Here is a 57,352-nt window from a genome sequence, read left to right on the forward strand (position 1 = left end):
TTTATTCCGATTAAGTGGGAGGCTAATGGATAAAAAGCACTTGCCTTTTGAATGGTATATCTAACCTATTTGGAGCGAAACCACCGCCGCAATCCTGTGGTATGAGGCGCCGAATCCTCCATCAGGTCGCACAGGCACCGGCCGAGCAGTGTGACCGACTGGCAGCACCCGGGCCCGTGTCCCCCCTTCGCCCGGACGATGAACGTCGCCCGCTCGATCAGCCGCTCCAGGCTCGGCTCCGCGCCTCCCTTGAGCGATCGGGTCTGCCAGGGACACGACCCGGTGTCCCGGCAGGCGCTCTTCGCCAGGTACGTGGCCGCGCCGCCCCGCAACCCCAGCGGATCCTCCCGCCTGGCCCGCCGCCCGTCCAGCGCCCTGGCGGCCCGGCCCGCCACCTTCAGCAGGTCACGGCGGCCGAGCTCCTTTCCCGTTCGGCCGGTCCTGGCCGGCAGCGCCAGCAGCGAGGCCCCCGCCATCAGCACGCCGCCCACCACCATGCCCCAGCCGATCTCCTCGTGGAACCAGACCACCGCGATCACGGCCACCCAGACCGGCTGCGAGGACATGAGGATCTGACTCGGCACCGCGGGCACGTGCGCCTGGGCGTAGGAGCGGGCCAGAAAGCCCAGCGCGCACGCCACCACGGACAGGTGCGCCAGGATCAGCCAGTCGGGCAGGCTGCCCGGCACGGAGATCCCGTCGCGCACGGCGGCGCCCCCGGTGCAGACGCCGATGGTGAAGAGCTGGATCACGGTCAGCGCGTACGCCGGGAAACCGGACGGACGCCTGGACAGGCGGGCCAGCATGAGCGTGTGGCCGGCGTACAGGGCGGCGGCGGTGAGCGTGACGCCCAGCGCGAGCACCGACACCTTGTGCCCCTCGACCCCACGCAGCAGCGTGAAGACGGCCATGCCGGCCAGCGCGAGCAGCACCCCGGCCCAGATCCGCCGCCGCACCGGCTCCCGAAACAGCACGAGCGACAGGATCGGCGTCACGATCACGGTGCAGCCGACGGCGAACCCCGACACCGCCGACGGCAGGTGGTCCAGCGCGAGCGCCTGACCGACCTGCCCCACCCCGAACATCACCCCGAGCGTGATCCCGTGGATCCACGTCTCCCGCGACAGCCCCCGCAGGCTCTTCGGCCGGAACAGGAACAGCGTCGTCGCCGCGATCAGATAACGCTCGGCGAGCAGATCCTCCACAGGTAACCGGGGAATGAGATCTTTCATCAGCGGAAAGGCCGACCCCCAAGCGGCACTGACGAACAACAGAAGCACGGCTCCCAGAAGGGGGCGGGGAGCGGGTACGCCTGCCATGAGAAAAGCATGGCACTACTATTCGCAGCCGTAGATGTACAGGGAGCAGCCGGTGAGGCTTAGCTACACCTGGGTGGTAAGACCCTCACCCAGAGGCTCGGACATCCTTATCCCCGGGATCCGAAAAGTACGCGGGCGTACCATATCTTCCGGCGGAATTGATCTCCGGCCTGGAGCGGGAAAAACGAAGATCGGCGGAACGGTCACGCCGGGAGCCTGCCGGGAACGGTCACCGGAAGGAACGGGAGGGGGCGGCCCCAGGAGGAGGGGGCGGGGCCGTGCGTGGGTCAGCGGTCGAGGAAGGCGGGCGGGATCAGGCGTTTCTCCCCGTAGACGACGACCAGGTCACCGACCCGCTCGCGGGAGAGTTCGCGCCACCCCTGGCGCGCGTAGAGTGCCAGCGCGGCCTCCTGGTTGAGCGTCGTGTCACCTCTGACGCGGTGGAAACCGAGCTCGACCGCGCGGCGCTCCAGCGCGACCAGCATGGCCGTGCCGAAACCACGGCCCTGGAACTCTGGATGCACCCGTAACCGGCACACCTCCGCGGTGCCGGTGTCGACGGGTCTCAGCCCGCCCATGGACACCACCCGCGAGGCCGCCTCCCCGACCAGGAAGTCGCCGCCGCAGGCCAGGTAGATCTCCTGGATGCGGGGGAAGTCGTCGTCGTAGTAGACGCCGTCACCGGGGACCAGACCCACCTCGGCCAGGCAGATCTGGTGGAGGGCGAGGATCGTGTCGAGATCGGACCAGCGATAGCGCCTGATCGTCAGCTTCATTTATCAACGCCCTTCAGACCGGGCTTGGCCCGCCGCCGGACCATTGCCTTGAAGTCCTCCAGCCCGGGAGCGTTGGGATCGACCGCGATGATGGCCTGTTCGAGCCGCAGCGCGGGCCGCACGATGAAGTCGGTGAGATAGTCGTCGGTGATCAGGCTGAGCGCGTTGGTGGCGACGGTCACCGCCTCCTTGACGTCACCGTCGATCAGCCGGCAGTGGGCCTGGTCGAGCCTGATCAGCGTCTGGTCGAAGATGTGGTCGTCGTACTTGCCCAGGGCCTGGTCGAGCACCACCTCGGCCTCGATCGTCTGGCCCAGCTTGGTGAGCACGTCGCCCTGGTAGAAGTAGAGCTGCCGCTCGGTGTAGCCGAACGCCACGTCCTCCTTCTCGTCGGGCTTCATGTGGGAGAAGGCGTTCCTGGCCCGGGCCAGCGCGCGTTTGGCCTGGTCGACGACCTCCTTCTTGCTCTCGCCTCCCGACAGCATGGCCAGCGCCCTGGCCTCGACGACCGGCGCCATGGCCTGAGCCGGGCACGGCATGGAGCCGGCCATGTCGCGGCTCTTCTTGGCCAGGGTGAGCGCCTCGCGGGCGTCGCCGAAGTAGAGGGGGACGAGCGACTCGCGGGCCGTGATCCACGCCCGCAGCGCGCGGTCGCCGGTCTCGTCGGCCGCGGTGCGCCCGGTGCGGAAGAACGAGCGGGCCAGCCGGTGGTCACCCAGGTTGATCATGATCATGCCGCTCAGCCCGGACAGCTGCGCGGCCATCCTGCACAGTCGTTCCTGCAGGTCGATGGGCTGGCGGCGGGACATGGCGGTGCGTACGGCGCTCAGTTCGAGCAGCACGTCGCACAGCAGCCGCAGCGGGGCCGTGGTGGTGTACTGGCGGCCGAAGCTGACCGTCGCCTCCTCCCACTGGTCGAGCATCGCGGCGGACACGGTGGACGACACCAGCGTCTCGTCCAGCCTGCGCTTGATGCCCTCGCACGCGCCCAGCACCGGCCCGTCGAGCGGCACCGAGCCGTTGCCGTCGGTGTTGAGCAGCGTTAACAACGTCCGCCGCAGGACGTTCTCGTCCTCCTCCGCCGCGGGGTCGCTCTCCACGGGCTGCATGAGCAGCTCACGCTCGGGGGGCGGCGGCGGGCGCTCCTTGGTCTCGGTGGTCACGATCCCCGGCATCCGGTGCCCGTGGCCGCAGATGCACGGCGCGTCGTAACCGAGCGCGACCGGCTCGACCCGGTAGACCGTGCACAGGTAGTGGAGGTATTCGGGTCCCGGGCGTTTCAGCCCGCTCTCGTACGCCGACAGCAGCGTCTCGCCGATGCCGGGCTGGGCTTTGGCGTCGCGCTCGAACAGGGCCCGCACCTGCTCGATGACGTCGGCCAGCGCGATCCCGTAGGACAGGCGGTGCGCCTTGATCCTGGTGGTGCCGAACGGGCCCGTGCACGCTTCGTGGATCTCTTCCGCTATCTGGGCGGACGTGCGCCCGACGGCCAGGCCCTTGGCCCTGATCCGCCGGGCGATCTCCGTCTCCCTGTGCTGTCTGCCGGACATTCCCGGCCCCTCTCCCGCATGTCTCGACCGGTCCGCAACTGGTGACTTAGCGTAGTCCTCAGATTGCTGTGCGCCTACCCATGACTATGAAGCAATGCCGGATGGATGGGAAACGCCCGCAACCAGCCTACGGTTAAGGATCGTCCTCCCCGGGACTGTTTCTTACAACCCATGAGTGAGAAGCCACTCCCCGTGAGCGGAACGGGCCGTTGCGCGAGCCCTTGACTTGAGCCATCTTTGGCCCACCAGCACAGATTCCTGAGGGAGGAACGAACGGTGGGGGACGACAACTTCGAGCTCTTGGAGCGCCTCGTGGCCGAACTCGGCGCTCGCGGGTTGCTCGCACGAGTGGTCCAGACCCAGAGCGGTCGCAGGTTCGTCCGGGTCATCAACCCGCAGGCGACCAGCCTGTCCGAGAACGTCACCTGTCGGCCGGCGTCCTCCGATCTGCCGGACTGGTGGTACTGCTGGTCCTGGGGCGAGCGGATGCACACCGCCGACGACCCGGCCGGCGCCGCGACGAAGGTCGCACGCGTGCTCGCCGCCGTGGGGGAGTGATGACCGCGGTGATCCGGGTGGAGCGCAGCCACCACGGCTCACCGCGACCCACGGCGGCTCCTGGGGGCCGGCGGAGTGGCCGGTGCGGAGGGTCTCCCTTTCGCGGGGCCCTGGTCACTCCGCCGGTTCCGGCCCGGCCGCGCATGACGCCCCTGGCGTTCATGCCGGACATGCCGCACATGACGTACGGGCGCGCGCCCGTACGCGACAAGCCACCCTCCCGGTACGCCGGGTGGGTGTTCGGGGGATCCCTCCCGGAACCGGCACGGGACATGCTTCCGGGTGTGTGTCCCGGTCCGAGCCGTCCGTCATCGGAGCGCCGGCTCTCTCCCTCCGCGGCCCAGAGAACCGGCGTCCCCGTCTTCCCCGGCGTGATGTGACGGCGGGCGGTTCGGTCGGCTGTATTTTTGGATCGAATCGGTCCATAGAGTCGACCGAACCGCTTCCGGAGGGGGATCCACCATAGTGTTACTGCTGGTGACAGCCGAGCCACCGACAGCTTCTCCGTCGGTGATGCCCAGCATCGACCAGATGGCCTCACAGATGTCCGCCCTGTGTGAGGGCGACACCGTGATTTGCTCTACCCTGGTCAAGATGTTCGGCGACGCGCCTTGGGCGCCACTGGTCTCCAGTGCGATCACGATCGTGCTCATCCTCGTGCTGGCCTTCATCATCAGAAGGTTCGCGCACCGGGTCATCACGAGGGTGGTCAACAGAGCGGCGACCGGCGGGTCGATCACGAGCCGGTTCCGCAAGGGCGCGGCGACCGACGGGATCGACGCGCTGCTGCACGAGCGCCGCAAGCAGCGGGCCGAGACGATGGGGTCGGTGCTCAAGCACGTCGCCTCGATCGTCATCCTCGGCACCGCGGTGCTGACCGTGCTCGATCGGCTGACGATCCCGATCGCGCCGCTGCTGACCAGCGTCGGCATCCTGGGCGTGGCCATCGGCTTCGGCGCCCAGGAGCTGGTCAAGGACTTCATCGCCGGCATGTTCATGCTCCTCGAGGACCAGTACGGCGTGGGCGACGTGATCGACGCGGGCGCCGCGGTCGGCACGGTCGAGGCGGTCACCCTGCGCGTCACGAGGCTGCGCGACTCCGACGGCCGCGTCTGGTACGTGCGCAACGGCACGATCACCCGGGTGGGCAACGAGTCGCAGGGCTGGTCACGGGCCTACATGGACGTCCCGGTGGCCTACGACGCCGACATCGTCGGAGTGCGGGTGCTGCTCGAACAGGTGGCCGAGGAGATCTGGGCCGACCCTGAGCTGCGCGAGTCGAAGATGGTGGAGGAGCCGCGGGTCTACGGCGTCGAGCAGCTCTCCGACAGCTCGCTGGTCTTCCGCATCTCCGCCAAGACGTTGCCGTCGGCGCAGGCGGAGGTGGCCAGGGAGCTGCGGCTCCGGGTGAAGACGGCCCTGGACACCGCGGGCATCCCCATGGTCGCCAGCGCCTAAGCTAGGAATCGTGACAGAGACCTCCTTCTATGACGCCGTCGGAGGCGAGGAGACGTTCCGCCGCCTCGTGCACCGCTTCTACGAAGGGGTCGCGGACGACCCGCTACTGCGGCCGCTCTACCCGGAGCCCGATCTGACGGGCGCCGAAGAGCGGCTGCGGGGCTTCCTCATCCAGTACTGGGGTGGCCCGAAGGACTACAGCGAGCAGCGCGGCCACCCCAGGCTGCGCATGCGGCACATGCCGTTCGTGATCGGCGAGCCCGAGCGTGACGCGTGGCTGCGGCACATGCGCGACGCGGTCGACTCGCTCGATCTGCCGGAGGAGCAGCAGACCCGGCTGTGGGACTATCTGGTCTACGCGGCCCACAGTCTGGTGAACTCCCCCACATAACGGGGCATGAGACGCCACATGGAGATCCCCTGGTGGCGTGACGCAGTCGTCTACGAAATCTATGTCCGCAGTTTCGCCGACGCCTCGGGCGACGGCGTCGGCGATCTGGCCGGGGTGCGCGAGCGCCTGCCCTACCTGCGGCGGCTGGGCGTGGACGCGATCTGGCTGACCCCGTTCTATCCCTCGCCGATGGCCGACGGCGGCTACGACGTGGCCGACTACCGCGGCGTCGACCCGCTCTTCGGCTCGCTCGCCGACTTCGAGGCGCTGGTCGCCGACGCGCACGAGCTCGGGCTGCGGGTGCTGGTGGACGTGGTGCCCAACCACAGCTCCGCGGCGCACCCGTGGTTCCAGGCCGCGCTGCGGGGCGAGGGGCGTGAGCGCTACATCTTCCGCGACACCACCAACAACTGGCAGTCCACCTTCGGCGGCCCGGCCTGGACGCGGGTGGCCGACGGGCAGTACTACCTGCACCTGTTCGCGCCGGAGCAGCCCGACTTCAACTGGCGCAACCCCGAGGTGCACGAGGAGTTCCTCGACGTGCTGCGGTTCTGGCTGGACCGGGGGGTCGACGGGTTCCGCATCGACGTGGCGATGGGCCTGTACAAGGCCGAGGGGCTGCCGAACGTGGGCGACCAGTCCTTCACCTCGGTCTCTCCCGTGTGGGGACAGCCCGAGGTGCACGGCGTCTACCGCGACTGGCGCCGGTTGCTGGACGGCTATCCGGGCGAGCGGATGGCGGTGGGCGAGGTGTGGACCGACAGTCCCGAGGACCTGGCCCAGTACGTGCGCCCCGACGAGCTGCACCAGAGCTTCAACTTCGCCTGGCTGCAGGCGCCGTGGTCGGCGCCGGCGTTCAGGAAGGTGATCGAGGACACTCTGTCCACGGTGCCGTTCGCGACATGGGTGCTGTCCAACCACGACGTCGTACGCCACCGCACCCGCTACGAGGGCACCGAACCCGGCACGGGCCTGGCCAGGGCCAGGGCGGCGCTGCTGGCGATGCTGGCCCTGCCCGGTTCCGCCTATCTCTACCAGGGCGAGGAGCTGGGGCTGCCCGAGGTGACCGACCTGCCGGACGAGGCCAGGCAGGACCCGGTGTTCTTCCAGTCGAAGGGCGAGCTGCCGGGGCGCGACGGGTGCCGGGTGCCGATCCCGTGGACGGTCGATCCGCCCTCGCACGGGTTCTCCGCCGGTGCGGCCGAGCCGTGGCTGCCGCAGCCGGAGTCGTTCGCGGAGCTGAGCGTGGAGAAGCAGGAGGGAGTGGCGGACTCGACGCTGGAGTTCTACCGCCGGGCCCTGGCCTGCCGCCACGAGCTGGCGGGAGAGATTCCTTACTCCTTGGAGTGGCTGGAGTCTCCTGAGGGAGCGCTTTTCTTCACCCGGGGCACGCTGGTGTGCGCGATCAACTGCGGCGCGCACGCCGTGCGCCTGCCCGGGCACGAGGAGGTGCTGCTGTCGAGCGGGCCGCTCAGGAACGGATTGCTGCCGCCCGACACGGCCGTCTGGCTCCGCCGTCCGGCCTCGTGAGTCGCGTGGCGCTCGAAGCGGTGGTCATCGCTTCGAGCGCTCGCCGCGTAACGGGATGACGGGCAGTGAGAGCAGGGCCGCGGCGGCGCCCGCGGCGAAGCCGGCCCAGTAGCCGGTGCTCAGGATGAGCGCGCCCGCCAGCGGCGTCACGGCCAGGGAGACGCTGTTCTGCACGGTGTTGTGGGTGCCGAGCACCTTGCCCGCCCAGCCGGGCCCGGCCAGCTCGCCCGCCGACAGGTAGGCGAGCCCGTTGCCGGCCACGGTCGTCACCGAGGCCACCGCGATCATCGCGGGCCCGAGCGCGGTGCCGGTGTAGGTGCCGGCGACGAGCAGCGCGAGCACGGCCAGGCACCAGAGGGTGAGCAGCAGGAGGGGCCGCATGCGCAGGCCGGTCCGGTCGGACCAGCGCCCGACCGCGACGCGCACCACGGCCCCGCCGATGGCCGCCACGCCGAACAGCCGCCCGGCCGCCACCGCGTCCCAGCCGTACAGCCTGACCAGGCAGTCGACGCCGTACGTGCTGACCACCACCTGGGGCACCACGTGCAGGGCGCTGGTGGCGTGCACGCGCCAGAGCGCGAGCTGCCGGTACGGCGAGCGCGCCCGCGCCGCGCCGGCCGCGCCGATCTGGTGCGGCGGCTCGGCCAGGAAGAGCGCGGCCAGCACGGCGGCCACCAGGCTCGCGCCCGAGCAGAGCAGCAACACCCCGGTCAGACCGTACGCCTGCGCCATCGGCGGCAGCGCGAAGGCGGCGACGGCCATGCCGAGGGTGAAGGAGACCTGGCGCACGCCCATGGCCAGGCCGCGTTCCGGCGGGCGGAACCAGCGCAGCACGATGCGCCCGCCGCCCACCATCGCGGCCGAGCCCGCCGCCCCGGCCAGCGCCAGCAGCCCGATGACGGCCCAGGTGTCCTCGACGAAGGCGACGGCGGCGAAGATGACCGCCGCGAGCCCGACGCCGGCGCCCAGGACCAGGCGCTCACCGTACCGGTCGGCCAGGGCGCCCCAGGCGACGAGGGTGCACAGGATCCCCAAAGCCGGGGCGTTGCCTATCAGCCCACCCACCGGAAGAGAGACGTTGAAATGTCGCAAGATTTCGGGCATGACCACGGGCAGGCCGAACAGGCCTAAGGTGACGCTGGCATGGGCGTTGACGCCCAGCGCCAGCATCAGCCAGCGTCTCATTCCGCGAAGCGTTTGAGGTAGGCCAGTTCGCTCTCGGTGAGCCTGCGGGGCGCCGCCCGATCGACGTCGTAGGCGGCCAGGACGGACATGGCGGTGACGTAGACCGCCTCGTCGTCCACGATCTCGTAACGCAGGGTGAAGCGGACCGACCTGATCTCCGTCACCCAGGTCTCCACCCGCACGGGCTGGGCGCGGAAGCCCAGCGGGCGGCGGTAGTCGATCTCGTGGCGGGTCACGACCAGGCCCTTGAAGGGCTCCTCCCCCGCGTTGTACGGATCGATGTGGAACATGCCGAACCGGGCGTCCTCCAGGTAGTCGAGGAAGCGCACGTTGTTGACGTGCCCCTGGGAGTCGACGTCGCCGAATCTCACCGTGCGGGGATAGATGTGCCGTTCGGCAGGAGTGCGTTCAACCACGTCCGCAACCGTACCCGTCCCGGTCAGGTGGCCTTGCGCCGGGCCAGGCAGGCCAGCACGGTCAGGACGGAGATCGTGGCCATGGTGCCCAGCGCCCACCGGTAGCCGGTCACGAGCTGACCGACCGCCTCGCCGGAGAGCTGGGCGAGCGTGCCGGCGAAGACGCTCTGGTGCAACGCGGCGGGCAGCGGGGCGGTGATGATCGACAGCACCAGGCCGGTGCCCACGACGTTGCCGGTGTTCTGCACCATGAGGCGCATGGCGTTGACGATGCCGAGCCGGTTGGAGGGCAGGCCGTCGAGGATGGCGGTGGTGTTGGACGGCAGGAACACGCCGGAGCCGAGCCCGATGAGCACGAGCCCGGCCGCCACGGCCGGGTACGGCGTGTCGGCGGACATCACCGCGAGCATGACCGTCAGCCCGCACGTGGTGGTGGCGGCCCCGGCCACCGCCAGGGTGCGTGCGCTGAGCAGGCGCTGCAGGAAGCCGGAGGTCACCGAGGCGATCATGGCCGCCACGGCCAGCGGCAGCACCTTCAGCCCGGCCTGGACGGGATCGTCGCCGCGCACGGCCTGGAAGTACAGCGCGACCAGGAAGACCATGCCCATCCTGGCGACCGCGTTGAGGAACGAGGCGAGCGTGCCGAAGGCGAAGGCCCGCTCCCTGAACAGCCCCATGTCCACGACCGGGTACGCGGCCCGCCGTTCCCGCAGCACGAACAGCGGCAGCCCCACGACGAAGGCGGCCAGCCCGCCCAGCACCACCGGGTGCTGCCAGCCGAGCCGGCTGAACTCCGACAGCGCCAGCAGCAGCCCGCCGAGAGTGAGCAGGACGAGCGCGCTGCCCGGCGCGTCCAGCCCGCTCTCGCGCCGGCCGGGAGGAGGACGGCGCAGCACGACGGCTCCCCACACCAGGCAGATCACCCCGATCGGCACGTTGAACCAGAACACCCAGCGCCAGCCCAGGCTCTCGGCCAGCACTCCGCCCAGCGTCGGCCCGATCAGCCCGGCGATGGAGAACGAGGCCACGTAGACGCCCATCCCCTCCCCCAGCCGCTCGCGCGGGAAGGCGTCGCTGACCAGGGCGGCGCTGTTGGTGAGCAGCATGGCGGCCCCGGCCGCCTGGAGCACCCGCAGGGCCACGATCACCCAGGCGTTCGGAGCCAGGCCGGCCAGCAGCGCGGCTCCGGTGTAGGTGGCCAGGCCCAGGAGGTACATCCGGCGCCGGCCGAACAGATCGGCCAGCCGCCCGAACACCACCATGAGGACCGTTGTGGTCAACTGATAGCCGAGGAGGATCCAGCCCGCGGCCGTGGCGCCGGCTCCGGTGTTCCTGGCGATCTCCGGGAGCGCGACGTTGATCGCGCTGCCGCCGAGACCGGTCAGCACGCTGGCCATGCTCACGACCGACAACGTGCGCCAGGCGTAGCCGAGGGAGGAGGTCGTACTCGTCGCCGCCAAGGGCCTGTCCTTTCTAGATTTTGATACTAGAATCCAATTCGCATCGTCAGCCGGTCAAGGATCGAGGTGTCGGATGAGCGGGATCGTCGAGGGCCGCGTGGTGATCGTCACGGGTGCGGCCAGAGGCATCGGGCGAGGTCACGCGCTGGAGTTCGCCAGACAGGGCGCGAAGGTGGTGGTGAACGACCTGGGCGCGGAGGTGGACGGCACCGGCTCCTCGGGAGCGGCGGCCGAGGTCGTGGCGGAGATCGAGGCCATGGGCGGCGAGGCCATCGTCAATGGCGAGGACGTCTCCGACTTCGACGGCGCCGAACGCCTGGTGCGCTCCGCCGTCGACCACTTCGGCACGCTGGACGTGCTGGTCAACAACGCGGGCATCCTGCGCGACCGGATGCTCGTCAACATGACCGCCGACGAGTGGGACGCCGTGATCAGGGTGCACCTGCGTGGCACGTTCGCGCCGCTGCGCCATGCCGCCGCCTACTGGCGGTCCAAGGCCAAGGCGGGCGAGCGGGTGGATGCGCGGATCATCAACACCACCTCGTCCTCCGGCATCTACGGTAACCCGGGACAGGGCAACTACGGCGCGGCCAAAGCGGGCATCGCGGGCCTGACCGTGATCGCGGCCAGGGAGCTGGAGCGCTACGGCGTGACCGTCAACGCGGTCGCCCCCGCCGCGCTCACCCGGATGACGGAGAACCTGATGCCGAAGGGCGCGAGCCTCGCCGCCGACCCCGACGACATCGCGCCGGTCGTCGTCTGGCTGTCCAGCGCGGAGGCGCGGGCGATCACCGGGCGGGTGTTCAACGTCCGGGCGGGCGTGATCAGCGTGGCCGAGGGCTGGCACGCGGGGCCCGGCGTGGACAAGGGCTCGCGCTGGGACCCGGCCGAGCTGGGCTCGGTCATCCCGGCCCTGGTCGAGAAGGCCGCGCCCAACGCGCTGACCAACGGCCGCATCCCCGGGCAGGAGGACTGACATGGCACTCGACCACACCCTGATCGGCGTCGAGACCCCGCCGCACGAGCGCACCTGGACCGCGAAGGACACCATGCTGTACGCGCTCGGCGTCGGCGCGGGCACCGACGAGCTGGCGTTCACCACCGAGAAGGACCAGCGGGTGCTGCCGACCTTCGCCGTGCTGGCGGCGCAGGCCCTGGGGCGGCGGCTGGGCGACTACGACCCGGCCCTGCTGGTCCACGCCGAGCAGGCCTTCGAGCTGCACAGGGAGCTGCCGGCCGCGGGCGGCGTGCGCACCACCTCGAAGGTGACCGGCATGTACGACAAGGGCTCGGGAGCGCTGGTGACCGTGGAGGCCACGGCCGTCGACCTGGACACGGGTGAGCCGGTCATCGCCTCGCGCAGCTCGGTGTTCATCAGGGGCGAGGGCGGCTTCGGCGGCGACCGGGGGCCGAAGGACACCTGGGCCGCGCCGGACCGGGCGCCCGACCACAAGGTGACCTACTCGACCCGCCCCGAGCAGGCGCTGATCTACCGGCTGTCCGGCGACTACAACCCGCTGCACAGCGATCCCGCGTTCGCCGCGCGGGCCGGGTTCGACCGGCCGATCCTGCACGGGCTGTGCACGTACGGGGTCACCGGGCGGGCGTTGCTGCACGCGGTGGCGGGCTCGGATCCCGCGCGCTTCAAGGCGATGGCCGGGCGCTTCTCCAGCCCGGTCTTCCCGGGTGAGTCACTGACGGTGTCGATCTGGGTGGACGGCGCTGACGTGCTGTTCAGGACCGCCAAGGACGACGGGACCGTGGTGATCGACCGGGGGCGGGCGACGATCGCCTGAGCCGGCTTCCGGCCGGCTCAGCTCTCGGCCGGCTCAGCTCTCGGCCGGCTCAGCTTTCGGTTGGCTCAGCTCTCGGCCGGCTCAGCTTTCGGTTGGCTCAGCTCTCGTCGAGCGATCGAAGGGGGTCGAGGCGGTGGATCAGGGTGACCGCCGCCTCGATGACCTCCTGAGCCTCCTGCTCGTTGTCGGAGGTGGCGACCTCGCGTGCGGCCTCGCCGATGACGCTGGTCAGCACGGCCACGGTGAACCGGTCGAGGGGGTCGCCGCCGGCCCCCAGCAGGACCGCGTTCTGGCGTACCCACTCGCGCCCCCGCGTACGGCGGATCAGCTCGAAGCCGGGCGGCCCGTCGCCGTCGATGAAGAGCCGGACCAGGTCGCGCCGCTCCCACGCCCCTGCCAGGTAGGCCCGCGCGCCCGCGATCAGCAGCTCCACGGGGTCGGAGACGCCGTCCTTGCGCGCCTTGGCGACGCTGGCGGCCGACGCCTGCTCGTGGGCGGCCTGGTGGTCCTCGTACAGGGCGAGGAAGAGCTCGGTCTTGCCGCCGAAGTGGTGGTAGAGGCTGCCGACGCTGGAGCCGGCGCGGGCGACCACCTCGGAGACGTTGGAGTCGGCGAAGCCGTGCTCGCTGAAGACCTCGCGAGCCGCCTGCAGCATGCTTTTGCGGGTCTGGGCCGTCCGGCTCCACTCCCACGAGGACTTGCGTGCCATGCCCGTCATCCTAGCGCCAGGAATTCTAGAATCAGATTCTTGACATCGTTCCGTAACGGCTAGAATCTATTCCTAGAGAACGGTTCTAGAAATTGCCCCAGGAGGCGGCTGTGGACTTCTCGCTCACCCCCGAGGAACGACAGATCCGCGACACGGTCAGGTCCTTCATCGAGAAGGAGGTCATGCCGCTGGAGCCCGAGGTGCTGCGCAACGAGCGCGAGGGCCGCCCGGGGCTGGCGCCCGACGTGCTGCGCGACGTGCGGGCCAAGGCCAGGAAGTCCGGATTCTGGGGCATCAACACCCCCGAGGAGTACGGCGGCGCCGCGCTCGGCCCGATCATGTCGGCGATCATCGCCATGGAGACCGGGCGTACCTTCGCGCCGTTCACCTTCGGCGGCAGCGCGGACAACATCCTCTACGCCGGCACCGACGCGCAGAAGCAGCGCTACCTGATCCCCACGATCGAGGGCGAGCGCCGGTCCTGCTTCGCCATCACCGAGCCCGGCGCCGGCTCCGACGCGCGCAACATCCGCACCAGGGCCACCCGCGACGGCGGCGAGTGGATCATCAACGGCGAGAAGACGTTCATCACCGGCGGCAACGAGGCCGACTTCGTCATGGTCTTCGCCGTGACGGAGCCGTACGGCGTCACCTGCTTCCTGGTCGACCGCGACATGGGCTGGACGTCCGACCCGATCCCGACCATGGGCCAGTGGGGCCCGGCCTCGCTCGTGTTCGAGGACGTCCGGGTGCCGGAGGAGAACATCCTCGGCGAGCTGGGCAAGGGCTTCGAGCTGGCCATGCAGTGGATCGGCCAGGGCCGCTACATGATCCCCGCGCGGGCCATCGGCGCGGCCGAGCGCATGCTGGGCATGGCCATCGAGTACGCCAAGATCCGCAAGTCCATGGGCCAGACGATCTCCAACTACCAGGCCATCCAGTGGATGATCGCCGACTCCCAGGTGGAGATCGAGTCGGCGAAGTGGCTGACGCTGTACGCGGCCTGGCGGGTGGGAGAGGGCATGGACGCCCGGCACGCCTCCTCCATCGCCAAGCTCAACGGCGCCGTCATGGCCAACCAGGTCGTCGACCGGGTGCTGCAGATCCACGGCGGCATGGGCTACACCAAGGAGCTGCCGATCGAGCGGTGGTATCGCGAGCTGCGCCTGCTGCGCATCTTCGAGGGCACCGACGAGATCCAGCGGCGGACGATCGCCCGCAACCTGATCAAGGGGCACGCGCGGCTGGGCCTGATCGGGGAGTGAACGCGATGCCGGTCGGGGAACTGTTCAACCCGGGCTCGATCGCCCTCGTCGGCGCCACCGACAAGTCGGGCTGGTCCATCAGCACGCTGTCCAACCTGCGCACCCATGGCTTCACCGGCTCCGTCCACCTGGTCAACCCGCGCGGCGGCGTGGTGCACGGCCTGCCCGCCCATCGCAGCCTGACGGAGATCGCGCAGCCAGTCGACCTGGCGTACGTGATGGTGCCGACGGCGGCCGTGCTCGGCGTGCTGCGGGAAGGGGCCAAGCTGGGCATCCGGTGCTACGTGATCCTCACCGCCGGGTTCGGGGAGGCCGGCGAGGAGGGGGCTCGGCTGGAGGCCGAGATCACCGCCTTCGCCGCCGAGAACGGGCTGACCATACTCGGGCCCAACGGCAACGGCTACATCAACGCCGCCGCCGGCGTGACCCCGTACGGGCTGCCCATCGCCCAGCCGCTGCTGCGCGGCGGGGTCGGCGTGGTGCTGCAGAGCGGCGCGCTGGCCAGCTCCGTCCTGTCCTTCGCGCAGGCCCGCAACGTGGGCGTCAGCCTGCTCACCTCGATGGGCAACGAGTCCGTCGTCACCGTCACCGACGTCGTCGACTACCTGGTGGACGATCCCGCCACCAAGGTCGTCGCGCTGTTCCTGGAGAGCATCAGGAACCCGGCCGAGTTCGCCCGCGTGGCGCGGCGGGCACTGGAGGCGGGCAAGCCGATCGTGGCGCTCAAGATCGGCCGCAGCCGGCTCGCCTCCCACACCGCCCAGGCGCACACGGGGGCCCTGGTCGGCGACGACGACGTCATCGACGCCGCGCTGCGGCAGCTCGGCGTGATCCGGGTGCGCTCGCTGGAGGACCTCATCATCACGGCGGGGCTGCTGGCGGCCACGGGGCCGCTGCCGGGGCGCCGCGTCGGGGTCGTCACCCCGTCGGGCGGGGCCTCGGAGATCATCGCCGACCGGGCCGAGGACGAGGGGCTGGAGCTGCCGCCGTTCGCGCCCGATACGGTGGCGCGGCTGGCGGAGATCGTGCCGTCCTTCGGCACCGTGCAGAACCCGCTCGACGTCACCGGCTACGTGCTCATCGACCGCACCCTGCTCGGCCGGGCCCTGGAGGCGGTGACCGCCGATCCGGGCATCGACCTGGTCATGCTGCTGTCCGAGCCGCCCAAGACGGCGCCGCCCGACCCGGCTCCCGTGTTCGCGACGTACGCCGCCAGTGCCCGGCGCATCGACGCCTCCCCCGTGCCGGTCGTCGTGGTGAGCAACGTGCTGACCGACGTCACCGAGTTCGGGCGGCAGGTGCAGCGGGAGACCGGGTTCCCGTACGTGGCGGGCGGGATCGAGCACGGCCTGCACGCCATCGGCGCGGCCGTGCGCTGGTCGGAGCTGCGGGCCAGAGCGCTCTCCCGGCCGCCGGCCGCGCCCGTGACCCCTCGGGCCGTTCCGTCCGGCGCGACGGGGGTGTGGGCCGAGCACCGCGCCGCCGCCCTGCTGGCCTCGGCCGGGCTGCCGGTGGTGCCGTCGGAGCTGGTCCGCGAGGAGTCGGAGGCGGTCGCGGCGGCCGAGCGGTTCGGCTATCCCGTGGTGCTCAAGGCGGCGGCCGAAGGGCTCGGGCACAAGAGCGACGTGGGCGGGGTCCGGCTCGGGCTGGGCTCCGGCGAGGAGGTGCGGCGGGCCTGCCGGGAGGTGGCCGCCGCCGTGCCCTCGCTGGCCGGCATGCTCGTCCAGCCGCAGCGTGGGGGCGGCGTCGAGCTGCTGGTGGGCGTCGTACGGGACCCCGCGTGGGGGCTGACGCTGGCCGTGGGGCTCGGCGGGATCTGGGTGGAGGTGCTGCGTGACACCGCGCTGCGGGTGCTGCCGGTGGACGCCGCCGAGGTACGCGCGGCGCTGGCGGAGCTGCGGGGCACGGCGCTGCTCGACGGGGTCAGGGGCGGGCAGCCCGCGGACCTCGACGCGGTGGCCGACGTGGTGACGCGGATCGCCGCGTTCGCCGGGTCGCTGGGTGACGCCCTGGAGTCCCTGGAGATCAACCCGCTCCTCGTGAACGGCTCCCACGTCGAGGCCCTGGACGCCCTGATCACCTGGCGCTGACCCGGCGCCCTGATCACCCGGAGGCGGGTCGGCCAGCCGGAGGGAGCGGTACCCGTACCGTGACATGGGTGCCCTCTCCCGGCGGCGTCTCGACGACGGCGGCGACCGTGCGCACGGCGTCCACGACGAGTTCGGCCGGGGCGTCCTTGGTGACGTACCCGTTGACGCCGGCCCGGATCGCGGCCAGGACGTCGGCGGGCCGTCCCGAGGCGGAGACGATCAGGACCCTCGTGACGGCCGACAGCTCCCTGATCTCGGCCACGCAGGGCCGGTCGGTGGCCAGGTGGAGATCGAGGACGAGCACGTCGTGGTCGAGGTCCGAACCGCGCAGGCGACTCGGCCTGCACCGATTCGGCTACCGGTCTCTGCAGACTCCGGCACCCCGATCCGGCCGATCGCCTCCGCCGAATCCGGCTACTCCACCTCCACCGGCAGCTCGTAGATCTCCGTCGTCGGATGCCCCGCCTTCTCGTGCACGCTCAGCACCGCCTCCTTCGACGGCCCCGACGACAGGCAGAACACCTTCCCGGAGTCCGGATCGAGCCAGGCCCGCTCGAAGTGCACCCCCTCCGCCTCCTCGACGGCCAGGTCACGCTCGTGCGCCGCGCGCAGCTGCTCCTCGGTCGCGCCGACGAATCCGCTGTGCACGTCCATGAACTTCGGCATGACGCACCCCCTCCTCCTCCTTCCAGTGTCCCTCCAGAAGTGCCGGCTCAGGGAAGGCGGTTCGACAGGACCAGCGTGGCGGCGGAGGCGAACATGCCGCCGTTGCCCAGCACCACGCTCACCTCCACGTCCGGCACCTGCGCCGCGGCCTCGCCGCGCAGTTGCCGCACCGCCTCCTGGATGGCGAACATGCCGTACATCCCGGTGTGCGTGTACGACAGGCCGCCGCCGTTCGTGTTCATCGGGAGGCGTCCGCCGGGCGAGGTGTGGCCCTCGGCGATGAACGCGCCCGCCTCTCCCCTGCCGACGAAGCCGAGGTCCTCCAGGCCGTAGATCGGCACGTGGGCGAAGGCGTCGTACACCATGAGGTGGTCCACGTCCTCATGGCCGATCTTGGCCTCGGCGAAGGCCGCCTCTCCCGAGAGCCGGAAGCCCTTGGAGGTGGTGAAGTCCTCCATCTGCGAGATCATCGGCGACTCCGCGGACTCGCCGGAGCCGAGCAGGTAGACCGGGGAGCGGCGGGCCCGCTCCTCGCTGGTGACGATCAGCGCGCCGCCGCCGTCGGTGACCAGGCAGCATTCCAGCAGGTGAAGCGGGTAGGCGACCATGCGCGAGTCGAGCACGTCGGCCACCGTGATGAGATCCCGGTACATCGCCCGCGGGTTGAGGTGGGCCCAGCGCCGCTGCGCCACCGCGACCTCGGCCAGCTGCTCGTGCGTGAGGCCGGTCTCCTTCATGTAGCGCAGCGCCGTGATGGTGAACGACGTGGGCGGCCCGACCACTCCGTACGGCAGCTCGAACTGCCCCAGCAGCGAGTCCGGCCCCATCCCGAAGCGGCCGGCGCCAACCCGTGAGCGGCCGGACTCCCCGTGGGTGATCAGCACGGTCCGGCACAGCCCGGCCCGGACGGCCGCGGCCGCGTGACGTACGTGGAACAGGAACGACGAGCCGCCCACCCCCGTGCCGTCCAGCCAGGCGGGCGTGATGCCGAGGGCGTGGGCGATCTGGACCGGGCCCGGCGTCCCGACGGTGGCGATGCCGTCGATGTCGTGGATGGTCATGCCCGCGTCCGCGAGCGCGTTCCTGGCCGCTTCCAGGTGCAGCTGGGTCGTGGAGTGGCCGGGGAGGCGGCCGACCTCATCGGTCTCGGAGGCGCCCGCGATCACGATGGTCATGCGGCGCCTCCCGCCGGCTCGAAGAGCGGCACGCTGACGTCTCCGCGCCGCTCGAACACCACCTGCAACTCCATGTCCAGCGGCAGGTGCTCCGGTACGTTCGGCACGCCCACGATGTTCGTCATCATGCGCACGCCCTCCGCCAGCTCCACGACCGCGATCGCGTACGGGGCCTCGTCCTCGAAGCCGGGCGCGGGGCGGTGGTTGATGACGTAGGAGTACAGGGTCGCGCGCCCGCTGGCCCGGACCCATTCGACCTGGTCGCCGCCGCAACGGGGGCAGTTGGGCCGGGGGTAGAAGTAGTGCCGCTCGCACGTCAGGCAGCGCTGGATCCGCAGCTCGCCCGCGGCCGTGCCGTCCCAGAAGGGCTGGGTCTCGGGCGTGGGCTTCGGTACCGGCTTCATCGGCCTCCCCAATCCTAGTTCTAGAATAACACTCTAGATCTAGGTTCTCCACGGACTCAAGAGCTGGGGATGCCGTTGCCGTACCTCCCCCGCCCGGCCAGCACGTCCTCCAGCGAAGGCCGCAGGTCACCCGGCTCGCGCGGGCCCGGCTGGGCGAGCTGAATGAGCACGCCGTGCGCCTCCTTGGGATGCAGGAACACCTCCTGCCAGCGCGCGTCGGCCCGGTTGAGCCCGTGCAGGCGGTAGCCGCGGGCCGTCAGCCTGGCCACCGCCGTGCTCAGGTCGTCGACGTGGAAGTTCAGGTGGTGGACGCCTCCCCTGCCGCGGGTGAGCTCGAAGAAGCTGTCGAAGAACGTGGATCCGGCCAGCGGCTCCATGAGCTCGACCTTGCCGCCGTTGGCGTAGGTGAGCTGCAGGGTGCGATATCCGGCGATCCCGTTGTCGCCGCCGCCTCCCAGATGACGTCCGCCGAGCAGGTCGCGGTAGATGGGCAGCAAGTCCGTGATGCGGGGCGCGGCCACGGCCGTGTGATCGAAGGACACCTCTAGGCCGTCGAGTTCCAGGTCCACGCGGGGGGCTCCTCACTTCGGGAATCCTAGAATTTCATTCTAGCCGCTCACTCTTGACGCCGCCGCAAGTGAGGAGCAGCATCGCAGAAGTAGATTCTAGAGCTAGCTTCTAGAACAGTACGGGGGGTTCGGCCCGACCAAGAAAGGCTGGCCATGAGGCTGTCCTACGCCCGCGAGCTCGACGAGTATCCAACCGGCGCCCGCCGCATGAAAATCCTCACGATGGCCGTGCTGGCCATCCTCATCGGCTCCTACGAAGGGCAGATCGCGCCCGTCGTTCCCCTGCTGCTCAAAGACCTCGACATGTCGCTGGCCACGTACGGCGCCGTCTCCGGCACGGCGGCCGTGGCGGGCGCCATCGCCTCCATCCTGGGCGGCCGGCTCACCGACCGGCTCGGCCGGGTACGCCTGCTCATCCCGCTCATGGCGCTGACCGCCATCTGCTGCTTCGGCATGACCCTCGTGCACAGCCCACGCGACCTGCTGATCGCCCGCATCGTCCTCGCATTCGTGGACGGGGTGGCCATGGCCAGCACCGCCCCGCTGATCCGCGACTTCTCCCCGCGCATGGGCCGGGCGCAGGCGTTCGGCTTCTGGACCTGGGGCCCGGTCGGCGCGAACTTCCTGGCCGCCGCCGTCGCCGGCTGGACCCTGCCCATCTTCGACAACTCCTGGCGCTCCCAGTTCGTCATCATGGGCTGCTTCTCCCTGGTCATCTCCGTGGTCATCGCGCTGAACATCGCCGACCTCTCCCCCGAACTGCGGGCCAGGATCCAGCACACCGAACGAGCCGGCACCCAGGTCGTCGACCTCGGCCGGCCGCCGCGCCTGCGGTCGCTGTTCAGCCGGCCCAACATCTGGGCGCACGTCGTCGGGATCTCGCTCTGGCTCGTCCTCTACATCACCCTGTCGCTGTTCGGGCAGACCATGCTGGTCGGAGCCCTGGGCATCAGCAGCGCCGAAGCCTCCACGATCATGGCCGCGTTCTGGAGCCTCAACCTGATCACGCTCATCGTGACGGGCCGGCTCTCCGACCGCACCCAGCTGCGCAAGCCCTTCTCCCTGGCCGGCACCGTCGCCGCCGTCCTCGTCACCGCCTACCTCGCCGTCTCCCTCGGCCAGGAAGGCGTCTCCACCGGCACGCTGATGGTGATCGGCGCCCTGCTCGGCGGCTCACTCGGCATCGCGTACGCCCCCTGGATGGCCAACTACTCCGAGGACGCCGAGGACGCGGACCCGCGTCTGCAAGGCACGGCGTGGGGTCTGTTCGGCTTCCTCAGCAAGGGCATCGCGGTGATCGGCCTGCTGGTCATCCCGCACGTGGTGGAGGCCACCAACTGGCAGACGTGGCTGTTCGTGGCTCTGGGCTGCCTCGTCCTGTTCATCCCGGCCATCCTCCTCTTCAACGGCCCCTGGCGCCGCCCGTCCCCCGCCCCCGCCACCAAGGTCACCGCCGGCAAGGCCGAAGCCTGACCCGCGGTCTCGACGCCCCGCTCTCCAACCTGCGCCACGTCCCCGACCTTCACCCTCCGACCTGGACGATCAATCCCAAGGGGTGCCTGCGGAGGGTGTGGGGCGATCAGACGCCGGGGTCGACTTCGGGGTGCGTGAACCGTACGGGCTTGCCCAGCGACCGGGCGTAGGAGATCTCGGCTCGGGTGCTGTCTCCGATGTAGCCGCCGACTACGAGCACCTCATCAGCGAGCCGGATCTTCGCCCGGTGCAGCTCGTCGAGCCGAACCTTCAGCGCCTCGGCCTCGACCGGATCGGACCAGAGTTCGTGCGGAGACTTCATGTCGCAACCCGGTTTGACGACGATCTTTCCGGCTATGGTCTCCCGCAGATCGGCCTCGACCATCTCGCTCATGAAACGGGTGGAGCCGCAGATCACGACGATACGCGGAAGGCTCAGCTGCCTCTTCGCGTCGGCGATCCCCTCCTCCGGGGTGAGCGGTTGCGGGTATGACACTGAATCCTCCTGGTGATGTGCTCCAAGAAGTGCCTACAGAGACGAGAACGAGAATGTCCAAGATCGTCTCATGCCGAACGACGCGGACACCCTCGCAGCGCTCCAGGCGACAACCGACGACACGCTACAGAAAGACCCCGACCTGCTGCCGCGGCACCCAGGCCAAACGGCTCCTCCATGCCGTGCCCACCTGAGCAACCTCTTCACCTACCTGCCCCAGCAGCCCGGCTACAACAGGCAGTTGCGCTAGGCCGCCACCCAGATGTGAAGCATCAACCGGCCCTGGCCACCACCACCTCGGCGTGGAGCGACGACATCTGGGTCGTGGACTCCACTCCGGCGAAATGCGCCGCTCCTACGAGACGGTCACGCGCTCCGACCTGGCAGACCAGGCCGAATACGGCTACTGCGCCTGCCAAAGACGCTTCTCCCAGGGCCTGCGCCTACACCTGGCCTGCACCCTTCAGGGCGTGCCCATCACCCAACCCACCAGACACCTTCGCCGCCCAGCCGACCAAGCAGCCCTCGCCACCCGAACACCCTCGCCGCCCAGCCGACCGAACAGTTCTCGCCACCCGAATACCCTTGCCGCCCAGCCGACCGAGCAACCCCGCCACTCAGACACCTGCGCCGCCCAACCGACCGAGCAGCCCCCGCCACCCAGTCCGGCCGATCCGGCGCCTTTTCTGGACCGGCCGACCTGCTGACTCAGCCGCCACCCGATCAGCCAGGTGACCAACCAAGTCACCTGGCTGATCAGCCGATCGGTGGTCGTCCGGCCGATCAGTCGCGGTGCAGCTTGCGGTAGGTCACCCGGTGCGGACGGGCCGCGTCGGCGCCCAGGCGCTCGATCTTGTTCTTCTCGTAGTCCGCGAAGTTCCCCTCGAACCAGAACCAGTTCGACCCTTCCTCCCACGCCAGGATGTGGGTGGCGATGCGGTCGAGGAACCACCGGTCGTGCGAGGTGATCACGGCGCAGCCCGGGAAGTCGAGCAGCGCGTTCTCCAGCGACGACAGCGTCTCGGTGTCGAGGTCGTTGGTGGGCTCGTCGAGCAGCAGCACGTTGCCGCCCTGCTTGAGGGTGAGCGCCAGGTTGAGCCGGTTGCGCTCGCCGCCCGACAGCACACCCGCCTTCTTCTGCTGGTCAGGACCCTTGAACCCGAAGGCCGCGATGTACGCCCGCGACGGCATCTCCACGTTGCCGACCTTGATGTGGTCGAGCCCGTCGGAGACGACCTCCCAGACGTTCTTGGTGGGGTCGATGCCGCCACGGCTCTGGTCGGCGTAGGAGATCTTGACCGTGTCGCCCACGATGATCGAGCCGGAGTCGGGCGTCTCGCTACCGGTGATCATGCGGAACAGCGTGGTCTTGCCGACGCCGTTGGGGCCGATGATGCCGACGATGCCGTTGCGGGGCAGGTCGAACGTCAGCCCCTCCATGAGCAGCCGGTCGTCGAACCCCTTGGTCAGCTTCTCCGACTTGATCACCGTGGTGCCCAGGCGCGGGCCCGGCGGGATCTGGATCTCGTCGAAGTCGAGCTTGCGGTGCTTGTCGGCCTCTGCCGCCATCTCCTCGTACCGCTGGAGCCTGGCCTTGCTCTTGGTCTGGCGGGCCTTCGGGTTGGACCGCACCCACTCAAGCTCGTCTTCGAGGCGCTTCTTGCGCTTGACGTCCTTCTGCCCCTCCACCTTGAGCCGCTGCGCCTTGGCGTCCAGGTAGGTGGAGTAGTTGCCCTCGTAGGCGTAGGCGCGGCCCCGGTCGAGCTCCAGGATCCAGCCGGCGACGTTGTCGAGGAAGTAGCGGTCGTGGGTGACGGCCAGGACTGTGCCCGCGTACTTCTCCAGGTGCTGCTCCAGCCACTGCACGCTCTCGGCGTCGAGGTGGTTGGTGGGCTCGTCGAGCAGCAGCAGGTCGGGCGCCTCCAGCAGCAGCTTGCACAGCGCCACCCGGCGGCGCTCACCACCGGACAGCGTGGTCACGTCGGCTTCGGGCGGCGGGCAGCGCAGGGCGTCCATGGCCTGTTCGAGCTGGCTGTCGAGATCCCAGGCGTTGCGGTGCTCCAGCTGGTCCTGCAGCTTGCCCATCTCCTCCAGCAGCTCGTCGCTGTAGTCGGTGGCCATCTGCTCGGCGATGTCGTTGTAGCGCTGGAGCATCGCCATGGTCTCGGCGACGCCTTCCTGCACGTTGCCGAGGACCGTCTTCTCCTCGTTGAGCGGCGGCTCCTGCTGGAGCATGCCGACCGTGAAGCCCGGCATGAGTTTGGCCTCGCCATTGGACGGCTGCTCCAGGCCGGCCATCATCCGGAGCAGCGTCGACTTGCCTGTGCCGTTCGGCCCTAGAACACCGATCTTGGCTCCGGGCAGGAACGACAGCGTGACGTCGTCAAGGACAACCTTGTCGCCGTGCGCCTTGCGCACGCGCTGCAGCGTGTAGATGTACTCCGGCATGTCCTCTAGCTTAGGGGCTCCCACGCCAGGCTTCCGACGCTCCACCGGAGTATGACTTGGAACCGACTTTGCCCACCTCCTCCATATCCCCCACCGCCCCCACCATCCCGCCTACTCACCGAACTCAGAGCGACCGGGAATACAGGGTCGTGGCCGTGCAGGCCGACAGCGGTTGCTTCCTTGAGAGGGCAGGCCGGGGGGATCGCGGTGTCGCCGAATTCCAGAGACATGATGATGCCCCTTGATCCCGTTCTCGCGTTCCTGCCGGACACCCGGGAGACGGTAACCCGAGGCTTGGGCTCGGACACTCGACACCGAACTCAGCGCTCGGACTCGATACTCCGCGTTCCGCTCCGAGCTGGGGCTCGACGCTCGGGGATCGACGCTCGGGACGCTCGGGGATCGACGCTCGGGGATCGACTCGGCACTCAACGCTCGGGGATCGACGCTCGGGACGCTCGGGGATCGACGCTCGGGGATCGACTCGGTACTCGACGCTTGGGAGTAGGGGCTCGGGAATCCGGGCTCGGCTCTCGACGCTTGAGGCTCGGGCTGCGCGATCACCTTGATGTCATGCCACCAGAGCAGGAACGCCACCGCGCCGACGTGGACCGACGAGCGTCGGTTTCCGCGCAAGCTGCTTATGCGAAGACCACACTCAAGTGAGCTTCGGTAAGTATTCGTCCGGCTGCTTCTTCGGTAGAGGAGTGACCGCTGTCGCCTACTCGGCCAGCACGGGGCGACTATGAGAACATCGTGGATAAATTCCCGCCATAGTGTCGGTCTGACGGAAATTTCCCCGACAAAGCGCGATATCGATCTAGACTCTTGATTCTGGAATCTCGTATTGTCGCCGCATGACGACTGCACTCTGCGTGCCCCAATGGCAAGGATCAGCGTCGAGCAGGGCGCCCCAGCTGATGGCCGGAGCTCGCCGCGCCGCCGAACTCATTCCAGCCGACACGGTAGTGACGGTGCCGGTGCTTGAAACGGGCGGCGGCAAGGCCGCCGGGATCCGCGCGTACGACATGCTCGTGGAGAACCAGCGGCTGACGCGCGAGGCACTGGCCGGCATCGGCGACCGAGTGATCACTGTCGGCGGTGATTGCGCGGTCGACATCCCGCCGATCGCCGCTGCCCACACCCGCTACGGGGACGCCCTGACGGTGCTGTGGATCGACGCCCACCCGGACGTCTACAGCCCGCAGACGCTCCCATCGGGCGCCTTCCACGGGATGGTGGTACGCGCACTACCCGGAGACGGGCCGACCGGCCTCACCCTGGAGCATCCGCTGGCACCACATCAGGTGATCATCGCTGGAGAGCGAGCAGGTGACACGTCCGAGCACGAGTACCTCGCGAAGACCGGCCTGCGCAGGTACGGCGTCGACGACCTGGAGCGCGCACTCGACGGTCTGCGCGGCCCCGTATACGTCCACATCGACCTCGATGTCCTGGAGCCCACCGCCTTTGGCGCCACCTGCTACCCGGAGCCAAACGGCGTGCAGCCGCAGCGACTGATCGACCTCATCTCCCACGTGGACGACATCATCGGGGCAGCCATCACCGAACACGCGCCATCCAGCGACGACGTCAACCTCGACGAATCCGAGGTGATTCGCCAACTGGGCACCGCACTGACGCGCTGACGGCCGACTCCTCCCGGTGCCTCCATCGCTCCTTATCGCGACGGAGGTGACGTCTTTAGGGCTGGCCCGGAGCGTGATCCAAAGATCCTTCGTGATGCTGAGGAACTGTCTTTGATCCTTGGACCGCTCAACCCTCACAGACGCAAGGCCCCGCAACCCCCTCACGCCCCAGCCACTCACTACAGCACCCCAGCTCACAGCACCACGGCGCTCAGCCCTCCCCAGACCATGGCCCGCAGCCCCTTATGTCGCAGCCACTCACCACAGAGCCCCAGCTCAGAGCACCACGGCCGCTCAGCCTTCTCTCACCGCACCACGGTTCCGCAACCCGCACGTGGCAGTCCCTCACCCGCACCACGGCACCCCAGCCCTCAGCACCCGCTCAGCCGCCCACCTCAGGACGGACACAGCCCCACGTTCCGTCCCCCAGCAACACACAGCCACAGGTCCACATTCATCGACATGCAGCCGCACGTCTTCACGCGCCATAGACACGCTGCCTCCTCCTCTGCGTCAGGGGCATATGCCACGCCACCGTCTGCGCCATGGTGCAGACACCGCCCTCGCCCTCTGCACCATGGGCACATGCCACCCTCGCCCTCTATATGGGCAATGGACGCACACCGCCCGGGCAGGACCAGCTGGAGTGGCGCCCGAGGACAGCTCAGCGTGCCCCCTTGGGCGAAGATGCCGATCAGACGGCGGAACCTTGAGAAAGGCCACCCAGCATGCCGCCCAGGGAGGGCCGCCCGGCACGCCATCCGAGGAAAGCCGCCCAGCGTGCCGCCTGAGCAGGGAGGGCTGGCATGCCGTCCGGGGAGAGCCGCCCGGCGTGCCGTCCCGGCAAAGGCCGGGTGGCATGCCCCTTGAGCGAAGATTTCGATCAGGCAGCAGGGCCGTCGGGGAGGACCACCAGACGTGCCGCCCGAAGAGAGCCGCCCGGCGTGCCGTCCCGGCAAGGGCCGGGTGGCATGCCCCTTGAGCGAAGATTTCGATCAGGCGGCTGGGTCGTTGGGGAGGGCGGGGGGTGGAGGTTGGACGACGGGTATGCAGACGCGGTTCCGGCCCAGCTCCTTTGCCCGGTAGAGGGCCAGGTCAGCCGCCGCCAGCAGGTCGATCAGGTCGTCGCCGTGGACGCTCATCAACGCCACGCCGATCGAGATCGTCACCCTGATCAAGGTCGCGTCGACGGGGACGGCCATGTGGCCGATGCGTACGCGCAGGCGCTCGGCCACCCGGCGGGCCTCGTCGATGTCGGCCCCCGGCAGCAGGACCACGAACTCCTCGCCGCCGAACCGGCCCACCACGTCGTAATCGCGGAGTTGGCTGCGCAGCGTCGACGCCACCCCCACCAGGACCTGATCACCGACCAGATGGCCGTGAGCGTCGTTGACCCGCTTGAAGTGGTCGATGTCGATGATCAGAAGCGCCAGGGTGTCGCCGGTGCGACGGGCCCGGACGATCTCGGTGTCGGCCTCGCGCTGCCACGCGGCCGCGTTGAGCAGGCCGGTCTTGGCGTCCGTACGGGCCGCCGCCTGCAACTGCGCATGAAGGAGACTGCGCTGGAGCAGCACCACCGGGGGCAGCGCGAGGAGCAGCAGGGCCAGATTGAGACCGCAGCCGACGGACACGGTCACGCCCAGGCACAGCTCGACGATGTCCAGCAGCAGGCTCTCCCTGTCCCACAGAACCTCCCGCCACGTGCTGTCGGGGTTGGCCGTGTGGGCGGCGATGGCGATGAGCGCGATGTTGAGCAGGGAGAACAGCACGGCGGACGCCACGGCCATCATGATCGGCAGTCCGCCGCCCTGCGACAGGATCCACGGATCGCTGACGAACTGGTGGAACACGACGGACGCCGTGCATCCGGCCAGTCCGATGGCGGCCGAGCTGAACACCCGGCGGTAGAGCACCGTCGCCCGTACCCGGACCTGGAGGAGAACCTGCAGCACGATCGGCGCGAACAGGGCGTAGACCGGGGGCAGGAGCAACGCGACCGGCAGCCACCACGCGGACAGCAGGTCGCGGGACACCCCGGCGGGCATGCCGAGGCGCCTGGTCGCTTCGATGCACACGGCGCCGCATCCCATGAGAGCGCCGAACATGAGCAGGTCGCGCCATTCGAAGACGGTGGACGTCGCGAACACGATGATCGCGGCCACGTCAAGTGCGACGATCGCGCACAAGTAGACCACGAGCGGGCGACGTTGCCCTAGCAATGGCCAGCGGTCGGCCAGTGTTGACACACCGTCGCGTGACTTGATCGGGACGTGACTGGTCACCGCCATCTCGTCTCCTCCCTGACTAACGATGTGTAACACAATAATTGCGGAGTGTGCGTTGTGCGATGGGAACCGATACGTTGGCAATGACCACAACACCTGCTCACTCCACGAGCGGGCCCGTGATGCAGAGTCGTGCTGGAAAGGAGCAGCCCATGGTGCGGGGCGTGACCTGGACATGACAGATGCTCTAGCCGCCTGAGGCGGCCAACCCACCATCGGCCGCTCATCGGGGGTCTTCAGGACCCGGCCGATGCCCCCTCCCCCTCCATTCCGCCTCTCCATTCCGCCTCTCCATTCCGCCTCTCCATTCCGCGTCTCCCTCGCACTCCCGCCACACCGGCTCCCGGTACGCGACTCGGCCCCGCTCCAGACCTCGCTCAGCGTCCGCCTCCTGGCCCAAACGCCAGCCCCGTCCCCCGCTGCTCAATGCCCTGCCCTCGGGGCCAGCACCGTTCCCACTTCCGCTGACCGCCCCCAGCCTCGGTGACCCATACCGTTCCTCCACTGCGCGCCGCCCCCGAGCTCGGCGACCCGCACCGTTCCCCCACCGCGCGCCGCCCCCGATCTCGGGGACCGGCGCCGTTCTCCTCTTCTGCTCAGCCCTGCAGCTTCAGTGGTCGGTGCCGCACACCTCTCGCTCGCCGCCCACAACCTCGGTGTCCTGTGGCGTCCTGGTGTGGCTGGCTGGCTGGGGAGGGTGTGGGGACACCGTCGTGGTGGTCGGTGTCCCCACATGTCGGTCGTCCTGCGCTGGTCTGCGTTACGCCGCTGCTCGTTCCCTCACCTTCCGCTGTGTCTTGCCGCCGGCGGCTGCCTGGCCTTCGTCGGCGCGATCGGTCGCGTCGTCGGCTTCGGTGCCGTTCAGAACGCGAATGGTGGCGTCGTCGGCCTCGGGCTTCGGCGTGCGGGCGGTGTCGCTGGTCGCGCGGCGGGTGCGTGGGGTCTTGCCTCCCATCGAGGTCGGCGTAGGTGCGGCGGCGTCCGCGGTCGGACGGTGGGTGGTTCCGTCGGCCCAGCCCGGTAGGTGTGCGGCGCCGTCGTCGGGGTCCAGCGGGTGGACGGCCCCTTCGGCCGGGCTCTGGGTGCGAGTCGCCATGTTGTTCGAGCTTGACCCTTCTGCGGTCGCGTCGAAGGGTGCAGGCGTTCGCGTGGTTTCGTCGTGCGGGAGCAGCGTGTGTACGCCGCCGCCGTCCTGGACCAGGGTGCGCACGTCTCCGGCGCCTGCGGCCAGCGGGCGCGTGTTGGTGCCGTTCGGGAGCGGGGGGCGGGTGTTGCTGTCAGCCGGGGACGAGTGGCTTGCGGGGTGGCGGTCGGTGGCGTAGGTCGAGGGCTGCTCGTTGTCGTCAGGGAACTCGGGGCGGCCGAGGGGGCGCTGCGGGCGGGTGCCCATCGCCCAGTCTCGGGTCTCCTCGTCCAGGCGTTCGCGCATCTCCCTACTCACCAGGGCGTTGCCGCCGCGCTCGGGCTTGGTGAAGACTCCGGTGCCCCACCGCAGGTCGTGGCCCACCGAACTGGCCTCGATCTCGGGCATGAAGCGGCGATCTCCGTCAGTGCCGAACTCGCGGATGCGCAACCTGCCGGACACCACCACGGGATGGCCGGAACGTACAGAAGCCGCGACGTTGTCTCCCAGGGCGCGCCAGCAGCGCACCGTGAAGCAGACCTTGTCGCCGTCGGTCCACTGGCCTGTCTTCCGGTCGAAGTAGCGGTGTGAAGTGAGGACTTTCAGCGAGGTGACCTTGGTGCCTTCGTCGAAGCTGTACTGCCTCGGCTCTGCCGCGACGTTGCCGGTGAGTGTGATGTAGATGTCGTTCATCCCATGCCTCCCAGTGCGGCGGGCCGGCTGCCCGCGATCTGGGGACCACGGTGCCGTGTGCGGGTGGGGGGAAGGGTTGCCGAACGGGGTTCTGTGGATGAAGGGGTGGGGGGAGGTTGGGGCTGTGGATAGCCGGCCGTGTCATGCGCGCTGTGGATAGCCGGTCGTGTCATGCTCGCTGCGGATTCGTCTCAGCCCATGGATTCGTCCCGGCTTGGGTTCGTCCCCGCCCATGGGTTCGTCCCGCCATGGATTCGTCCCGGCCCATGGGAGGGAAGTGGTTGGCATGGTGATGGCGGGCCCCGAGGGAGCCCGCCATCATCGTCATCTCTCCCTAGGTGGTCTCACACTGCGTCGTCTCGCCCTACGTCGTCTCGCATTGCGGGTCCTGGGGCAGGGCCGTTCTGGCCTGATGTACGTGGCCGTGGTGGCGCAAGGCCGTTCTGGCGTAGCGCGTTCTGGGAGAGGGCGTTCTGCTTGAGGGTGGGCTCGGGGTTGAGTGCTTTTAGACGGACAAGTCCCTCATAGCCGTATAAAACGCGTGATGGCGGCCCAGCTCTCGTTCCACCGGCTCCACCACCATGGTCGTCGACACCGCCGCGACCCTGCGCCTCATCTCCCGTTCGAGCCGTTCCCGCTCCCTGGACGCCCCGAGCTCCACGAAGTTGCGGGACGCGATGCCGGACAGGGCCCCGAGCCCCAGGACGGAGGCCATCATCAGCCCCACCCACGGCAGCGTCGCGCTCTCTCCCAGCAGCTCGAAGGCCGGCGGGAGCTGGCCGGGCATGAGCAGGCCCACCACCAGCCAGGCCAGTCCGGCCACGAACGCCACCACCAGGAAGTACTGCCACACCTTCAGCGCCCGCCACCATCCCGGTACGCGGTCCAGCTGCGGCGCCACCTCCGTGAGGTCCTCCGTCAGGGCCTGCGGCAGCTGGCTGGAGCGCGATCGGGCCGCCTGGTGCACCGCCGTGCGCCACACCGGGTGCATGCCCATGGACAGCCCGTCGGCCAGCGCCTGCACCGCGTTGGCGACCTCGGCCGACTGAGCGCTCACCGAGGTGGTCGTGATGCCGCGGATCTCCTGGCCGACGTCGTCCAGGCGCAGGCTCTTCAGCGGGTCGGTACGGAGCTTCCCGACCCACCGCGGGTACGGCCACCCGACCCACTGGTCGGACCGCTCCGCGTAGACGTTCTCCATGGCCTCGCCCACGGCCGGCACGCCCACCGCGTCACACAGCGCGTCGGTCAGCCCCATCCTGCGGGCCTCGTCGACCGTGGACGGCGCGGACAGCGCCTCGCCCATCGGCATGGCCTCGCTGAGCTTCTGCTCCAGCCGGTGCAGGTCGGCCTCGAGTTTCTGGATGGCCGCGCGCCGGCGGCTGACCGCGGTGGCGATGACGCTCCTGAGGCTCTCGACGCCGCGACCGGTGACCGCCGAGGTGGGTACGACGCTGGGATGCTCCACGCCTTCCCTGCGCAGCAGGTCGTTGAGGTCGATGACCAGCTCGGCCAGCTCCTCGGTGGTGAGCCGGTCGGCCTGGTTGAGCGCGAACACCGTCACCGCGTCGTGCCCGGCCAGCTCCGTCACGTAGCGCCGGTGGGTGGAGGCGTCGGCGTACTTCTGCGGGTCGAGCACCCACACGACCAGGTCGGCCAGCCCGATGAGCCGGTCGGCCTCCGTGTCGGTGAGGGCCCGGATCGAGTCGTGGTCGGGCAGGTCGAGCAGGATCAGCCCGTGCAGCTGGCTGTCGCCCTTGTCGAGCGCGCTGGCCCGGGAGAAGCGGTGCCGCCACTGGATCTGCAGCCAGTCGAGCAGCGGCCCCGCGCCCTCCAGCCCCCACACGCAGGCGTGGGTACGAGCGGTGGTCGGACGGCGTACGCCGGTGGGCGAGAGCTCCAGCCCCGACAGCGCGTTGAACAGCGACGACTTGCCGCTGCCCGTGCCACCCGCGAGGGCGACGACGGTGTGCTCCGACGACAGCTTGAGCCGGTCACCGGCCCGCTTCAGCAGCCCGCCGGCCTCGTCGAGCAGCTTCTTGTCCAGCCGCCCCGGGCCCAGCTCCACCACCTTGGTGAGCGCGGCCAACCGTGGAGCGAGCCCCGGTCTGGTGGTCATGGTGGTCATCGCGCGACCTCAAGGTTGTACGTAGCCTGATAGAGGCGGGTGGCGACGGATTCGTCCGGAATGCCGGCGGAATCGAGCGCTTGCACGTAACGCATGGCCTCCTCGTCGAACAACATGCCGATCCTGGCCCGCAGGTCACTGAGCGCCTTGGCGCCGATGCCGCGCAGCGACTCCGCGCCGAGCAGGGCGTTGACCAGCCGGTGCGGCACCCCTTCGCCGTTGCTCCCGCTGAACATGGCGACCATGAAGATCAGCGAGAGCGACTCGGGATCGAACGAGACGAGCTTCGACACCGACCGTTTGGCCACCCCCTCCGTGCGGACGAGCTCGCCCAGGTGATCCTGCCAGGAGGCGATGGCCCTGCTGGTGTGGCGGACGAGGTTGTCGGACGGCCGGTCGAGGTTCTCCCCGAGCTTGGCGCCCAGCTCGGAACGGTGCCGCCAGCGCGCCGCCACCTCCTCGGAGGCCCGGTTGGCGGCGGCGACGATGACCGATTCGAGCCCGGTGCGGACCGCCGCCTTGAACGCCAGCACCCGCTCCGGCGCCTGCTTGGCCGCCCGGCCGCGCCTGCGCAGCTGCAGTGAACGCATGAGGTCGCCGGAGCCGGCGAAGTCCTGCCAGCGGGCGAGCACCTCGCCGTGCAGCAGCGAGCCGTTCTTGGAGGCCTTGTCGATCGTGCTGAGGGCGCTCAGGTAGGCCGCCTCCACGTCGCTGCGCAGCTCGGCCCGGAACGCCACCTGCGACTCCAGGTGCCGGGCCAGCGCCGGTACGCGGGTGCGGAAGCTGTTGAGCACGCCGTTCAGCGTCTCGCGTACGGCCTGCGCCCGCCGATCCTCGTCCACGGACAGCTCGGCCAGCCACAGCCGCAGGTCGGTCACCTCGCTGTCGGGCAGCCTGCCGTCGGCCACCTCCGCCTCGTGGATGACGAACCGGTCGATCTCGCCCAGACCGTACTCGCTCAGCATCCGCCCGAAGTGCTTGAGCACCACGTCGGCGGACTTCTGCTGCACCCGGGACAGGACGATCGCCAGGCGGGCGCCGCGCTCCTTGGCCAGCCGCAGCAGGTTCCAGGCGGGGGCGTCGGCGTAGCGGGCGGCCGTCGTCACGAAGATCCACAGGTCGGCGGCGTCGAGCATGCGGTGCGCGATCTCGTGGTGCTCCTCGACCACCGAGTCGATGTCGGGGGTGTCGAGCAGCGCGACGCCCTGCGGCAGCTTCTCGGTCTGGACGATGACCAGGCTGCCCATCGTGGCTTCCTGGGTCGGCTTGTCGAGCCGCTGGAGGGCGCCGAGCAGCTCGCCCTCCGCGAACCACTTGTGGTCCTCGGGGTGACAGGCCAGGACCGGGGTGCCGGTGGTGGGACGCCGTACGCCCGTACGCGAGACGTTCTTCTCGGCCAGGCTGTTGACCAGGGTGGACTTGCCCGCGCCGGTCGAGCCGGCGATCACGATGAGGGCCGGGGCGGTGCGGGTCTTGATCCGGGGCAGCACGTAGTTGTCGAGCTGGGCCAGCAGGTCGGCCTGCGTGCGCTTGGCTTCCTCGGAGCCCGGCAGGTCGAGGCCGAAACGCAGGTCGGCGACGCTCGCGCGCAGCGCGTCGAGCGCCGTCGTCAGCGCCTCGACCGCCTCGGGGGGCAGGTCCTCCAGCCGCTCGCCCTGGCGCAGGGGTACGGCTGCGGAGGCGCCGGACGGGCTCGCGGACTGGTCGGACGCGCTGGGTGAGGTCGCAGGCTGGTCGGAATCGTCGGATGGGGCCGCCGGCTGGTCAGGGGCTTCCGGCGTGGCCGCCACCTGGTCGGAGGCTTCGGATGTGACCGCCTCCTGGTCGTCGGCGGTTTTCGCGGCCGTGTCCTCGCCGTCCGTCTCCGCGGAGCCCTCTTCATCGGCCCTCGCGCTTTCGGAGGCCTCGTCGCTGAAGCTCGCGTCGTCGGAGCCCTCGCCACCGGAGCTCGCGTCATCGGAGCTCGCGTCGCCGGAGCTCGCGTCATCGGAGCTCGCGTCGCCGGAGCTCGCGTCATCGGAGCTCGCGTCGCCGGAGCCCGCGTCATAGGAGCTCGCGTCGTCGTGCGCTGCATCGGCGAAGACCTGATCGGTCTTCGCGTCCTCGGCGGCGGCCTCGTGGGCCTCCGGGTCCGCGACTGTCTCCGCGGCCTCGCCCGTCGTTGCGGCCGCAGCGTCGCCACGGGCATCCGCGGGCTCGGATTCAGGTGCCTCCTGCTGGAGGTCCGCAGGTTCTTCGCCGCCGTCCGCGAGCTTCGCGCCGCTGTCGGCGCGGGTCCGGTCGGTGGTCGTGAGCGCGTCGCCGGTCTCAGTGTCCGTGTCGGCGAGCACGTCGCCGGCTTCCGCCGCCGCGAGCGCGTCGCCGCCTGATGGCTGTACGTCCGCGAGTGCGTCGCCACCTGATGGCTGTACGTCCACGAGTGCGTCATCGGCCGATGGACTCGGGGCCTTGAGCGCCTCATCAGCCGACGGCTCGGCGTCCGTGCCGGTGCGGGTCTCCTCTTCCGAGGCTTCGCCGGTTTCCGGGACGAATGCGCCGGTTCGTGCGGCTTCGGCTGGTTCCCGCGTCTCGGAGGCGTCCTTCCGCGCGGCGGCTTCCGTGTCGGCGTCGAGCCCGGCAGCGGTGTCGCCGGCTTCCACGTCTGCGGGTTCGGCAGGGCGGGTGGCGGCTGCGGGCTTCTTGACCCACAGGCTCTCGCCCTGTTCCCCGACCGGCTCGGCGGGAGGGGCGGGGCGGGCGCCGGGGCCGCCGAGGGAGGCGGGCTTGACGAAGAGTGAGGGCCGCCCCGAAGGAGGCTCAGGGTCGTCGAAGCCGGCCGGCGGGCGCAGGGCCTCAAGGTCCTGGGGTGTCGTGGGGCGTCGCAACGCGGCGGGCTTCTCGAACAGGGACGGCCTGCCGCTGGGCGCCTCGGAAGGGGGCTGGGTCGGCGCGGGCGAGTCGCGGAACCACTGGCCGGGCTCCCGGCTGTTGCTCCCGCTCTCCCGGGCGGGAGGCTCGGAGCCCTGCTCGCGGAAGGAGGGCCTGCGCGGCTTGCGGACGGGCAGTCGCCCGCCCGGCTGCACGCCGGACCCCTCACGAGGCTCGCCCCCACCGGAGCCGCCGCCCGAAGCGGGACGTCCTGCTACGCCGGAGCCGCCACCCGCGGAACGATTCGCCACGCCGGAGCCGCCGGCCGGTTCTTCGCCGGCCGGAACGGAACGATCCGGGCGGCCGGAACCGCCGGGCCCCGCGTCACCTCTGCCCGAAGCGGAGCCGCCGCGGGCCGCCGCATCGCCGCCGGCCGGAGCCGAGCCGCCCAGGCGGCCGGAGCCGCGCCCCGCGTCGTCGCCGGTCGAAGCGGCTTCGCCCCGTCGGCCAGGATCGCCGCCGGCCGGAACGGAACGATCCGGGCGGCCTGAGGCGCCGGGGCGTTCCGGAGTCTCGCGGGTGCCGGCGCCGTTGCGGGCGTCGTCGCCCCGGCCCTGATCAGAGCCCTGGTCAAGGCCCTGGTCAAGGCCCTCGTCAGTCACCGCGCGGAAGCTCAACGTCTGCTCCCCGGCTGACTCGTTCCGTCCGTCATCCCTGGCCGTGTTCACGGCAAGCGCTCCGCTCGAACCATTGCGACCTCCTGGCCGACCCTCACGACATCGCCGACGATGACGATCGCCGGCGGCCGTATCCCAGCCGCGGACACGCGGTCGGCCACAGTGGCAAGGGAAGCGATAACCGCCCGCTGGGTCGGAAGGGTACCGTCCTGCACCACCATTGCGGGAGTCTCCGGAGCACGTCCGTCGCGAAGGAGTGCCTCGGCCACCTTCGCCAGCCGTTCGACGGCCATCAGCAGCACCAAGGTGCCCTGGGAACGGGCCAGGCCAGGCCAGTCGACGGTGGATTTGGGGTCGTCGGGAGCCACGTGCACGGAGATGACATGAAATTCCTGACTCACCCCGCGATGGGTCACCGGCACCCCGGCCGCGGCGGGCACCGCGACGGCGCTGGTGATGCCGGGGACGACGAGGACGGGGATGCCGGCGTGGGCGCAGGCGATCATCTCCTCGCCGCCGCGCCCGAACACGAACGGGTCACCGCCCTTGAGCCGGACCACGAACTTGCCCTGTCTGGCGCGGTCCACGATGAGCTCGTTGATCGTCTCCTGGGACAGCGAGCGGCCGTAGGGCACCTTGGCCGCGTCGATCAGCTCCACGTCGGCGGCTAGCTCGTCGAGCAGCCCCCGGGGCGCGAGGCGGTCGGCGACCACCACGTCGGCCTGGGCGAGCAGTTGACGCCCGTGCACCGTGATGAGCCCGGGATCGCCGGGGCCGCCGCCGACGAGGGCGACGCCGACCGGCTTGGTGCGGTTGCGCCGGGCGTCGACGGTGCCGTCGCGCAGCGCCTCGACGACCGCGTCGCGGATGCCGGCGGCCCGGCGCGGGTCTCCGCCCGCGGTGACGGCCACGCTGATCTCGTCGACCCGCCCGCTCGCCGGGGTCCAGGCGGCGGAGGCGTCCTTGTCGTCGGCGCGCACGCACCAGACGCGCTTGGCCTCAGCCTCGCCGGCCACCGCGGTGTTGACGGATCTGTCGTCGGTGCAGGCCTGGACGAGCCAGGCGCCGTCGCAGTCGCCGACCTCGTAGGGCCGGGCGTGCCAGGTGACCCTGCCGGCGGCGATCAGGTCGTCGAGCGCCGGCGTGACCGACGGCGACACGACGGTGACCTCCGCACCGGCCTCTAGCAGCGCGGGAACCCGGCGCTGGGCGACGCGGCCGCCGCCCACGACGAGCACCCGGCGGCCGGAAAGCCGCAGGCCGAGGAGGTAGGGGCCCATGGGGGGAATCTCCCGTTCGCGAACGTTGTGTTAAGAGGTAAACCTACCGGCTTCGCCTGTGTCATTTGCTGCGCACGGTCAACGACCGTCGAGAAGAGGCTGCCGGGGATCCCAGCGAGGCCCGCCCTCATCGTCCTTACGGCGTCTGGCCATCGCTGACAAGGCCTCAAGGATAACCCGGTTACCGAGGTAGGCGGTGATGTCGGCGTGATCGTACGGCGGCGCCACCTCGACCACCTCCATCCCCGCGACCGGCAGCTCGTAACAGATCCGGCGGACGGCGTCGAGCAGTTGCCTGGCCGTCAGCCCGCCCGGCTCGGGCGTGCCGGTGCCCGGGGCGTGGCCGGGGTCGCACACGTCGATGTCGACCGACAGGAAGACCTGGTCGCAGTCGTCGAGCGCGATCCCGAACGACTCCGTCAGGCACTCGTCGAGCCCGCGGGCCACGATCTCGGTCATCTCGTAGGAGCGCATGTTCTGGGCGGCCATCCAGCCGAGCGTCTCGGGCTCGGGCCAGTAGCCGCGCAGCCCCAGCTGCAGGAACCGGTCGCCGCGGATCGCCCCCGACTCGATCAGCCGCCGCATGGGCTGGCCGTGGCCGTGCAGGTGGCCGAAGGAGATGTCGCCGGTGTCGGCGTGGGCGTCGAAGTGGATCATCGAGGTGCGCCCGGCCGGGTGTGCCCGCGCGGTGCCGCGCGCGTCCGGCAGCGCCACCGTGTGGTCGCCGCCGAGCACCAGCGGGATCGCCCCCGACGCGGCCACCCGGTGCACGGTCTCCTCGATGGCCGCCAGCGAGCCCTCGACGTCGCCGGAGTAGCACTCCACGTCGCCGGCGTCGAGCACCCGCAGGTCCCGCAGGGCGTCCACGCGCAGGGCCAGGCTGGGCCTGGAGCCGTCGTGCGGCAGGTAGCAGGCCTGGCGCAGCGCCATCGGCCCGAACCTGGCGCCGGGCCGGTTGGAGGTGCCGCCGTCGAACGGAGCCCCGATGATCACCACGTCGGCGTCGGCGTAGGTCGCCGGATCGCCGGCGTCGCACCGCCCGACGCCGAGGAACGTGATGTCGGGCCCGTACATGGGTCCGTAACGCGCCATGGTCCGCACCTCCCGTGTCCCCATCATCACACGGGTTTCTCGGTCACCCCCGCGGAGTCGAACGTGGCCACCTCGTGCAGCACGCGTACCGCGGCGCAGACCATCGGATGGGCGAGCAGGCCGCCGGTGCCCTCGCCGAGCCGCAGCTCCAGCTCCACCAGCGGGCGCAGCCCGAGGTGGGTGAGCGCGGCGGTGTGGCCGGGCTCGGCCGAGCGGTGTCCCGCCACGCAGTGGTCGATCGCGGCGGGGTCGAGCGCGGCGGCCACGAGGGCGGCGGCGCCGGCGATGACGCCGTCGAGGATCACCGGCACGCGCTCCGCGGCGCCGCACAGGATGAGGCCGGCGATGGCCGCGTGCTCGAACCCGCCGACGGCGGCCAGGGCCCGCAGCGCCTCGCTGGGCGAGGAGGAGACGTCGGACACCGCGTTCACGCGCAGGGCCGAACGGACGAGACCGACCTTGCGCTCGTACGTCTCGTCGTCGATCCCCGTGCCCCTGCCGGTCACCTCGGCCGGGTCCATGCCGGTGAAGGCGGAGATCAGCGCGGCCGAGGCGGTGGTGTTGGCGATGCCCATGTCGCCGGTGATCAGGCAGCGCGCGCCCGCGGCGACGAGCTCCTTGCCGACGAGGATGCCGGCCTCCAGCGCTCTGACCGCCTGGTCGACGGTCATGGCGGGGCCCTGCGACAGGTCCGCGGTGCCGTACGCGATCTTGTGCTTGATCAGCTGGGGCGCGTCGGGCAGGTCGGCGGCGACGCCGACGTCCACCACGGTCACCGTCGCGCCCGCCTGCGCGGCGAAGGCGTTGGCGACCGCGCCGCCCGCCAGGAAGTTGCCCACCATCTGCACGGTGACCTCCTGCGGCCACGGGGTGACGCCGCGCGCGTGCACGCCGTGGTCGGCCGCGAAGATGGCCAGGGCGGCCGGCTCCGGCATGGGCGGCGGGCTGACCCCGGCCGCGCCCGCGAGCCGGACGGCGACGTCCTCCAGCACACCGAGCGAGCCGCGCGGCTTGGTGAGGCGGTCCTGGTGGGCGCGGGCCTCGGCGAGCGCCCGCGGGTCGGCGGGGCGGATCGCGGCGAGCGTCTCGGCGAGCACGGCAAACCTCCGGTTAGGGGACGAGCTGGAGGGCTTCCTCGTAGCGGTCGATCACGACGTCGGCCAGGGTCTCGCAGTCGCCGATCACCTCGGCGCAGCGGATGTCGAGGTCGGGATGCCCCGCCCCGTAGGCGAGCGCCTGCGCCCAGACGCGCTCCAGCATGCCGCCCGCGAACAGCAGGTACGGCACCACGATCACCCGCTTGGCCCCGAGCCGCCGGCAGCGTTCGAGCCCGCCGGGCACGCCGGGCGGGGTGACCGACACGAAGGCGGTCTCGACGGTCATGTAGTCGTAGGCGTACGTCTCCCAGAACAGCCGCGAGACCCGGTGGACCTCGGCGTTCGCGGTCGCGTCCGTGGAGCCCTCGCCGACCAGGACGACGGCGGTCTCGCCCGGTTCGACGTGCGCGTGGAAGTCGTCGGCCGGCGGCGCGTCCACGGAGCGGAGCCTCGGCCTGGCGCCGACCAGTTCGAGGGCGCGCGGCCTGGAGATCTCGGCGGCGGCCTCCTTGAGCCGCTCGGCCAGCAGCGACAGCACGCGGGGGTCGGGGCCGAGCGGGCGACCGTAGTCGTACATGAGGGTGGGGTGACGCTGCTGTTCGAGCGCCATCGCGGCCGGGAACTCCTCGTCCACCCTGCTGAGGCTCAACGGCAGCGCGACCAGCCGGTGGTGCCCCCTGGCGACCAGGGAGGCCACCGAGTCGCTCAGCCGGGGAGTGGCCCGCTCCAGGTAACCCCCTGACACGTCGGCGCCCGTCTGGTCGAGGCGGCAGCGGAGGCGGTGCACGAACCTCCCGAACTCCGCGGCGTAGGCGTCGTCCTGTGAGCCCTGCCCGATCAGCAGGAGCGGCGGCTTCATTGAGGGATTCTCCGGTGCGGTAGACAAAGTCACGCGAGGATAACCGATGCGCACCGGTACGGAACAGGTCACCCTGTGTGTGCGGGCGTCGCGTGGACCACGAACACGGGGTCGGAGGCGGTCAGGCGGTGTGAGCCGTCGGGGTCGAGGGTCAGCTTGGAGGCCATGATCTGGGTGCCCTCGCCGTGGTATCCCTGCTCGCGCAGCCGGTCGAGCACGGCCGCGACCTGCTCGACCTTGCTCAGCGCGGACACGAGCGAGCGGGGGCGCCGGGCGGCGCAGGCCATCACCACGTCGAGGCCGCCGCCGCCCACGAAGACCGCGTCGGGGTCGGGCAGCGGCTCCAGCGCGGGCGGCGCCTGTCCCCTGGTCAGAGCCACTTTGACGCCGTGGGCGAGCACGTTGGCGCGCAGCTCGGCGCAGCGGCCCTCGTCGCGTTCGACGGCCACGACGGCGGCGCCCAGCCGGGCGCACTCGACGGCGATCCCGCCGGTACCCGCGCCCACGTCCCAGACGAGGTCCCCCAGCCGGGGGCCCAGCTTGGCCAGCACGTACGCCCGCACCTCAGGCGGCAGCCCGCCCCCGGCCGGCAGCGCCCACTCGGCCGGCCCCGGCCGCGCACCCGCCACCCAGCTCGGCTCCTTGGGCCGGTGCAGCGGGTCGATGACGAGGACCACGTCGGGGTCCTTCCACGGCCTGGTGGTGGCCTCGCCCATCCGGCTGTGGGTGACGCGTTCGTCGGGCCCGCCCAGGTCCTCGCAGACGATCAGCGCGCGCGGCGTGGTGGGGGCCAGCTCCCTGGCGATCTCGCCGGGGCCGACACCGGGCGCGACCAGCAGCGCGACCTTGGGGTGAGCGCGGCAGGCGTTGACGACCCGGTTGAGCTGGGCGGGGCCCGAAGGGGCGACGACCAGGGCGTCCTCCCAGTTGAGCCCGGCGCGGGCGAAGGCGCGGCCGACGAGCGAGACGGCCGGTAACACGTCCGGCTTGAGTCCGTGTGCGCGCAGCGTGCGTACGACGCCGAAGAAGCCGGGATCGCCCTCCGCGACGACGACCGCGGGGCCCTCGCCGTGTTCGAGATGACCGTCGATGGCCTCCAGCAGCGACCCGTCCACCGCGGTCGTCGCGTTGAGCTGGAGCCTTCCGAGCACGGCCGCGGGCGCCACCACGAGCCCGGCCTCCTGCAGTTTGCCCACCGCCCTGGCCGAGAGCTCGGACCCGTCCCAGCCGACCACCGTGATCATTGAGCCTCACCGTCCTCACCTCAAGGGTGACGGGTGCGGGGGTGTTTCACAAAGGGTGGGACGGTCAGTCCGGCGTGCCCTCAGGCCAGGTCGGACGGGATGAGGCTGTAGACGACCAGGTCCTCGCCGCCGAGCGAGGCGCGGGCGACGCCCTCGCGGACGAAACCGGCCTTCTCCGCCACCCGCTGCGACGCGGTGTTGGAGGGGGAGGCGCGCAGCTGGAGCCGGGTGAAGCCGTGCCGCTGGAACAGCCAGCGGGCGACGGCCAGCACGGACTCGCCCGCGTACCCCCTGCCCCTGGCCCAGGGGGCGGTCATGTAGCCGACCTCGGCCGTGCGGCTGTTCCAGTCGACGTCGCGCAGGTCCACGTTGACGGCGAAGCGGCCGGTCTCCAGCTCCTCGGCCGTCCAGATGATGCCGGCGCCCCTGATCCTGTTCCGCTCGGAGCGTTCGATGTAGGCGCGCGCCTGCTCCTCGTTGTAGTCGCGCGGCACGCCCGTGCCGGCCTGGGTGAGCGCGTCGGCGCCGGTGGCGGCCAGGTCACGCACGTCGCCGGGGGACGGCCGGCGCAGCAGCAGGCGCGGTGTGCGCAGGTCGGTCCTGGGCAGGGAGTCGGCGGGCAGGCGGCCGTCCTCGCGCAGGAGGCCGAACATGACCAGGTCGTGCGTCCCGTCCTCGTCGAGCACGGCGGAGCGCAGCACGCCCTCCCAGGTGAAGCCCGATTTGAGCGCGACGCGGAGCGAGGCCGGGTTGTCCAGGTTGGCCGTCAGGTCGATCCGGCGCATCCGCGTGGTGTCGAACACCCAGTCCGTCAGCCCGCGTACGGCCTCGGTGGCGAAGCCGCGGCGGCGGTAGAGGGGGTGCACGCCGTACCCGACCTCGGTCGTGCCGGCCTCCCACGAGGTCTTGAACAGGCTGATGGCCCCCACGACGACCTCGTCGGCGTCGGCCATGGCCAGATGGACGCCCTGTCCTGAGCGGCGCAACTCGTGCACGCCGTGGGTGAGCCAGCGCGCGATGCCGGAGGTCCTGTCCGGAGCGCCCGGCGGGAGGAAGCGGACGCCGGACTGCACGACGGACCGGATCCGCGCGGCGTCCCCGGGACCGAAGGGGCGGAGCGTCAGCCGTGCGGTGGCGATGCTCACGTCGGGATCGAACACGCTGGGCAGGGTACACAGTCGCGATGTTTGCCCACGAAAGCGGGGGTAAGGGGGCGCAGGGAGAGGAGTGAGAGAACCATGGAACGTGGGAGCGACAAGCACGGCCCCCGTCTGGACGAGCAGCAGAAGCACGAGACCGAGGGCATGGTCCGCGGCGGCGGCACGACGCACGCCGAGGAGTGGAAGGAGCCCGAGTCCATGCCGTCGGCCGGTGAGGAGCCCCAGCGGTCGTACCCGCCCGGTCACGAGCCAGGCGTCCCCGAGGGCATGACGCAGGGTGACGTCGATCTCCGCAGCGACCTGGCCAAGTGGCTGAGCGACACGCACTGGCCCGCGTCCAAGGCGGAGCTGCTGCGGCGCGCCGAGCGCCAGGGCGCGCCCGACCGGGTGGTCGACCTGGTCGAGTCGCTGCCCGACCGTGATTTCAGCAACATGGCCGACATCGCCAAGGCCCTGGGCATCGGCGTGGAGCAGCGGAGGTGGTGACGGGTGCGGCTGGACTTCATCAGGCGCCTGTACGAGCGCCCGGGACCGTACGCGTCGGTCTACCTGGGCGCCTTCACCGGCCCCGAGCGCCGGGCCCACTGGCGCGGCGCGCGTGACCGGCTCGACCGGCTCACCGAGACGACCCTGGACGCGCTGGAGGAGGAGGCCCTGCGGCCCGCCGCCGGGCGGGCGCTGTTCGCCACGGACGGCAACGTCGTGCTGGCCGAATCGCTCGATCGCCAGCCGGACGAGATGACCACGTGGACGCCTCTGCCGCACGTCACGCCCATGCTGATGCTGCGCGGCGAGAACGTGCCGCACATCCGGGTCATCGTGGACCACGCGGGGGCGGAGGTGACCGTGTTCGCGGGCGGGTCCCCGCGGACGACCACCGTGGAGGCCGCCTCCTGGCCGCTGCAGAAGACCGCGCAGGGAGGCTGGTCGCAGAAGCGCTACGAGCAGGCCGTGGACGAGACCTGGGAGAAGAACGCGGTCGCCGTGGCCCATGAGATCGACGAGCAGGTACGCCGCGTCGGGGCGGAGCTGGTGCTGATCGCCGGCGAGCCGAAGTCGCGCTCCTACCTGCTGCGCCACCTCGGCACCAAGGCCGCCGACCGGGTGACCATGGTCGAGCACGGCAGCCGCGAGAACCACGGCCGGTTCGAGCAGGACGTGGAGCGGGCCCTCGACGACTGGCTCGACCACCGGCGCGCGGAGCTGCTGGAACGGCACCAGGAGTCCGCGGGACCCACCGGCATGGCCTGGGTCTCGAAGGCCCTGCGCGAGGGCCGGGTGCACGCCCTGCTGGTGCCCGGCGAGATGCCGAAGCCGGTCTGGATCGGCGAGGGCGGCACGCAACTGTGCACCGACCGGGCCGAGCTGCACCGGTGGGGCGTGGCCGAGCCGGTGCAGGAACGCGCGGACTCCGCGCTGGCCAGGGCCGCGGCGATGACGGACGCGGAGCTGTGGTTCACCGACGCGGTCGACGACGTGGCCGCGGTGCTCAGGTACTGACCGTCACGTACTGATGATCACTACGAGGGTACGGGGACCGTGCACGCCCTCGACCCGGTTGAGCTCGATGTCGCTGGTGGCCGAGGGACCGCTGATCCAGGTGAGCGGACGGGCCGGGTCGAGCCGGGCCACGGCCTCGGGGACGCCGGCCACGATCTGGTCGGCCCGCACCACGCACAGGTGGTAGTCGGGGACCAGCGTCTGCGCCCGCGTCCCCTGGCCCGGCCCGTGGTCGAGCACGATGGTGCCGGTCTCGGCGATGGCCACGGCGCAGTTGGTCACCACGCCGTCGGCGCTCTTCAGGTCGCTCCAGCCGCCCGGCCGGTCGAAGCCGTCCGGGACGATCATGCGGCGCTCGCCCAGGCAGGCGTCGATCGTGGCGGGCAGGTCGGCCGCCGGCACGACGTGGACGATCGCCCGGTAGTCGTCGACCCGCTCGGCGAACAGCCCGACGAGGTCCTCCACCTGCCGTTCCGTCCGGTAATCGCGGGGGATGTCCACCTCCGCGCCGCCGGCGACGGCCCGGCCGATCCGGGCGAGGATCTCCTCACGCGCGCTCATTCCGCTCCCACCAGTCTCTGAATGATTCTTCGGGAATGTCGGGCAGGTCCCGGGTGTCGGTCCAGGCCGACAGCGGGCCCGGCAGCCGCTTCGGCACCAGCTTGCGCAGCTTCCCGGCCGCCCGCTGGGCCTTGGCCAGCCGCTCGTGGTCGCTGAGAATCCAGCCGGCCACCTTCATGCCCGCCTGCTCCGCCGCCGCGTGCGGCGCCTTGGCCCGCAGGTCGACCAGCACCTCCGGGATGTCGATGGCCACCGGGCAGGCCTCGTAGCAGGCCCCGCAGAGGCTGGAGGCGAACGGCAGCGAGGCGTCGAGCTCGGAGGACATGCCCCTGAGCTGCGGGGTGAGGATCGCGCCGATCGGTCCTGGATAGACCGAGCCGTACGCGTGACCGCCCGCGCGCTCGTAGACCGGGCAGACGTTCAGGCAGGCCGAGCAGCGGATGCAGCGCAGCGCCTGGCGGCCCACCTCGTCGGCGAGCACGTCGGTGCGGCCGTTGTCGAGCAGCACGAGGTGGAAGTCCTGCCCCTCGACCGCGCCCGTCCACATGCTCGTGTACGGATTCATCCGCTCGCCCGTGGAGCTTCTGGGCAGCAGCTGGAGGAACACCTCCAGATCCCGCCAGGAGGGCAGCAGCTTCTCGATCCCGACGACGCTGATGAGGGTCTCGGGCAGGGTCAGGCACATCCGGCCGTTGCCCTCCGACTCCAGCACCACCAGCGTGCCGGTCTCGGCCACCATGAAGTTGGCGCCGGAGATCGCGACCTTGCTCCGCAGGAAGCGTTCGCGCAGGTGCAGCCGGGCCGCCTCGGTCAGCGCGGGCGGGTCGTCGGTGAGGTCGGGCGAGACCCCCGGCATCTTGTCGAGGAAGATCTCCCTGATCTCCGACCTGTTGCGGTGGATCGCGGGGACCAGGATGTGGCTGGGGAAGTCGTCGCCGAGCTGGACGATCAGCTCGGCCAGGTCGGTCTCGTACGCGGTGATGCCGTGCTCGGCCAGCGCCTCGTTGAGCTGGATCTCCTGGGTGGCCATCGACTTGACCTTGACCACCTCGCGCTCGCCGGTGGCCTGGACCAGGCCGGTCACGATGCGGTTGGCCTCGGCGGCGTCCCTGGCCCAGTGGACGGTGCCGCCCGCCCTGGTCACGGCCGCTTCGAGCTGCACCAGGTAGCGGTCGAGGTGGCGCAGGGTGTGGTCCTTGATCGCCTTGCCGGCGGCCCTGAGCTCCTGCCAGTCGGGCAGCTCGCCGACGACGCCCGCGCGCTTGTCGCGAATGGTGTGCGTCGCCTTGCGGAGGTTGAAGCGGAGCTGGGAGTCCTGTACGGCCTTGCGGGAGTTGTCCGGAAAGCTGCCGGGCATGCCGAGAAAGGTGGAGCTCATGGGGCCTCCTCCGTCGATGCGAGGATTTCGGCCAGGTGCATGGTCCTGACGCCGGTCTTCTGGCGGCGCAGGGTGCCGCCGATGTGCATCAGGCACGAGTTGTCGGCCGCGCAGAGCACCTCGGCCCCGGTGTCCTGGATGTGGCGGACCTTGTCGGCGCCCATCGCGGCCGAGACGGCGGGATTCTTCACCGCGAACGTGCCGCCGAAGCCGCAGCACTCCTCCGAGCCGGGCAGCGGCACCAGCTCCAGACCGCGGACGTTGCGCAGCAGCCGGGCCGGCCGGTCGCCCAGGTGCAGGCCGCGGAGCGAGTGACACGTCGGGTGATAGGTCACCCGGTGCGGGAAATATGCGCCGACGTCCTCGACCTTCAGCACGTCGATCAGGAACTCGGACAGTTCGTACACCTTCGGCGCGACCTCGGCGATGGCCGCCGCTCCCCTGCTGCCCGGTTTCGCCAGCTTCGGATACTGCTCGCGCACCATGGCCGCGCACGACCCCGACGGCGCGACGACGGCGTCGTAACCGGCGAACACCTCGGTGAAGTGGCGGGCCAGCCGTACGCCGTCCTCCCGGTAGCCGGTGTTGACGTGCATCTGCCCGCAGCAGGTCTGCGCGGCGGGGAAGTCGACCTCGCAGCCGAGCCTGCGCAGGAGCGACACGACGGCCTTGCCGGTGCCCGGGAAGAGCGTGTCGTTCACGCACGTGATGAACAGGGCGACGCGCACGGCTCTCCTTCCGCTAATGGTCGGACCACAGTATGGTCAGACCATATCGAACCATCATGAATCAGGCCAGCATCCATCCCGGCACCAGGAGGCTTCGTTGGACGGCTCCGGCTGGCGTCCCGTCAAGCGAACGCGGACGTTCGAGGACGTGCTCGCGCAGATCGAGCGCCGCATCACCGAGGACGGCCTCACCGCGGGCGACCGGCTGCCCGCCGAACGCCAGCTCGCCGAGCAGCTCGGTGTGAGCCGCTCGTCGGTACGCGAGGCCATGCGCGTGCTGGAGACCCTCGGCGTGGTCTCCTCCCAGGCGGGCCGGGGCCCCGACGCCGGCGCCGTGCTCACCTCGCGGCCCGACTCGGCGCTGACCGACCTGCTCCGGCTGCACCTGGGCCTGGCCGGTCTGGAGATGCGCGAGGTCATCGGCACCCGGCAGATGATCGAGCAGTGGGCGGCGGCCCAGGCGGCCGGCGCCCGCGCCGACACCTCCGCGCTCGCCGCCGCCCTGGCCGGGATGGACGCGGCGGGGTCGGCCGAGGAGTTCGTCGAGCACGACACGGCCTTCCACTGCGCCATCGCGGACGCCTCGGGCAACCGGCTCATCGCCGCCATCATGCGCTCGCTGCGCGACTCGATGCGGATCTACTCGGTCGAGGCGGTGCGGCGGCTGGGGGACACCTCGATCCTGCGCGCCGACCACGTCCGCATCCTCGCGGCCATCGAACGCGGCGCGGCGGACGAAGCCGTCGCGGCCGTCTCCGAGCATCTGGCGCACGCGTACCCGTCGCTGTTCACCTGAGCTTCTCCCCAGGAGAGGGCCGGACGAGCCGCCGTCACTCCTGGCGGTCGGCCTCGCGGCAGCCGGCCCCCGTGCAGCGCACCATCCCGTGCAGGAGCGCGTCCAGCCGCGACACGAGCGCGGGATCGGCGCTCATCGCCAGGTTGCGCAACTGGTACGGGTCGGCCTGCAGGTCGTAGAGCTGCAACTCCCCGGTCTCGTACCGGACGTAGGTGTACCGATCCGTGCGCAACGCCCGATAGGCCGGCACCGGCGTCTGGGCCGCCGACGACCGGTTGAGCGGCCGGTTGAACTCGACCAGCACGTGCTTGCGCCACTCCCCCAGCGACCGGCCGCGCAGCAGCGGCACGAGCGAGCGCCCCTCCGCGAACGGCGGCACCGTGGCCCCGCCGAGCTCGGCGAACGTCGGCGCCAGGTCGATCGTGGCCCCCATCTGCGTGATCGCCGAGGCGGCCGGCACACCGGGACCCCTGACGACGAGCGGGATGTGGATGGCCTCCTCGAACGGCGTGGTCTTGCCCTGCTTGAGCCGGTGCGTGCCGAGGTGGAAGCCGTTGTCGGAGGTGAAGAAGATGTAGGTGTTGTCGAGCTTGCCGGAGTCCTGGAGCGCCTGGACCACCGTCCCGACCAGGTCGTCCACGCCGAGCATGGAACGCAGCCTGGTGCGGTGGCGCTCGTCGACCTCGGCCACGGTCTCCGGCGGCAGCGGCGGCCTCTCGCGCAGCCAGAGCGGCTCGGCGGAGACGTCGGCCTGGTTGAAGGAGGGCGTGCGCGGCGCCGTGGCCGTCGGGAAGGCGTCGGCGTGCCGGTAGGCCGGGTTGGCCGGGTTGTGCGGGCCGATGGGCGCGAGGTAGAGGAAGAACGGCTCGTCGGAGCCGGCGATGAAGTCGCGCGCCTTGCCGGCCAGCACGTCGGCCAGGTAGTCCTGCTCCGACCAGCCGTAGTCGAACAGGCCGCCGTTCTCGTTGAGCCGGTAGCCGTACTCCTGGTAGAGCTGGCGCACCGGCACGTCCCACTCGTCCCAGCCGGGCGGCACGTACGCCTCGGGAGCCGAGTTGCCCGGATAGTGGTTGAGGAACTTGCCCATGAGCGCCGTGCGGTAGCCGGCCTCCTGCATCCAGGTGCCGATCGTGGAACGTTCCAGATCCTGCTCGTGGAAGCGGGCGAAGCCGCCTTCCGGCGCCGTGTTGGTCAGGACGCCGTGGCTGTGGACGTGCTGGGAACGCAGGATCGAGGCCCTGGAGGGGCAGCACCAGGAGTTGGTGACGAAGAAGCGGTCGAACGAGGCGCCCTGCCCGACCAGGTGCTGGGTGATGTTGGGAAAGTTCTGCAGCGTGCCCTTCTCCAGGTCGTCGGCCATGATGAGGACGATGTTCGGCCGGGAGTCGCCCTCGGCCATCGTCGGTCCCGCCGCCGGCAGCAGAAGCAGCAGGCAGGCGGCGAGACGACACAAACCCTTGAGCACAGAGTGTGACTACCCAGGATGATCCGCCATTGACACGCAGACCGCCCACCGCCGTAATAGAACTTAATTCCGGAGGTGTCTTATGAAGCTCGGCCTGAACCTCGGCTACTGGCAGCGCAACGCCGACGACGCGACCGAATCGGTGCTCGCCGCCGAGCGGCTCGGCTACGACTCGGTGTGGACGGCGGAGGCGTACGGCAGCGACGTGTTCACGCCGCTGGCCTGGTACGGCGCGCGGACGACCCGCATCAAGCTGGGCACCTCGATCGCCCAGATGTCGGCCAGGCCACCGGTCACGACGGCGATGACCGCCATGACGCTCGACCACCTGACCGGCGGGCGGCTGCTGCTCGGGGTGGGCGCCTCGGGGCCGCAGGTGGTGGAGGGCTGGTACGGCCAGCCGTTCGCCCGCCCGCTGGCCAGGACGCGCGAGTACGTCGAGATCATGCGCAAGGTCTGGCGGCGCGAGGAGCCGGTCACGTCCGAGGGGCCCCACTACCCGCTGCCACTGCCGGGCGGGCTGGGCAAACCGCTCAAGTCCATCACCCATCCGCTCCGGCCCGACATCCCCGTCTATCTCGGGGCGGAGGGGCCGAAGAACGTCGCGCTGGCCGCCGAGCTGGGGCAGGGCTGGCTGCCGCTGTTCGCGTTCCCGGAGAAGATCGAGCAGATGTACGGCGAGGCGCTGTCGGCGGCACGACCCGGCTTCGACGTGGCGGCCATGGTGATGGTGGTGATCTCCGACGACGTCAGGTCCGCGCTCGACGGCGTGAAGATGATGCTCACGCTCTACATCGGCGGCATGGGCGCCAAGCAGCGCAACTTCCACGCCGACATCATCGGCCGGATGGGCTACGCCGAGGCCGCCGAGCACATCCAGTCGCTCTACCTGGCGGGGCGCAAGGACGAGGCGTTCAAGGCGATCCCGGACGAGCTGGCCGACGGCATCTCGCTCGTCGGCCCGCCCGGCCGGATCAAGGAACGGCTGGAGCTGTGGCACCGCAGCCCGGTGACGAGCCTGCTCGTCATGGGGCCGCGGGACGAGCCCTCGCTGAAGCTCGTCCGCGACCTCGTCCTCGGCTGAGAACCCTCTCCCCCGGTCCCCGCGCGGGTGTCAGTCCGGGCGGGGGGCCGGGTCGGCGGTGACCGAGCGGAGCAGCGGACGGCTCAGGGCGCCCGCCCCGATCACGCCGGCGAAGCCGGCGACGACGCAGGCCCCCAGCGTGATCGCCCCCGTCGCGTTGACGCCGCCGATCATGAACGGCATCGCGCAGAACGCCCCCACCAGGATCGCTCCCCCGCCCATCACCGCCAGCGGGATGAGCGTCTCGGAGCGGCGGGCCCGGTCCAGCACCGAAAGCGGCGTGCCCGCCAGGCGCAGCAGCCCGTACGTCTGCCGCCGGTCCAGCACCGACGACATGGCGGTGATCCCCGAGCTGGCGATGGCCACCAGGAACGACACCGACAGCACCACGATCGTGCCCACGCGCACGTCGGCGAGGATCTCGACGCCGAAGCGCCCGTCGTCCGCCTTCGTCGTGGGCGTGCGGCCCGGCACGAGCCCGGTCAGCGCCGTACGGGCCCGGTCCACCTCCGCCTCGCCCGCCGAGCTGCCCAGAGCCGCGACCACGACGTCCTTCACCGGCTTCACCTCGGCCGTCACCCCCGCCTCGCGCAGCCGCTCGCGGGCCTGCCGCACCACCTGGTCCGCCTGCCCGGCGGGCGCGGTGATCCGCAGCTGGGGCGGCCCGCCGGCGTCCTGGTCGAACGTCGCCGGGCTGAGCAGGCCGAGGAAGCCCGCCACGAACCCGGTCAGCGCCACCCCGCTCACCGTCCGCCAGGCCGAGCGCGGGTCGTCCACCAGCCGGCGGCCCGCGAGCAGCCGGGCCGGGCTCCGCGCCGTCCCCGCCGTGATCCGGCCGATCAGGCCGACCACCCAGGGGCCCGCCAGGTTCACGCAGAGGAACGCCAGGGCCAGCGCCGCCGCGATGATCGAGACGCTGGTGCCCCTGGTCAGCATCGGGAACACGGCCAGCACCGCCAGCAGGGCGAGCACCCGGACGAACCGCATGGCGGGCGGCGTCTCGCGCTTGGCCACGCCGAGCGGGCTCACCACGACCCGCCGCAGCCCGGCCACCGCCGACAGCCCCACCAGCAGCGGCACCGCGACCAGCACCCCCGCCAGCACCAGCGGTCCTGGGAACAGGTCGGCGGCGAACCACCGGCCGCCCTGCATCTCGATCCCGGCCAGCAGCGGCACGGCCAGGGCGAAGGCGGCGGCGCCCGCGAGCGCGCCGGCCAGCGCGACGATCACCGCCTCGGTCACGGTCATGCCAACGACCTGGCCCGGCGTCGCCCCCACCAGCCGCAGGGCCGCCAACCGCTGATCACGCCTGGCCACCGTGAGCCGCGCCGCCGCGCCCCCGAAGACGAGCAGCGGCACCGCCATCAGCACGCTGGCGACGAGCGAGAGCATCCGGTACGCCTGCGCGTCCTCGCTCGGCGTCCCCGCCAGGCTCGCGACCTTGACCGGCGGCTTGCCGAGCAGCCAGTCGTCGGAACGGGCGGCGGTCATCTCGGGCGCGTCCGCCTGCCGGCCGACGACGGCGACGAGTTCGTCCGGATGAATGAGGGCCTCGTCGCCGAGCACCCCCTTGGGCGCGGGGTAACGCTCGGCGAGCTGGTCGGCGGGCAGTTCCCTGGCCAGCTCGGCCAGCGCCGGCGACAGCCACACCTCGCCGGGCGCGGGGAAGCGGGGCAGGCCGGGCGGTGGCTCCGGGGTCCTGCCGTCCAGCGCGGCCAGGTCGACGACGGTGATGGCCCGGTCGCGGACGAAGTCGAAGCGGGACGCCTCGATCGCCACGGCGCCGGATGTGGCCGGGACCGGGTTGCGCCAGGCGCCGCGCTCGGCCCTGGCCTGGAAGGCGGAGTTCGCGGCCACCGCGAACAGCAGCAGCGCCGTGGCCACGGCGACCGCGCCCAGCGTCAGCCAGGCGCCCAGCAGGCCCCTGCGTCCCCCACCCTTGAGCAGCCGCCAGGTCAGATCGAGGTTCATGGGCGCACCCCGTTCGCACGCAGGTGCCTGGTCAGGTCGAGGTTCATGCCAGCGCGCCGCTCGTCAGGAGCCGGCCGTCGCGGACCTCGACCGTGCGGTCGCACCAGGCGGCCACGTTCGGGTCGTGGGTGACGACGATCAGGCACGCGCCGTTGTGCTTGGTCGCCTCCACCAGCAGCCGCATCGTCTCCTGCCCCGTCTGCTGGTCGAGCGCCCCCGTGGGCTCGTCGGCGAAGACCACGGCCGGCTTGCTCACCAGCGCCCTGGCGATGGCCACCCGCTGCGCCTGGCCGCCGGACAGCTCGCCCGGCCGCCGGCTCTCCATGGACTGCAGGCCGAGGGGTCCGAACCACTCGCGCGCCTGCCGTACCGCCTGGGCCCTCGGCACTCCGCCCAGCATGAGCGGGAGCGCCACGTTCTCCTCGGCGGGCAGCTCGGGCAGGAGCTGGCCGAACTGGAAGACGAAGCCGAAGCGGGTGCGGCGCAGCGCGCTGCGCCGCCGCTCGCCCAGCGCGTCGATGCGCTGGCCGAGCAGGTGCACCTCACCGCCGTCCGGCTTCATGATCCCGGCCAGGCAGTGCAGCAGGGTCGACTTGCCGGAACCGCTCGGCCCCATGATCGCCACCGCTTCGCCGGCTCGCACCGCGATGTCCACGCCGCCGAGGGCGACCGTCTGCCCGAACCGTTTGGCCAGGGCCCGTCCAACAAGCACGTCGTTCATGCCGTCCAGCGTGGCCGGGACCGGGGGTGCGCCGGATCGGCCGTGCGTCCATTTCCGCCTCAGCCGAACGGCCGATCCTCGGCGCCGGGGCCGTGACAGAGTTGGGGCCGTGACTATTCGGGTTCTCATCGCCGACGACCAGCAACTCGTACGAACCGGCTTTCAGATGATTCTGGACGCGCAACCGGACATGGAGGTCGTGTCCGCGGTCGCCGACGGCGCCGAGGCCGTGGCGCAGGCCAGGCGGCTGCGGCCGGACGTGTGCCTGCTCGACATCAGGATGCCCAAGCTCGACGGGCTGGAGGTGACCCGCGCGCTGGCCGGGCCCGGCGTGGAGAACCCGCTGCGCGTGGTCATCGTCACCACGTTCGACCTGGACGAGTACGTCTACGGAGCCCTGCGCTCCGGCGCCATCGGCTTCCTGCTCAAGGACAGCGGGCCGACGCTGCTCATCGAGGCGGTCAGGGCCGCCGCGGCGGGCGACTCGCTGGTGTCGCCGTCGGTGACCGTACGGCTGCTGCAGCACCTGTCCAGACCTCGGCGCGGCGCGCTGCCGGTGGAGGACCCGCTGACGGACCGCGAGCTGGACGTGGTGCGGCTGGTGGCCAAGGGGCGCACCAACCAGGAGGTGGCCGCCGAGTTGTTCGTGTCACTGTCGACGGTGAAGACGCACCTGGGCAGCATCTTCGCCAAGCTCGGTGTCCGCAATCGGGTTGAAATCGCAGCTTGGGCGTGGGAATCCGGCGTGGTGAGCTGATTAACAGCGCGGCCGGCGGGATACAAGTGAATCAGAACCTCAGCGCATGGCCCGGGGGGAGAACAACGTGCGCTACACCCAGGCATCGCCCGCCAGAGCCGCCACCGCCGTCTACGTCACCCTCACCGCCCAGGTCCTCTCCCTCGGCGCTCTCGTGATCTTCGAACAGTCCATGGGCCGCGAGCTCGCCGCCCGCCTCGCCGCCTTCGGCGGTCGTCCCGTGGGGGCCGACGCGGAGGCGGTGGTCGGGGCGGTGACCACGTTCGCGGTGCTGATGATGACCGTGGCCGGCACCTCGATCGCGGCCGCGGCCGCCTACGTGACCTGGCTCGTGCGGGCCAGGCAGGCCAACGACCGCTCGGCCGCGACCGGCCCGGTGGCGGCGGCCTGGCTGGTGCCCGGCCTCAACCTGTTCGCTCCCGCCGTGCTGGTCGACGAGGTCTGGCGCGGCACCCGCCCCCCGGCCGGCCGCCGGGGGCGGTGGCTGGCGCTGCTGACGGGATGGTGGCTGAGCTGGCTGGCCATGCTCGCGCTGGTGACGATCCGGCTGCCGCTCGACAGCTCGGCCGGTGGCCTGACCGGGGTGGGGGCGCCGGAGCTGGTGTGCTCGCTGGTGGCGGCCCTGCTGTGCGCGGGTACGGTGCGCGAGCTGACCCGGCTGCAGCGCGAGGCCCGCGGCGCCCGGCTGCCGGGCACGGCGCCCGCCTTCGCCGCGGCCCCGGCCGCACCGGGAGCCGAGGCCCCGCCGCCCGCCACGATCTCGGCAAGCGCCACCATCCCGTCAAGCGCCACCGCCTCGCCGCCGGCCACGATCTCGCCGCCGTCCACGTTCTCGCCGAGTGCCGTGATCGAGGGGCCGCTGGCGACCGACTCCCACTGACGACCTGACGGCGGCGGCCCGCCCGCACAGGGCGGGGGCTCAGGCCGCGGTCGGGCCCGAGCTGCCCTGGCTGGCGTGCCAGAGCTTTCTGGGCGGGTCGGCGAGGGCCGGGGCCAGGTCGGCGTAGGGCGAGAGCCGGAAGCCGTTGGCGTACTCGATCGCACGTCCTCCGACGCCCGCCAGCTCCTCGGGCGTGCGGTCGAGGACGGCGCGCACCGCCTCGACGCCCCGGGAGCGCCAGAGCGCGTCGAGGTCGGCCAGGTTCCAGCAGTCGACCGCCCGCATCGTCACCGCGCGGGTCCCCGTGCGCCTGACCACCCCCTTGGCCAGCATGAGCCACGAGCCGAACACGGTCGAGGCGCAGTGGCCCTGCACCGACTCGAAGAAGGTCAGGTCGATCGGCCCCGTCGAGTCGTCGAGGGTGGTGAAGATGACGCGCTGCCCCGAGCGCACGGCCGGCGTCTGGGTCGCCACCTTGACCCCCGCCACCAGGATCTCCGCCCCGTTGCGCTGGGCCAGCAGGTCACGGGACCGGACCACGCCGAGCGCGTCGAGCAGCTCGTCGTGGAAGCTGATGACGTGCCGGCTGACGTCGATGCCGAGGATCTCCAGCTCGGCCTCGACCATCTCCGTCTCGGTCATCTCGGGCAGCTCCCCCGGCGGCAGGTGCTCGCCGAACCCCAGCGGCAACTGGACCGCCGGAGGAGCCGCGTTCTGGACGAAGGACAGGTCCATGTGGGAGCTGTAGCGCCTGGACTTGCGCGGCCCGGCCCGCACGCCGATCGCCGAGGCCCGGTCGAGCGCTCCGACCTGGGCGATCAGGTCACGCCTGGTCAGCTCGCCCGGCCGCCAGCGGGGCCCGCCCGGGTGCAGGTCGTGCACCGCGTCCAGGCCGCCGACCTGGACGATCCGCTCGATCGTGGGCCGCGAGGGCCTGGCACGGTCCCAGAAGTCGGCCAGCGACGTGTACGGCTGCCCGGCCACCATGCGCTCGACCTCCGCCTCGCTCACCCCCTTGACCGCCGAGAACGGCACGCGCAGCGCGTACCCCTTGCCGATGTCGCCGGCCCTGAACTCCCTGCGCGGCCCGCCCCGGCCCTCCAGCGCCGCCGGGCGCACCCGCACCTGGACGCGCGGGCCGAGCCGCTCCACCCGCCAGTCCTTGCCCGACTTGTTGATGTCCAGCGGCAGGATCTTCACCCCGCACTGCCGGGCCTCGTCGATGATGACCCGCGGCGGGTACATGCCGGGCTCGTGCGTGAGCACCCCGGCGAAGAACGCCGCCGCGTGGTGCCGTTTGAGCCAGGCCGACTGGTAGGTGGGCAGCGCGAACGCGGCCGCGTGCGCCTTGCAGAAGCCGAACGCCCCGAACGCGTCGAGCACCTGCCAGGCCCGCTCCACCTCCGCGTCGCCGAACCCGTTGGCCCTGGCCATGGGCATGAACGTCCGGCGCACCCGCGCGCGCCCCTCCGGCGTGTCCAGCGTGCGGCGCAGCTTCTCGGCGAACGACAGGTCGCGCCCGGTCATCACCGAGATGATCTTCAGCACCTGCTCGTGGAACACCACGACGCCGTGCGTCTCCTTCAGCGCCTCGCGCAGCCTCTCGTGCGGATAGTACGGCTGCCGCCACCCGTGCCTGGCCTCCAGGTAGGGCGTGACCATGTCGGAGTTGACCGGCCCGGGCCGGAACAGCGAGATGTCCACGATCAGGTCGTGCATCCGGCGCGGCTCCAGCTTGGCCACCAGTTCACGCTGGCCCGGGGACTCGATCTGGAAGCAGCCGAGGGTCCTGGACGCGCAGATCATGTCGTAGGTGTCCTGGTCGTCGTGGGGGACGTACTGGACCTCCGGGTCGTCGCCACGCTGGGCGTCCAGCTCGACCACGACGTCGTCGACCCGCTTGACCTCGCCCAGCGCGTACGCCAGCGCGGACTGCATCCGCACCCCCAGCACGTCGAGCTTGAGCAGCCCGGCCTCCTCCACGTCGTCCTTGTCGAACTGCGACATGGGGAACTCCAGCAGGCTGCGCTCGACCGGCGTGCGGTCCCGCAGGCCGCTGTTGCCGATCAGCACGCCGCACGGGTGCAGCGCGATGTGCCTGGGCAGCCCGTCGAGCTTCTCCGCCAGCCGGAACACCCGGTCCAGGCCCGCCTCGCCGAGCCGGCTCTCGCGCAGCTCGGGCAGGTCGCCCAGGGAGGCGGTGATCTGCCTGGCCCTGATGTGCGGGAACGCCTTGGCGATGGCGTCGATCTCGTGCGGCGGCAGGCCCATCGCCCCGGCGACGTCGCGGATGGCGCTGCGCGCCCGGTAGGTCTCCATCATGGACACGCAGGCCACGCGGGCCTCGCCGTAGCGTTCGAAGATGGCCTGGTAGCAGTCGAGCCGGCGGGCCGACTCCACGTCCACGTCGATGTCGGGCAGCCCGATGCGGCCCTCGGACAGGAAGCGCTCCATGAGCAGGCCGTGTTCGAGCGGGTCGACCTCGCCGATGCCGATGAGGTAGTTGACCAGGCTGCCCGCGCCCGAGCCGCGGATGGCGCAGCGGACGCCCATGCCGCGGATCATGTCGGTGATGCCGGCCACGGCGATGAAGTATCCGGACAGGCGCTTGCGCTCGATGACGGCCATCTCGTCCCTGAGGCGCTCCCTGGCCTCACCGGAGCGGTCGAGGCCGCGCCTGATCAGCCCGTCCTCGACGCGGTGGCGCAGCAGCGGCACCGGGTCGCGGCCGACCTCGGGCAGGTGCAGGGCGGGCGGGTCGTTGCGGAGCGCGAGCAGGTCGAGCGGCTCCATCGCGCACGCCTCGGCCAGCCGCCTGGTGGTGTGCAGCACCCGGGCCACCCGTTCCTGGTCGGCGCCGCACACCTTGGTCGCCACCTGCCACATCTCCTTGGTGCTCTTGAGGTAGGCGTGGGAGGTGGTGCGCTCCAGGTGGCGCGGGTGCAGCGGGACGAGCTGGCGGGCCGCGTCGAGCACGTCGCCCACCTGGTGGTCGGCCGGATCGAGATAGCGCGCCGCGTTGGTCAGCACTGCGGGCACGCCCATGGACTCGGCCAGGCCGAGCATGCGGACGGCCGTGATGGCGTCGCGGAAGCCGTACTGGTCGACCAGTTCGACGACCACGCCGGGCACGGCGGCGCGCCACAGGCCCAGCAGCGTCCTGGCCTGCTCGTCGCGCCGGTCGGCCACCGCGCGGCCCACGTCGGAGCGGGGGCCGAGCAGCACCACGAGCCCGTCCTCGGCGCCGAATCCATGATCGCCAGGACCGCCGGCCCATTCGCCGATCAGCTCCCTGGTCACCTTGGGCGCGCCGCGCTCGCCCGCGTGGTGGGCGGCCGTGACCAGGCGGCACAGGCGGGACCAGCCCTTGCCCCTGGACAGCACGGTGACGCGGTCCTCGGCGCCGGGGCCGGTCCTGGGGCGCCGCGGGCTCGCCCCGGGCACCGGGGCGAAGGGCGAGGCGGGGGCGTCGAGGGCGAGGTCCACGCCGAGCACCGGCGCGATGCCGGCCTCGGCGCACGCCTGGACGTGCTTGATCGCGCCGTAGAGGCCGTCGCGGTCGGTCAGCGCGAGGATGTCCATCCCGTGCTCCGACGCCCGGCTCACCAGGGCGCGCGGGAAGGCGGTGCCGTAGCGCATGGAG

Annotated in this window: 48 protein-coding genes (1 of these 48 only partly in view); 16 read left to right on the plus strand and 32 right to left on the minus strand. The window is 71.0% G+C overall.

Annotation, left to right across the window (positions count from 1 at the left end; all coding sequences use genetic code 11):
• Window positions 1-65: 65 nt before the first annotated feature.
• The 3 genes from B0I32_RS13150 to B0I32_RS13160 form a co-directional block, all read right to left on the minus strand.
• Window positions 66-1,319, minus strand: a complete 1,254-nt coding sequence (locus B0I32_RS13150) for a DMT family transporter (protein WP_106238439.1) — start codon at window positions 1,317-1,319, stop codon at window positions 66-68.
• A gap of 287 nt (window positions 1,320-1,606) precedes the next feature.
• Window positions 1,607-2,095, minus strand: coding sequence for a GNAT family N-acetyltransferase (locus tag B0I32_RS13155; protein WP_106238441.1), 489 nt, complete (start codon window positions 2,093-2,095; stop codon window positions 1,607-1,609).
• Window positions 2,092-3,645, minus strand: a complete 1,554-nt coding sequence (locus B0I32_RS13160) for an NsdA family TPR-like regulatory protein (RefSeq protein WP_106238444.1) — start codon at window positions 3,643-3,645, stop codon at window positions 2,092-2,094. Before B0I32_RS13160 ends, B0I32_RS13155 begins: the two co-directional genes overlap by 4 nt.
• A 276-nt stretch (window positions 3,646-3,921) precedes the next feature.
• Between B0I32_RS13160 and B0I32_RS13165 the strand changes: the two genes are divergently transcribed.
• From B0I32_RS13165 to B0I32_RS13180, 4 genes are all read left to right on the plus strand, one after another.
• Window positions 3,922-4,203 carry a hypothetical protein gene (locus B0I32_RS13165; RefSeq protein ID WP_106238446.1) on the plus strand — a complete coding sequence of 94 codons (282 nt, stop codon included), beginning with the start codon at window positions 3,922-3,924 and terminating at the stop codon, window positions 4,201-4,203.
• A 594-nt stretch (window positions 4,204-4,797) separates the two neighbouring features.
• A complete protein-coding gene (locus B0I32_RS13170; protein ID WP_245955798.1) occupies window positions 4,798-5,661 on the plus strand; it encodes a mechanosensitive ion channel family protein in 864 nt (287 codons plus the stop codon).
• Window positions 5,662-5,671: 10 nt separating this feature from the next.
• The gene (locus B0I32_RS13175) at window positions 5,672-6,052 is read left to right on the plus strand and encodes a globin (protein WP_106238450.1); all 381 of its coding nucleotides are present in this window, start codon (window positions 5,672-5,674) and stop codon (window positions 6,050-6,052) included.
• Between the two features lie 18 nt (window positions 6,053-6,070).
• Window positions 6,071-7,582: a glycoside hydrolase family 13 protein gene (locus tag B0I32_RS13180; RefSeq protein ID WP_106238452.1), complete on the plus strand. Its 1,512-nt coding sequence runs from the start codon at window positions 6,071-6,073 to the stop codon at window positions 7,580-7,582.
• Window positions 7,583-7,606: 24 nt separating this feature from the next.
• Here the strand turns inward: B0I32_RS13180 and B0I32_RS13185 are convergent, their stop codons facing one another.
• The 3 genes from B0I32_RS13185 to B0I32_RS13195 are packed head-to-tail and all read right to left on the minus strand — an operon-like array spanning window position 7,607 to window position 10,643.
• Window positions 7,607-8,767, minus strand: coding sequence for an MFS transporter (locus B0I32_RS13185; protein ID WP_106238455.1), 1,161 nt, complete (start codon window positions 8,765-8,767; stop codon window positions 7,607-7,609).
• The gene (locus B0I32_RS13190) at window positions 8,764-9,183 is read right to left on the minus strand and encodes an acyl-CoA thioesterase (RefSeq protein WP_245955799.1); all 420 of its coding nucleotides are present in this window, start codon (window positions 9,181-9,183) and stop codon (window positions 8,764-8,766) included. The genes B0I32_RS13185 and B0I32_RS13190 overlap by 4 nt, the downstream gene beginning before the upstream one ends.
• 23 nt (window positions 9,184-9,206) lie before the next feature.
• Window positions 9,207-10,643, minus strand: coding sequence for an MFS transporter (locus B0I32_RS13195; protein ID WP_245955800.1), 1,437 nt, complete (start codon window positions 10,641-10,643; stop codon window positions 9,207-9,209).
• Window positions 10,644-10,716: 73 nt separating this feature from the next.
• Between B0I32_RS13195 and B0I32_RS13200 the strand changes: the two genes are divergently transcribed.
• Together B0I32_RS13200 and B0I32_RS13205 are read left to right on the plus strand one after the other, a co-directional pair.
• A complete protein-coding gene (locus tag B0I32_RS13200) occupies window positions 10,717-11,619 on the plus strand; it encodes an SDR family oxidoreductase (protein WP_106238460.1) in 903 nt (300 codons plus the stop codon).
• Window position 11,620: 1 nt separating this feature from the next.
• Window positions 11,621-12,439 (plus strand): MaoC/PaaZ C-terminal domain-containing protein, encoded by an 819-nt coding sequence (locus B0I32_RS13205; protein WP_106238463.1) that lies wholly within the window; start codon window positions 11,621-11,623, stop codon window positions 12,437-12,439.
• A gap of 97 nt (window positions 12,440-12,536) precedes the next feature.
• Here the strand turns inward: B0I32_RS13205 and B0I32_RS13210 are convergent, their stop codons facing one another.
• Window positions 12,537-13,148, minus strand: a complete 612-nt coding sequence (locus B0I32_RS13210) for a TetR/AcrR family transcriptional regulator (protein ID WP_106238465.1) — start codon at window positions 13,146-13,148, stop codon at window positions 12,537-12,539.
• 110 nt (window positions 13,149-13,258) lie between these two features.
• Between B0I32_RS13210 and B0I32_RS13215 the strand changes: the two genes are divergently transcribed.
• Window positions 13,259-14,413 (plus strand): acyl-CoA dehydrogenase family protein, encoded by a 1,155-nt coding sequence (locus B0I32_RS13215; RefSeq protein ID WP_106238467.1) that lies wholly within the window; start codon window positions 13,259-13,261, stop codon window positions 14,411-14,413.
• Between the two features lie 5 nt (window positions 14,414-14,418).
• Window positions 14,419-16,503, plus strand: coding sequence for an acetate--CoA ligase family protein (locus B0I32_RS13220; RefSeq protein ID WP_106239154.1), 2,085 nt, complete (start codon window positions 14,419-14,421; stop codon window positions 16,501-16,503).
• A 13-nt stretch (window positions 16,504-16,516) separates the two neighbouring features.
• Here the strand turns inward: B0I32_RS13220 and B0I32_RS13225 are convergent, their stop codons facing one another.
• The 5 genes from B0I32_RS13225 to B0I32_RS13245 all read right to left on the minus strand — a co-directional run bounded on the left by B0I32_RS13225 (window position 16,517) and on the right by B0I32_RS13245 (window position 19,317).
• On the minus strand, window positions 16,517-16,807 hold the full coding sequence (locus tag B0I32_RS13225) for a response regulator (protein ID WP_181307342.1): 291 nt from the start codon (window positions 16,805-16,807) through the stop codon (window positions 16,517-16,519).
• A 110-nt stretch (window positions 16,808-16,917) separates the two neighbouring features.
• Window positions 16,918-17,169, minus strand: a complete 252-nt coding sequence (locus B0I32_RS13230; RefSeq protein WP_106238472.1) for an SCO4226 family nickel-binding protein — start codon at window positions 17,167-17,169, stop codon at window positions 16,918-16,920.
• 47 nt (window positions 17,170-17,216) lie between these two features.
• Window positions 17,217-18,344 carry a thiolase C-terminal domain-containing protein gene (locus B0I32_RS13235; RefSeq protein WP_106238474.1) on the minus strand — a complete coding sequence of 376 codons (1,128 nt, stop codon included), beginning with the start codon at window positions 18,342-18,344 and terminating at the stop codon, window positions 17,217-17,219.
• Window positions 18,341-18,748: a Zn-ribbon domain-containing OB-fold protein gene (locus B0I32_RS13240; protein ID WP_106238476.1), complete on the minus strand. Its 408-nt coding sequence runs from the start codon at window positions 18,746-18,748 to the stop codon at window positions 18,341-18,343. Before B0I32_RS13240 ends, B0I32_RS13235 begins: the two co-directional genes overlap by 4 nt.
• A gap of 56 nt (window positions 18,749-18,804) precedes the next feature.
• Window positions 18,805-19,317, minus strand: coding sequence for a VOC family protein (locus tag B0I32_RS13245; protein WP_106238479.1), 513 nt, complete (start codon window positions 19,315-19,317; stop codon window positions 18,805-18,807).
• A 153-nt stretch (window positions 19,318-19,470) separates the two neighbouring features.
• Here B0I32_RS13245 and B0I32_RS13250 point away from each other — a divergent pair, with 153 nt between their 5' ends.
• Window positions 19,471-20,790, plus strand: coding sequence for an MFS transporter (locus tag B0I32_RS13250; RefSeq protein ID WP_106238480.1), 1,320 nt, complete (start codon window positions 19,471-19,473; stop codon window positions 20,788-20,790).
• Between the two features lie 106 nt (window positions 20,791-20,896).
• On the opposite strand, the gene B0I32_RS13255 is transcribed toward B0I32_RS13250, so the two are convergent.
• The 3 genes from B0I32_RS13255 to ettA all read right to left on the minus strand — a co-directional run bounded on the left by B0I32_RS13255 (window position 20,897) and on the right by ettA (window position 23,734).
• On the minus strand, window positions 20,897-21,286 hold the full coding sequence (locus tag B0I32_RS13255; protein ID WP_106238483.1) for a hypothetical protein: 390 nt from the start codon (window positions 21,284-21,286) through the stop codon (window positions 20,897-20,899).
• Window positions 21,287-21,558: 272 nt separating this feature from the next.
• Window positions 21,559-21,705 carry a hypothetical protein gene (locus tag B0I32_RS57615; protein ID WP_181307343.1) on the minus strand — a complete coding sequence of 49 codons (147 nt, stop codon included), beginning with the start codon at window positions 21,703-21,705 and terminating at the stop codon, window positions 21,559-21,561.
• A 364-nt stretch (window positions 21,706-22,069) separates the two neighbouring features.
• The gene (gene ettA, locus B0I32_RS13265; RefSeq protein WP_106238489.1) at window positions 22,070-23,734 is read right to left on the minus strand and encodes an energy-dependent translational throttle protein EttA; all 1,665 of its coding nucleotides are present in this window, start codon (window positions 23,732-23,734) and stop codon (window positions 22,070-22,072) included.
• 857 nt (window positions 23,735-24,591) lie between these two features.
• Here ettA and B0I32_RS13270 point away from each other — a divergent pair.
• Window positions 24,592-25,383 carry an arginase family protein gene (locus tag B0I32_RS13270; protein WP_219911775.1) on the plus strand — a complete coding sequence of 264 codons (792 nt, stop codon included), beginning with the start codon at window positions 24,592-24,594 and terminating at the stop codon, window positions 25,381-25,383.
• Between the two features lie 995 nt (window positions 25,384-26,378).
• Here the strand turns inward: B0I32_RS13270 and B0I32_RS13275 are convergent.
• The 10 genes from B0I32_RS13275 to B0I32_RS13330 all read right to left on the minus strand — a co-directional run bounded on the left by B0I32_RS13275 (window position 26,379) and on the right by B0I32_RS13330 (window position 41,868).
• A complete protein-coding gene (locus tag B0I32_RS13275; RefSeq protein WP_106238493.1) occupies window positions 26,379-27,671 on the minus strand; it encodes a GGDEF domain-containing protein in 1,293 nt (430 codons plus the stop codon).
• Between the two features lie 757 nt (window positions 27,672-28,428).
• Window positions 28,429-29,484 (minus strand): single-stranded DNA-binding protein, encoded by a 1,056-nt coding sequence (locus tag B0I32_RS13280; RefSeq protein ID WP_106238495.1) that lies wholly within the window; start codon window positions 29,482-29,484, stop codon window positions 28,429-28,431.
• A 505-nt stretch (window positions 29,485-29,989) separates the two neighbouring features.
• A complete protein-coding gene (locus B0I32_RS13285) occupies window positions 29,990-31,612 on the minus strand; it encodes a YfjP family GTPase (RefSeq protein WP_106238498.1) in 1,623 nt (540 codons plus the stop codon).
• Entirely contained in the window at window positions 31,609-35,121 is a 3,513-nt protein-coding gene (locus tag B0I32_RS59800; RefSeq protein ID WP_245955801.1) for a dynamin family protein, read from the minus strand. The genes B0I32_RS13285 and B0I32_RS59800 overlap by 4 nt, the downstream gene beginning before the upstream one ends.
• Window positions 35,122-35,183: 62 nt before the next feature.
• Window positions 35,184-36,416 carry a uroporphyrinogen-III C-methyltransferase gene (gene cobA / locus B0I32_RS13305; RefSeq protein ID WP_106238504.1) on the minus strand — a complete coding sequence of 411 codons (1,233 nt, stop codon included), beginning with the start codon at window positions 36,414-36,416 and terminating at the stop codon, window positions 35,184-35,186.
• Between the two features lie 78 nt (window positions 36,417-36,494).
• Window positions 36,495-37,508, minus strand: coding sequence for an agmatinase (speB, locus tag B0I32_RS13310; RefSeq protein WP_106239158.1), 1,014 nt, complete (start codon window positions 37,506-37,508; stop codon window positions 36,495-36,497).
• Between the two features lie 26 nt (window positions 37,509-37,534).
• Entirely contained in the window at window positions 37,535-38,605 is a 1,071-nt protein-coding gene (cobT, locus tag B0I32_RS13315) for a nicotinate-nucleotide--dimethylbenzimidazole phosphoribosyltransferase (protein WP_106238507.1), read from the minus strand.
• A 13-nt stretch (window positions 38,606-38,618) separates the two neighbouring features.
• On the minus strand, window positions 38,619-39,464 hold the full coding sequence (locus B0I32_RS13320; protein ID WP_106238508.1) for a sirohydrochlorin chelatase: 846 nt from the start codon (window positions 39,462-39,464) through the stop codon (window positions 38,619-38,621).
• A gap of 68 nt (window positions 39,465-39,532) precedes the next feature.
• On the minus strand, window positions 39,533-40,708 hold the full coding sequence (locus B0I32_RS13325; protein WP_106238511.1) for a bifunctional cobalt-precorrin-7 (C(5))-methyltransferase/cobalt-precorrin-6B (C(15))-methyltransferase: 1,176 nt from the start codon (window positions 40,706-40,708) through the stop codon (window positions 39,533-39,535).
• A gap of 80 nt (window positions 40,709-40,788) precedes the next feature.
• Window positions 40,789-41,868, minus strand: a complete 1,080-nt coding sequence (locus B0I32_RS13330; protein WP_181307344.1) for a GNAT family N-acetyltransferase — start codon at window positions 41,866-41,868, stop codon at window positions 40,789-40,791.
• A gap of 78 nt (window positions 41,869-41,946) precedes the next feature.
• On the opposite strand from B0I32_RS13330, the gene B0I32_RS13335 reads away from it, so the two are divergent.
• A complete protein-coding gene (locus B0I32_RS13335; protein ID WP_106239160.1) occupies window positions 41,947-42,354 on the plus strand; it encodes a DUF2795 domain-containing protein in 408 nt (135 codons plus the stop codon).
• A 3-nt stretch (window positions 42,355-42,357) separates the two neighbouring features.
• Complete coding sequence (locus B0I32_RS13340; RefSeq protein ID WP_106238515.1) at window positions 42,358-43,368, plus strand: baeRF2 domain-containing protein; 1,011 nt, start codon at window positions 42,358-42,360, stop codon at window positions 43,366-43,368.
• A 3-nt stretch (window positions 43,369-43,371) separates the two neighbouring features.
• Here B0I32_RS13340 and B0I32_RS13345 read toward each other — a convergent pair whose 3' ends face one another.
• From B0I32_RS13345 to B0I32_RS13355, 3 genes are read right to left on the minus strand one after another with little or no spacing between them, the layout of a single operon-like run.
• Complete coding sequence (locus B0I32_RS13345; RefSeq protein WP_106238517.1) at window positions 43,372-43,929, minus strand: LutC/YkgG family protein; 558 nt, start codon at window positions 43,927-43,929, stop codon at window positions 43,372-43,374.
• Window positions 43,916-45,307, minus strand: coding sequence for a lactate utilization protein B (locus B0I32_RS13350; RefSeq protein WP_106238519.1), 1,392 nt, complete (start codon window positions 45,305-45,307; stop codon window positions 43,916-43,918). Before B0I32_RS13350 ends, B0I32_RS13345 begins: the two co-directional genes overlap by 14 nt.
• Window positions 45,304-46,035 (minus strand): (Fe-S)-binding protein, encoded by a 732-nt coding sequence (locus B0I32_RS13355; RefSeq protein ID WP_106238521.1) that lies wholly within the window; start codon window positions 46,033-46,035, stop codon window positions 45,304-45,306. The genes B0I32_RS13350 and B0I32_RS13355 overlap by 4 nt, the downstream gene beginning before the upstream one ends.
• 97 nt (window positions 46,036-46,132) lie before the next feature.
• Here B0I32_RS13355 and B0I32_RS13360 point away from each other — a divergent pair, with 97 nt between their 5' ends.
• Window positions 46,133-46,831, plus strand: coding sequence for a FadR/GntR family transcriptional regulator (locus B0I32_RS13360; protein WP_106238524.1), 699 nt, complete (start codon window positions 46,133-46,135; stop codon window positions 46,829-46,831).
• A 34-nt stretch (window positions 46,832-46,865) separates the two neighbouring features.
• On the opposite strand, the gene B0I32_RS13365 is transcribed toward B0I32_RS13360, so the two are convergent.
• The gene (locus B0I32_RS13365) at window positions 46,866-48,296 is read right to left on the minus strand and encodes a sulfatase family protein (protein WP_245955802.1); all 1,431 of its coding nucleotides are present in this window, start codon (window positions 48,294-48,296) and stop codon (window positions 46,866-46,868) included.
• Window positions 48,297-48,378: 82 nt separating this feature from the next.
• Here B0I32_RS13365 and B0I32_RS13370 point away from each other — a divergent pair, with 82 nt between their 5' ends.
• Entirely contained in the window at window positions 48,379-49,380 is a 1,002-nt protein-coding gene (locus tag B0I32_RS13370) for an LLM class F420-dependent oxidoreductase (protein WP_106238528.1), read from the plus strand.
• A 30-nt stretch (window positions 49,381-49,410) separates the two neighbouring features.
• Here the strand turns inward: B0I32_RS13370 and B0I32_RS13375 are convergent, their stop codons facing one another.
• Together B0I32_RS13375 and B0I32_RS13380 are read right to left on the minus strand one after the other, a co-directional pair.
• Window positions 49,411-51,351: an FtsX-like permease family protein gene (locus tag B0I32_RS13375; RefSeq protein ID WP_106238530.1), complete on the minus strand. Its 1,941-nt coding sequence runs from the start codon at window positions 51,349-51,351 to the stop codon at window positions 49,411-49,413.
• 43 nt (window positions 51,352-51,394) lie between these two features.
• Complete coding sequence (locus B0I32_RS13380) at window positions 51,395-52,072, minus strand: ABC transporter ATP-binding protein (protein WP_106238532.1); 678 nt, start codon at window positions 52,070-52,072, stop codon at window positions 51,395-51,397.
• Between the two features lie 109 nt (window positions 52,073-52,181).
• Between B0I32_RS13380 and B0I32_RS13385 the strand changes: the two genes are divergently transcribed.
• Together B0I32_RS13385 and B0I32_RS13390 are read left to right on the plus strand one after the other, a co-directional pair.
• Window positions 52,182-52,829 (plus strand): response regulator, encoded by a 648-nt coding sequence (locus B0I32_RS13385; RefSeq protein ID WP_106238534.1) that lies wholly within the window; start codon window positions 52,182-52,184, stop codon window positions 52,827-52,829.
• Between the two features lie 46 nt (window positions 52,830-52,875).
• The gene (locus B0I32_RS13390; protein WP_245955803.1) at window positions 52,876-53,709 is read left to right on the plus strand and encodes a DUF4328 domain-containing protein; all 834 of its coding nucleotides are present in this window, start codon (window positions 52,876-52,878) and stop codon (window positions 53,707-53,709) included.
• Between the two features lie 39 nt (window positions 53,710-53,748).
• Here B0I32_RS13390 and B0I32_RS13395 read toward each other — a convergent pair whose 3' ends face one another.
• Window positions 53,749-57,352: the 3' portion of a DNA polymerase III subunit alpha gene (locus B0I32_RS13395; RefSeq protein WP_181307346.1), read on the minus strand. 41 nt of this gene lie beyond the right edge of the window; 3,604 of the gene's 3,645 nt are visible here — the last part of the coding sequence; its start codon lies beyond the right edge, outside the window — the gene reads right to left on this strand; its stop codon occupies window positions 53,749-53,751.

Source organism: Nonomuraea fuscirosea (assembly GCF_003001935.1).
GTDB classification, from domain to species: Bacteria; Actinomycetota; Actinomycetes; order Streptosporangiales; family Streptosporangiaceae; genus Nonomuraea; species Nonomuraea fuscirosea.

Bases quoted from the DNA above. Each gene is read 5' to 3' on its own strand.
- B0I32_RS13150 (WP_106238439.1), bottom strand. From the start codon at position 1,319: ATGGCAGGCGTACCCGCTCCCCGCCCCCTTCTGGGAGCCGTGCTTCTG.
- B0I32_RS13155 (WP_106238441.1), bottom strand. From the start codon at position 2,095: ATGAAGCTGACGATCAGGCGCTATCGCTGGTCCGATCTCGACACGATC.
- B0I32_RS13160 (WP_106238444.1), bottom strand. From the start codon at position 3,645: ATGTCCGGCAGACAGCACAGGGAGACGGAGATCGCCCGGCGGATCAGG.
- B0I32_RS13170 (WP_245955798.1), top strand. From the start codon at position 4,798: ATGTTCGGCGACGCGCCTTGGGCGCCACTGGTCTCCAGTGCGATCACG.
- B0I32_RS13180 (WP_106238452.1), top strand. From the start codon at position 6,071: ATGGAGATCCCCTGGTGGCGTGACGCAGTCGTCTACGAAATCTATGTC.
- B0I32_RS13185 (WP_106238455.1), bottom strand. From the start codon at position 8,767: ATGAGACGCTGGCTGATGCTGGCGCTGGGCGTCAACGCCCATGCCAGC.
- B0I32_RS13200 (WP_106238460.1), top strand. From the start codon at position 10,717: ATGAGCGGGATCGTCGAGGGCCGCGTGGTGATCGTCACGGGTGCGGCC.
- B0I32_RS13205 (WP_106238463.1), top strand. From the start codon at position 11,621: ATGGCACTCGACCACACCCTGATCGGCGTCGAGACCCCGCCGCACGAG.
- B0I32_RS13210 (WP_106238465.1), bottom strand. From the start codon at position 13,148: ATGGCACGCAAGTCCTCGTGGGAGTGGAGCCGGACGGCCCAGACCCGC.
- B0I32_RS13220 (WP_106239154.1), top strand. From the start codon at position 14,419: ATGCCGGTCGGGGAACTGTTCAACCCGGGCTCGATCGCCCTCGTCGGC.
- B0I32_RS13230 (WP_106238472.1), bottom strand. From the start codon at position 17,169: ATGCCGAAGTTCATGGACGTGCACAGCGGATTCGTCGGCGCGACCGAG.
- B0I32_RS13235 (WP_106238474.1), bottom strand. From the start codon at position 18,344: ATGACCATCGTGATCGCGGGCGCCTCCGAGACCGATGAGGTCGGCCGC.
- B0I32_RS13240 (WP_106238476.1), bottom strand. From the start codon at position 18,748: ATGAAGCCGGTACCGAAGCCCACGCCCGAGACCCAGCCCTTCTGGGAC.
- B0I32_RS13250 (WP_106238480.1), top strand. From the start codon at position 19,471: ATGAGGCTGTCCTACGCCCGCGAGCTCGACGAGTATCCAACCGGCGCC.
- ettA (WP_106238489.1), bottom strand. From the start codon at position 23,734: ATGCCGGAGTACATCTACACGCTGCAGCGCGTGCGCAAGGCGCACGGC.
- B0I32_RS13270 (WP_219911775.1), top strand. From the start codon at position 24,592: ATGACGACTGCACTCTGCGTGCCCCAATGGCAAGGATCAGCGTCGAGC.
- B0I32_RS13275 (WP_106238493.1), bottom strand. From the start codon at position 27,671: ATGGCGGTGACCAGTCACGTCCCGATCAAGTCACGCGACGGTGTGTCA.
- B0I32_RS13280 (WP_106238495.1), bottom strand. From the start codon at position 29,484: ATGAACGACATCTACATCACACTCACCGGCAACGTCGCGGCAGAGCCG.
- B0I32_RS13285 (WP_106238498.1), bottom strand. From the start codon at position 31,612: ATGACCACCATGACCACCAGACCGGGGCTCGCTCCACGGTTGGCCGCG.
- cobA (WP_106238504.1), bottom strand. From the start codon at position 36,416: ATGGGCCCCTACCTCCTCGGCCTGCGGCTTTCCGGCCGCCGGGTGCTC.
- speB (WP_106239158.1), bottom strand. From the start codon at position 37,508: ATGGCGCGTTACGGACCCATGTACGGGCCCGACATCACGTTCCTCGGC.
- B0I32_RS13320 (WP_106238508.1), bottom strand. From the start codon at position 39,464: ATGAAGCCGCCGCTCCTGCTGATCGGGCAGGGCTCACAGGACGACGCC.
- B0I32_RS13325 (WP_106238511.1), bottom strand. From the start codon at position 40,708: ATGATCACGGTGGTCGGCTGGGACGGGTCCGAGCTCTCGGCCAGGGCG.
- B0I32_RS13335 (WP_106239160.1), top strand. From the start codon at position 41,947: ATGGAACGTGGGAGCGACAAGCACGGCCCCCGTCTGGACGAGCAGCAG.
- B0I32_RS13345 (WP_106238517.1), bottom strand. From the start codon at position 43,929: ATGAGCGCGCGTGAGGAGATCCTCGCCCGGATCGGCCGGGCCGTCGCC.
- B0I32_RS13350 (WP_106238519.1), bottom strand. From the start codon at position 45,307: ATGAGCTCCACCTTTCTCGGCATGCCCGGCAGCTTTCCGGACAACTCC.
- B0I32_RS13370 (WP_106238528.1), top strand. From the start codon at position 48,379: ATGAAGCTCGGCCTGAACCTCGGCTACTGGCAGCGCAACGCCGACGAC.
- B0I32_RS13375 (WP_106238530.1), bottom strand. From the start codon at position 51,351: ATGAACCTCGATCTGACCTGGCGGCTGCTCAAGGGTGGGGGACGCAGG.
- B0I32_RS13380 (WP_106238532.1), bottom strand. From the start codon at position 52,072: ATGAACGACGTGCTTGTTGGACGGGCCCTGGCCAAACGGTTCGGGCAG.
- B0I32_RS13390 (WP_245955803.1), top strand. From the start codon at position 52,876: ATGGCCCGGGGGGAGAACAACGTGCGCTACACCCAGGCATCGCCCGCC.